The organism is Microcoleus sp. N9_A1 (assembly GCF_036701795.1).
Classification (GTDB): Bacteria; Cyanobacteriota; Cyanobacteriia; order Cyanobacteriales; family Microcoleaceae; genus Microcoleus.
The window spans coordinates 11,510-58,024 of the sequence record NZ_JAUBRI010000051.1 but is presented as its reverse complement, the minus strand read 5'-3'; the positions used below and the strand labels follow the sequence as shown (position 1 = coordinate 58,024).

The window sequence follows — 46,515 nt, the reverse complement described above, 5'->3', positions numbered from 1 at the left end:
TTCGCTTACGCTGTGCTTATCTTAACGGGGAATTTTCCTTAAGTATTTCTGCTTAGTTCTCAACTGGGATGCTCCCGGGTCAAAAATTTTTTTGAGTTCCCCGGCAAAGTAGAGCAGTTTAAGCCTGTCGAGACACTAACGGACAGTCAAAGGGACTATAAATTTGAGCATTTCGAGACACCAACGCGCAGTCAAGACGGCTATATATTTGAGCATGATGAGCTAAAACGCATCATGGAGAGGCTAAAAGGTTTTGAGACAGTTGAGTTGACCGATGTGTATGGCACATCACTTACACCAGATAGCATAGACAAACGTTTCGGTAAAGATGGTGGAATTGACTGTGTGATCCACATTATTGCTCCAACCGAAAGAGGAGCAAAAAATGTAGCCAGTCGGCTCAGAAATATTATTGTTAATGGTGACTACTAATGGCTTCGCAAAAAATAGCCCTAGAGTTTAAGGATCGCCACCTCACTCGTCCAATCTTGGATCAAATCGTCGGTGCTCAACTTCGCGCTGTTCCAGATGCAACTGAAATTATCATTCGATGTCGTTCCGCTGCGAAAACAGCATACGAAGCAGTTGATTCATATGGTATCAGAATCACAATAGTAGCTAGGGAAAATAATCCTCAAGACTCATGAAATATACTCTAAATTTTTCGCTGAAACTAGAGAAGCACGATTCATATATCGTCTACAACCCAGAAGCATTCGCCGAAACGCCAATTTCAATATCTGTTCCTGATGTTGTAAAAATTTTCGAGAATTTTATTAAAACATTTGAAACAGTAAGCATTACTGAACAGCCTGCAAATAACACTAGACCGAGTGAGGAGAAAACTAAAGATACTACTGCTTTGACAGGCTTGTCTGCTACAGCATATATCTGTCAAGTACAACAACTAAATAAGACGGCTCTCACTAAATTTTGCACTGAACTCACAGAATATTTACAGAAGTGTTGCTCAGAGATTTCAAAGAGTTTTCTTTCTGAGGAAGTCAACGTGTCAATTTCAGGATTAAGAGAGGTAATTGAGGTACGCAACTATCTAGCTACGTTTACGAAAAGTGAAAGAAAGGCTTACCAGAACGGATATTTGTATATCATGGTTATTTGAATATGCAGCCAGTAGTAATTAGGGTGCGTCAGCCATTGGGTAATCATGTAAAAAACAAAATTTATTAAGGGCTGACACACCCGACAACTTAATACTTCCTCTCCTGCGGCTCAAACATCGTAATCGCCACCGGCATATAAGCCAAATCAATCCCCGCAGGTGAATAATAGGCGAGGGTATGCTTCAAAAACTTCTCATCATCCCGCTGAGTAAAATCTTCCCGCGAATGAGCTCCCCGACTTTCCTGCCGGTTCAAAGCAGAAGTTAAAATCATTTTCCCGACAACGATTAAACTCCGCAATTCCAAAGCTTCCACAATTTCCGTATTCCACAACTTGCCTTTATCGTCTAAGTAAACCTCCTCATATTGTCGCTCTAAATCCTCCAATTTTTGCAAACCTTCCTGCATCAATTCGGCGCTGCGAAATACTCCGCAATACTCACTCATCGTATCTTGATACTGCTGCCGAATTTGATTGATTCGATATTTTCCGGGACGGTCTAAAAGTGCTTGAATTTGCTCTTGAGCTTCGTTAATATAACGCTGTTCGTCTACTTCAGGCAACTTGCGATTTTGGACAAATTGTGCTATGGTTGCGCCAGTAACTTTGCCGTAAACTACGCATTCTAATAGCGAATTGCTGCCCAAACGGTTAGCGCCGTGAACTGAAACGCAAGCTGCTTCGCCGGCTGCAAAAAAACCGTCTACCAAACTGTCAGCACTGCTGCGAACTTGCCCGTCGATATTAGTTGGAATTCCGCCCATTGAATAGTGAGCAGTCGGGCGGACGGGCATCGGTTGGTTGACAGAATCAATTCCTAATAAGCGGTGGGCTTCTTCCCAAGCAAAAGGTATTTTGCTCATGATTTTTTCGCGTCCCATGTGCCGCAAATCGAGGTAAATAAAGGGGCCGCCTGCACTACCGTCGAGATTAATTCCTCGGCCTGCGCGAATTTCTAGGGAAATCGATCGCGATGTAATGTCCCTGGGCGCTAATTCCATCCGCGACGGGGCATAATTGGCCATAAATCGATCGCCCTCGGAATTAATCAGATAAGCACCTTCGCCCCGCACGGCCTCGGAAATCAACACTCCCACCGGATACAAACCCGTCGGGTGAAACTGCACAAATTCCATATCTTCCAGCGGCAATCCAGCCATCGCCGCCATCGCCAAACCGTCACCAGTGGAGGCGTAATCGTTCGAGGTGGTGTTGTAAACCCGACCGTAACCCCCCGTAGCAAACATCACCGCCTTCGCGCGCACGACGGCAATTTCGCCGTCTATCAGGTTGAACATAACCACGCCCTTGGCTTGGCCTGCTTCCAAAATCAGGCGCGTGACGTACCATTCCTGATAAATGTGAACTCCGTTACGGCGCAGATTGTTGACTAATTCGTGGAGGATGGCGTGACCGGTTTTGTCGGCGGCGTAGCAGGTGCGGCGGTGGGAATGTCCGCCGAAAGCGCGTTGGGCAATTCTGCCGTCTTCTAGGCGGGAAAAGAGGACTCCCATGTGCTCTAAATCGATGACTACACCGGGGGCTTCGCGGGTAAGGATTTCTACTGCGTCTTGGTCGGCTAAATAGTCAGAACCTTTTACTGTGTCGAAGGCGTGGGCTTTCCAACTGTCTTCGGGATCGACATTTTGCAGGCTGGAGGCCATGCCGCCTTGGGCTGCGACGGAGTGCGATCGAATCGGGTGAGTTTTGGCAACAACTGCTACCTTGAGACTGGGGTCAGTCCGCGCAATTTCTACAGCGGCGCGGCAACCTGCTAAACCGCCGCCTACAATGATTACGTCGTGTTCCAGCATTGTTTGAGTAATTTTGAGTGTTCTCCTCAACTTATCGTGACGCAAAAAAAACTTCCAATCAAAAGATCGGGAAGTTTTTTAACTTTTGATTGGAATGGAAGATCAAAAGTTACAATTTCAAATTAAATTAGCCGATGGTTTCGACAGGCTGCTGATTGGATTGATTTCCCGTTGCAGAAGGTTGATCTTCGGTAGCGGGGTCTACGGAAAGCACTTGAATGTTATTTAGCAGAGTTGTAACGAAACCAAACAGCAAAAAGGGCAGAGACAGCACTAAAATCAAGCCGACTGTAGCCAAGGCGTAGATTTGACGGGCGCTGCTCCACAGGGCGAGTGCTGACGCTAGACTCAGGAAGATGACTATCAGCCAAACAATGATTTGACCGTAAATGTCGCCAAAGGTGAGGGTACATTTAAGGCGATAGTTTTGGATGTTACTCATTTGATGCCTCGGGAGATTGCTATTACGACTTGTCCAAAAATACTTTGACAGTGTGTCAATGCCCACTGTAAATTTCTAAGTTTAGCTGCCGCAACTTGGTTTTGGGGTTGTTGTAAACATTCTTTAATAAGTTGCCACAACACTTGATAAATTTTTGCTTCTGAGGGGGGATTTCGGCCGAAACACTTGGCGATCGCACTCCCAGGCCTAGAAACCGGGTTTTTTACTGTTTTGGCGGGCTGACTAGAAGTAAACGTGCGAAAAACCAAGGTGATGACCGCCCGTGCGTCCAGGATTAGGAAACCAAGGCACAAGCGGAAAGTCTACTTTTTGAGGGATCCCTGACTTGGTAAAGTAATGTTAAGCTGCGTGGGAATGGAATCAACCTTTATAGCGTCGCACCTGTCTTTTCGCCCATGTCTTCAGAAAGCAAATTGCTGATTTCGCGCTGTTTCCTGGCTGCTTTGGGAACGCAGATGTTTATGTACCGCGAAGACCGGATTCCCCAAGAGAACCCGGTGCTGGTGGTGAGCAATCACCGCAGTTTCTTAGATCCTGTGCTGCTGACAGCGGCTTTGGGTCGATCGATCCGCTTTGCTTGTCATCATTACATGGGTCAAGTTCCGCTGATGAGGGAAGTTGTCACGACTTTCGGCGCTTTCCCCTTGGAAGCACCGGAGCACCGACAGCAGCATTTTTTCTCTCAAGCGACAGCGCTGCTGCAAAGCGGGGAGATGGTGGGGGTGTTTCCAGAGGGTGCAGAACCGATGGTGAATTTTACTAAGCCTAATACTGTGGGGAAGTTTCAGCGGGGATTTGCTCATTTGGCTTTGCGGGCGCCGGTGCGGGATTTGGCGGTTTTGCCGGTGGCGATTAGTTCTTTTGAGGAACACTCAGTACGATCGGGTGTACCGCTCAAGTTGTTGAGTTTGTTTGATCCTTCGGAACCGTTGTTCGATCGCGGTGGGTGGCATCCTGTGATAATTTATCAGCGAGTTAATGTTTTAATCGGCCGCCCTTACTGGATTACTGTCGAGAGACAGCAGCAATATCAAGGCAAAAAAGCCAAAGCAGTTGTGGCTGAACTCACAGACCACTGTCAGGGAGAAATTGCAGAATTACTCCAACGAGGTTGTTTGTAAGTTTGTAAGTTTGTTGACAGTTGACTGTTGGCTGGTGTCCGATTTCCAATTCTTTAATCGTTGACTGTTGACTGTTGACTGTTGACAGTTGGCTGGTGTCCGATTTCCAATTCTTTAATCTAAAATCTAAAATCTAAAATCTATTGACTTGAATCATGGCAAATGCTAACAACAAGGTTCGTTTTCTAACCCCCAAACCGCCGAAACCAGATCGGCCTTTATTTGTATTTCTGCCCGGTATGGATGGCAGCGGTTTGCTGCTGCGGCCGCAAATTTCTAAATTAGCAAATCATTTCGACATTCGCTGCTTAACTGTACCGGCTGACGACATGGCTAGTTGGGAGGTACTGGTTAGCGAAACAATTGCCTTAATTGAAGCAGAAAAGCAAGCTGGAAAGCAGCAGCGGCCGGTTTATCTGTGCGGCGAGTCATTTGGGGGCTGTTTAGCTATGAAAACTGTTTTAGAAGCTCCTCAATTGTGCGATCGACTAATTTTAGTCAATCCTGCTTCTTCATTCCGACAACAGCCTTGGGTGCAGTGGGGTTCCCATCTCACTCAGTGGCTGCCGGCGAACCTTTATCCGCTGTCGGTAATCGGTTTGTTGCCGATATTAGCATCATTAGGAAAGATTGGGCGCGACGACCGGCGCGCTTTGCTAGAAGCGATGCAAGCGGTACCGCAACACACGTCTGTGTGGAGATTGGCGTTAGTGCGATCGTTTGATGTTGATGAAAATCAGTTGCGCGGCATCAAACAGGAGACATTAGTAATTGCTAGCGGTGCCGATCGGCTGCTACCTTCTCTAGCAGAAGGGAAGCTTTTAGTCAAGGTAATTCCTAATGCGGAGATGGTGCTGCTGGCTAACAGCGGTCATGCTTGTTTGTTAGAAACAGATGTTAACCTTTATGGGATTATGCAAGCTCGCAATTTTTTGACTGAATCTATTAGTCAGCAGTCATTAGTCAGCAGTCATTAGTCATTAGTCAGTAGTCATTAGTCATTAGCATTCTGTAGGGGCGGGTTTAGAAGAGGATATATGATACAAATGACTAAAAAAAGGGCAAAACCCGCCCTCTCTTTTTTCGTATACTATTTTTCCGATCGCTCCCAATACTTCCGCGCTTGATGTGTTGCTACCAGATTGTTGATTTGCTCCCCATATAATCTGCAAGCGACACACCAAACGCGGACTCTAATGACGAAGGACTCCTATTTGTGATCGCACTGCACTAATGACTAATTAAGATTCAGCCATTTTTGAGCGTTAAGCCGCTGGACTATGCCAAACACCATGAGGTCGAGAGTAATCTTGCGCTCGTCTATCAAAAAAGGCTCTAAAGTGCTGGTATGGGTATTATTTTCAGCACAGGAAAACGCTCTTTGACTTTGAATATTTTCTTGAGGAAAATACAGGTTAAATTGGCGCTGACCTTCTTGGAATTTACCAATTACCTGCCAGCAATCTCCAGCGGTACTCATACCGGCAATGGGGAGTTTTTGCTTGGTAAAACGCACTTCTAAGTCCTTAACGCCCTGCTTAGTCAAAGCAGTTTGCAAGGCGGGCAAATAATCTTGTTGAATAAATTCCGCAAAGGGCTTGTCTTCAACAGCAGGTGCTTTTTCTTTTTTAGCTTTAGCTGGGGGCTTGTCGCCGTCAGCGGCTTTAGCTGGGGACTTGTCGCCGTCAGCGGCTTTAGCTGGGGGCTTTTTAGATTTAGCTGCGGGCTTGTCAGTGCTGGGTAAGTCGGTTGTCTCGGGTGCGTCGGAACTTGGGGCGTTCTCGATCGCAGCACTGGGAGTTTCTGATTCGCCAGCGGTAGGGTTTTGCGGTTCTTCTGGCATTAAGGCTTCCTTGTAAAATTGATTGGTAGGAGTTTTGAGTTGAGATCCGGGCGATCGATCTACTCGATCGCACAGATATTTTATCGAAAACCAAGCTTAAAGAATTGTCAGTCAAAAAACTTTGAGATCGAAACACTCGTTTCCGGGTTTGCCTCTTGACAAATTACAACTCCTGTGCTGATTCTAAATTTCAGCGACAGCTCGTTCAATCAAACGGCGGGCGAGAGTTTGAACGCCGGTGTGTTCGTAGTAATTGGTAGTCATGTCGAGGAATGCGCCCACATAGTCCACCTTATCGGCAGAAATTTCCACAAAACTCTGCAAGTGGCCAAGTACGTTTTGGGGAGTCAAACCTCGATCGCTTACAAAAGAGCTCATCCAGCCAGAAACCGAGTTAAAGCTTTCGCCGATAAAGCCGAGTTGGCCTGCGGGAGAGCCCCCTGGAATCATGCCGCCGATCGACTTAAATGCCTGATTCTCTTGCAAATCGCTGGGGGAGAGCTTTTGAATCCAAGACTGAGTTGCCATGATAAAGTCTGGCCCCAAAGGAATCAAACCATCAAAACAAACCAAAGCAGCCATCCGCATCAGGGATTCGCCGCCGTAGTCGCCCAAGGAAGCGGCAAAATCGCCAATGCTGTCGCCGGGAAGGCCGTTAATTTGGCAAAAAGCGAGCAACTCAGTGACTAACTTCAAAGACAGATCGATCGTCTGAGCTTTTTCAGGCTTGGGAGTGATATTGCCGAGGAACGACAAAAACGAGACATTTTCCGCAACCTTATTAGCGAGGGCAGCACTGCCCAAAGCCTTGTCGGCGCTGTCAATAGTTTGGTAAAGCCAGAGAGCGCGTTGATAGCCCTGAGACTTATCGTTGAAGAGGTAGATGGCGCGATCGCCAATTTGCTGAATCAGTTCTTCGTCAGTTTCGCCAGTAACGGTGCGAATGGTATTTTCAAAGCCAACTAAATTGTTCCACTCGCCGGGAACAACAAAGTCAAGCGCTCGCAAGGCTTTGACAGTCATGTTGTCTTTAGGCAGTGTATCGACTAATTCAAAGACTGTTTTGCTCACAAAAAACTCCTTATGCTGGAACGAAAATCAAAGGTATTACTTTTGGCAGATGGCAAAAACTTCACACTCTCTTTTTGGCAAACTTAGTTTTGATAGCGCCAGACTGGAGTCGGGCGCGGAGTGTGACCAGAGACATTACTACTTGACGCGGGCGAGGCCACCGAGGTTGAATTTTGACAGCCAAGCTTCGCGATCGCTAGCGGTAAAAGAGGGACTGCGGGATTGAACTTTCACCTGATAGCGATTTGCCACTAAAACAGCGGTGATATTAGCACCCTGATTAACGGCGGGATAGCCACCGATTTGCTTGGTACTTTGCTTAAATTTTGCACCTGCCGAGGGGTTGCCGGCAATGTCGTTAATCGAGAGCATCGCGACATTTTGACCGCCTTTGTTCAGCTTAGCTTCAGCAAAACCGGATTTTTCTTGAGCGAAGACGCGATCGAATCCACCGCCCGAAGCCGGGAAGTATTTATTTAACTTACCGCCTGCAACTGCCTTCTTGGGCAGGTTTTGATTACTAGCACTTGATTTGTCAGCAGTTGTCTGCTTGGCTTTAGCAGGTTTTTGGGTGCTTTCCTCCTGGGCTTTGTCCCAGCGGGAGGGGGCTTGGGTTTGACCGCAGGCGGTCACTAACAGCAGTACCGAGATCAGGAATGGAGCTAAGATGCGGCGTGCGGGGAAAAATTGCATCGCTGTCTCCTCATTAGTAGGTTTCCATAACAATTGTGGCTTAGAATTTGGCAATTTGTGTGCTCTGAGCCGATGATTTGTCTTCTTTGCAAAAAAATCCTCTACCTGCAGGCAGAGGATTTTTTTGCAATTATGAGTTTTGAAGGAAGAAAACTGAAAGATTGCTCCACAGATAAATTCTGGGGATGGGGGTAAAGAAACTAAGTTTTATGATAGCCAGCAATCTCAAAACAATTTTTGCTGATTTTCCCTAGATTTATCTAGAAATGTCAGAGCAATTGTTCGTCAATCGTCTTACTTCGGCTTTCCAACTTAGGTCTTACTTTGTGGGTAAAGCTTAGGCGTCGCTTTCGATGTGAATAAACAACAAACCCATTACCACAACTGGCATCAGCCATGTAACGAGCGGAATCAAAATCCAAGGCAAGAAAGAGGCAGCGTAGGTACCTGTCATGTCAAATTCTCCAAACTAAAGTTAGCGTGTTCCAACAGGGATATCGACGAGTGGAGTCTAATTGTTGACTAAACCCCGGAAAATGGCATCAACGCCCTTAAAGTTTTCGAGCAAGAAGTAGGCAGCAAAGACGCCGCTCATGCCGCCAATGAAGAAACCAGCGGTTAACTGGCTCCATCCTTCAGCATTTCTGAGGGAATCGGGAGTCATGGGATTAGCACTGGGGTAGCTGATGTTGTCTTGCTGGAAAGACACCAAACCGTAAGCAGACATACCTAGTGTGCCGAGTAGAACTATCACGAGGGCTGTAATTAGTCCGCCGAGATTAGCGGCTTCTGGATAATCCCGCAGGGGTCCGAGGACGATTTCGGGGCCGACGAGGAAATAGCCGTGTGCCAAACCGATTTCTAGACCTCGAACTAGGGGCGAGAGTCCTTTGCGGTAGATTGGCAAGTTCCCGATAAATGCTTTGGTGAAATCAGAAGCACTGATGGGAGTTGCTAGATGACCCGTGAAGGGGTCGCCGTTAAAGGGTTTAATAAGTTCTGCATCTCTGGGATCGGCCATATTCTCTTTTTCCTCGCTGTGCGTAAATTTTGAGGCGTTCAAGTCATATTTTACGCAGGGACGGGCTTCCTATTTGCATAAATGCTACCGAGCTTTAGAAAAGTTCACTATTCTTTAGTTTTCAGAAGAATTTTTCTTTTGTCCTCTATACCAGAAAGCGAGTCGATCGGGCGACACTCCCAAGAAATAAGCGATAATTACTATTTGATTGATGGCAGTGGTTTTGAGTACCCCAAGCTGCTGCCAGCGGCGGTCGGAGGTCAGCACTGGCTGGGGCAATATGGCGATGCGGCCTTGTTTTTTCAATCGGCGCACGAATTCAAAGTCTTCCATCAGGGGTAAGTCGGAAAAACCGCCGATTTTGTCAAAGGTAGCGGAATACAGAAAAATGGCTTGATCGCCGTAGGGCATTTGGAAAAAGTTCGATCGCCAGTTTACCCCTGTTTCTACCAGCCGCAGACAGAGCCTGCGCCCATCAATTTTGAGTGGAAATGCCCCCCCTACTATGAACGGTTTAGCTAATGCCATGCGCGCGTCAGAGTCGTAGCCTGGGGGTAAAAGAGTGTCGGCGTGGAGGAACAGCAGGATATCTCCAGTAGCGGAGGCGGCACCTGCATTCATTTGAGTAGCGCGGCCTGGGGCGGTAGAGATAACTCGCACGCCCAAAGATTGGGCTATATCTGCGGTGCCATCGCTGCTGCCGCCGTCGGCGACAATGATTTCAACGTTTTTAGCATTTCGGGCGGTGGAGATGACTGGGGCGATCGTAGGTGCTTCGTTTAAGGCTGGAATAATAATGGAAATTTTGAGATTCGGATTTTCTGATGGCATACAGAATTAAGCAGCCCGCGAGAGAGATGGCGGGTTTTGTACAAAGCTTATCTGTTATTCCACAGATTCCGACAGTTTGAGGTTTTACGCATGGGGCCCAGAAACCGGGTTTCTACGAGTTTTGGGTTGAGTTGCAATAAATATAGCCACAAACTCGGTTTCTACTCAGGGCGACGAATTGCGATCGATGCTAAACTTTGGCTTTTTGTCGCGCTTGCGACTATTGTCGCAAGCGCTGTCTAACCGCTGCATTCGGTCAGACAAATACACTTACTATATTATGACCTTATGGTTTCACAATCAAGTGTTTTTAATTAATTAAATATGACAATTACTAATGACTTACATCGCCTCAATACAGTTTAGTTATTTCAACATATTCATATCTAAACCGAGCAAATCCTCCGGTAGATCGATATCTGCAAGGGTGGGAAGCTCGGCAATTTTCAGAGCGAGGTTTTTGGCGATCGCCCGCGTAGCAGCAAATACCTCATTAGTTCCCCAGTTAATGCCGCCAAACAATTCCGGTACCGATCGCCGCAGCCCGATTAGATAATAACCTCCGTCTTTTGCCGGCCCCAAAACTAAATCGTGCTGGCTCAGTTCGTCAAAAGCTTTTGCCATGATTTCTGGTTTCATAGCGGGACAATCTGTTCCGATAATTACAGCTTTGTCAACCCCCGAATTAAAGGAGTTTTGAAACGCTGCAGTCATTCTGGCACCTAAATCGCCGTCTGTTTGATTTTGATAAATAACATCGGTTCCCAACCAGTCTTGCATCTGTTGTGGGCTGCCGCCTGTGTAATGAATTTCTACTGATAATCGGCGGGAGTTTTGGAGAGTGAGCGCGTGGGCGATCGCCTTTTGGGCCATCAAGCGGTGAAGATTGGCAGCACCTGTTTTTCCCAGCACCGGAATCAGTCTAGTTTTGGTTTTTCCGGGTTCGGGGTAGCGGGTGAAAATTATCAGTTTTTCTGGAATCATACCATTTTTGATTTTTGATTTTAGATGGGAGTTTTTGCACAACAAATCACACGATCGAGCGGGTAAACCGCAGATTTTAAGCAGATAAACACAGATAAACGCAGATAATTTATAGATTGTCTGCGATTGAGTGCAATCCAAGTCTAATATTGGTGGGTTGGGCGCGGTTTAATATTTGTTTTTTGGTAACTTAAGTTAATTGTCGCACCCAATTTACCCTACAATAGGTTAACCGAAAATTGGTGATTTACGGTTAGCTCATTTCTAGCATTCGCTGGATTGGTTTCAAGGCGGCCCGTTGCAGTTCTTGGGACATGGTAATTTCGGGAGTTTGATTTTTGAGGGATAGGTACAATTTTTCCAAGGTATTTAATCTCATGTGCGGGCATTCGTTGCAAGCACAAGTATTATTGTTGCCAGGAGCGGGGATAAATTGTTTGTGTGGTGTTTGCTTTTGCATTTGGTGAATTATTCCCGGTTCAGTCGCGACAATAAATGCTTGGCTGGAACTCGATTGAGTATATTTGAGCAAAGCGGCGGTGGAACCGATATAATTCGCGTGGCTAAGTACGGGAGGTTCGCATTCTGGGTGGGCGATGATTTCGGCTTCGGGATTTTCGATTTTGAGTTGAACTATCTTTTTTTCTGAGAAGTTTTCGTGGACGATGCAGGCTCCTTGCCAGAGTTCCATGTGTCTACCGCTTTGTTCGATGACGTAGCGGCCGAGATTGCGATCGGGCCCAAAGATTATTGGCTGATTTTCAGGAATTTGGTTGACAATTTTGACGGCGTTGGAGCTGGTGCAAATTATGTCGCTCATTGCCTTTATTTGGGCGGTACAGTTAATGTAGGAAATAACTAAGTGTTTTGGTCGATCGGCTTTGAATGCTGCAAAGGCTTCGGGCGGGCAACTGTCGGCGAGGGAACAACCTGCATTTAAGTCTGGCAATAATACTAATTTGTCTGGATTGAGGATTTTGGCGGTTTCTGCCATGAAATGAACTCCGGCAAAAACTATGACATCGGCGCTGGTGTTGGCGGCTTTGCGGGCAAGTTCTAGGGAGTCGCCAATGAAGTCTGCGATGTCTTGGATGTCGGAGTCTTGGTAGTAGTGGGCGAGAATGACGGCGTTTAACTCTTGTTTGAGGGCGTTGATTGCGGCAAACAAGTCGTCGGGCAGTCGGGTTTGGGTAAAGTTGGGAGCAGGTGCGGTGGTAAACACAGTTAGAATCTTGGGTGAATGGTGGCGGCTGGACTCAAGTGTATTTTGAATTATAGTTGAATTCACCAAAAACGGTTGCAAGCGGCTGGTTGGGCCAAAGCTAGAAAATTGGCCGTAGGTTAACCGACTGACTGGCAGCGGCAGCGAGATTTTTCCATCCACAAGTTGACTTAGCTAAATTTTTACCCGATCGGTAAATTAGACTGAAAGCTCTGTCCCGCAAGACATTCACAGGGCAATAACTACCTTGAGCGACAAGTATTTTGAGTGGCCTCTATTGACAGTACCAAATTACATCGTTTAATGTAACCATAATGCAACGTAAAGAAGCTGGGTCTATACATCTATGTACTTTGAGGACGATCGCCAGTGGCAGGGAACTGCTGAGTTTCTGACAAAAGAACTAAAACGACGGATTGAGCAGCTCGGGCTATCTGTGGAACCCCCAGCGGTGCGAACGGTGCGATCGTGGAGAGCCAAGCAACTGCTTTCGCAGCCGAAAGGGCAAGAATTTCGGTTTCGACAAATTTTAGAAGGACTGGCAACAGCACTTTTGCTCCAGAAAGGTTGGACGCTGGCGGCGATCGCCCAAGTTTTACCCTCATTCCCCGATCTACTCTTGGAGCAACAAATTATTGCCGAGTCCGATCGCCAAGACCCAACATGGTTGCCACTAATGCAAACAGCGACATTGCCATTACCCACAGGACACGCCAGCAACCTGGATCTGGCAGAAGATGCTGTTGTCTTGCTAGCGCAGGGAATTCTGCGGCAATACATCAGAACTCTCAATCGAGAAATTGTCCGCCAAGAGGACAGTATGCCATCAGAACTTTATCGGGCAATGTGCAAATTGGGCCGGCTGTACATCGAAGCCGGAAAAAGCGATCGCGCGGCTTGCGTGCATACCGTTTTGGAACGTGCTAGATATCCTCTCGATCGGTGGGACTTAAATATTTTTAGTCAACCAGATTTTCGCTTTCGTCAAGCAATTCTCATCGATCCAGACTTGCGAGTACCGACCCCAGATTGTGCGGAAATTGCTAACTCCAGAGGTACTTTTGGCGAAGATAATGCGATCGAACACCGCCTGTACGAACGGTTGATCGAGGCAACTGAACGATTGGGAAGTCGCCAAAAGCACAAAGCTTATACGGCTTTGCGATCGCTATTTGGCAGCCGATCGCTCATCGGAGAACACCAACTCTTAGACTACTTGCGTGACAACGATTTAACCCCTTTACAGGGAATGATTGTTGACACCTTTTTTGATAGCGTGCCGGATATCTGGTTAATTAACGGACAGGCTCATCGCTGCGCGTATTGCGGTACGCTGATGCGCCCCTATCCCGATACAATACTTTTTACCGACGGGCGATGTCCGATTCGCCAATGCCTCGGTCACGATTCCTCAACAGCAAAAGTTTCGGAGAACTTAGACCAAGATCGAGACCGATTGCTGATTGCCAAACCGCAGATTTTAACCTATTGGACAGGGCCGGGAATTGACGAATTAGCAATTTTTGATGCAGCCATAAAAAACGGACTCGATGCCGAACTTTACCCAGAATCCGACTTGTGCGATATCGGAATTAACCGTCGCAATATTGGCATTGATGCTAAGTCGTATACCAGTCCGGTCTCCCTTGCCTTGCGCCTCAACCGCAGCATCGGAGGGCTGATTCACTACCGCCGCCGCATCATTGCCGTCAGCGATAGATTAATTGAGGAGCGACCGGATTACCTCTCTACTTTCCGGTCAGCGATCGATAAAAAAGGCGATACTGCTACTCTCGAAATTCTGTCTGTTTCACAAGTCATTGAGTTGTTAAAGGCAATCAAATATGAGAATTAAAGCTGATTTATGGACAGGGATCGATCGCATTTGCTGGTTGTGCGTTTTAATGGCAGAATTTTTAGATACTAATTCCCTAGAATATGCTCCTTTAACAATATCGGGAATGGCGAGTATCGTCAATGCACCCGCGCTGGCAAAAGCCCGCCAAGCCATTTTTAATATGCGCCTGATGTCCCTGGCTTACGTGACAGAACAGTCAGTTAAACACGCAGTTGCTATTTATAACGATCGCCACTACCGCGACAAAACTCAAGGAACCTATAAAATTAACTTAGAAACACTTTGTTTTGAACGCACAGACCCCCTAGAAGACCCTTTAATTACCAAAGCCCGTCAAATTCTCAGTCAGCCTTTAGCACACCAATTTTACAGCACCAGCTTTGCCGATCCTCGCCAGCCAATGGCCGTGGCTTTAGGTAAAGAAACAACAGCCGCGAGAGTGCCAATTGGCCCGATCGCTATCCCGCTTGCACCGCGCCGCAACCATTCCCTCGAACACTTGCCGAAAGCAAAAATCCGCATTCCCCTTGCGGAACTTTACGAATTAGCAGTTGAGATGGATGAACGCGAAGCAAATCACCCTGAAAAAAGACAGGGTAGCTGGGTAAAACGGTTTGAACATTTTGCGCTTAAGGTGCCAGAAATTGGTAAAGGTTTGCGAGAAGAAACATTCATCGAATTAGCAGGCATCAAGCACTTAATTGGACTGCCAGGATCGGGCAAAACAACTTTGCTAGTATTGATAGCTGTGTGGTTGGGAAAACGCGGTTATAAAGCGATGTTTGTGTTTCCCTCCATTGAAGTTGCCAGACAGTACATGGCCGAACTAGCATTTCACGAAATTAAAGTGGGAATGCTAGTCGGTCAAAGCGATGGAACTCGTCGCCGACACGCTAACAATATTGCCGAGGCGATCGCAGCATCAGGAGGAAATGGCGGCTTTGGCTATAGTTTGGAACAGGCAGAAACTTTTGGCTTAAATTGCGTCTTACCTGCGTTTTCAAGTGCCGATACTTCGATGTGGGGATTTGGTTACGCACCGTGCAACGAAATATTACAAAGTGGCGGTAAAAATGGCAAAATGAAAAAGTATCTCTGTCCGGTTTGGACGATGTGCGGCCGCAACAAAGCACCCCGCGATTTGTTAGATGCTAATATTTGGGTCGGTCACGTTCTTTCAATGGATACTGAAGTTCCACCCCAGGCGATTCGCGAACGAATTCGTTATTTTGAATTGATTGCCCGGACATTTGATGTGGTAGTTTTTGACGAAGCAGATATGGTGCAATCAAATTTGGATGCTTACGGTGCAGCAACCTTAAAACTTTCTGGGGCGAAAGAATCTATCCATTTAGCCATTCAACAGCAAATTCACAATCCTTTTGCAGGTGGCGAAAATTATCGATTGTTCGATCGCAATGTTGAACTTTACAGCCGCGATTTATCGGAATTTGGCGACCTCAACACATCGTTAATTACAGCGGTTCAAAATATGCCTTCATCGCCAGTCGGCAAACGCTATGAAAATCAGTTGTTAACTGTTTTGAGAATAGTCAGCGATTTGTTGGATGGCTTTGAGAAATTTTCTAAACGCGATCGCCTTGACGAAGAGGAAGTCAAACAGGGATTTAGCAAAAGTCGAGCCTTGAAAGAATTCTGGGAAACGGCAGCTTACCATGCTTTTTACGATCGCACTGGCATTGAACCGCACGATCGGCTGAACTTAGATATGTGCGCTCAAAGGCTGGGAATCAACCGATCCACCCTCAAACTGCAGTGGGAAACTCAGATTCGTTATTTTCGGCGTTATTTAGCAGAAAATCTGATCGAACGGCGCGACAAGATTGTCAAAGAAATTGCCGAATTGTTTTTGCCTTTGTGTTTTAAGGATGCGACTGCATCAGCCGAAGCTCAGGATACAATTACCTTACTTGTTTGTGTCACTTTTGTAATTTTAGGCTATCAGCGGATTGTCCCGGAAACGAGAACAATGGTAGCAGAAGGACTGATTCGGGAACCGATTGTCGAATCAACGGCAACGCCGGAACTGCGACAACTGATTCCTGAAAATATTTTGGGGTCTTTTTCAGGCGTGAAATACAGTTACCAATCAGCACAAACTACTCGAACTCAAGCCCGAAATGTGGAACTGTCTTATATCATTTTTGTGGGCGCACCTCGGATGTTAATGCACCGCTTTCACAAGTTATTTGAGGCAGATGGCGAACTGACAGGGCCGGCAGTTTTAATGACTTCAGCTACCTCATTTCTCGAAGCAAGTCCTGCTTATCACATTAATTCTGGGCCGGATTATCTGCTGCAACCGCGCCAAACAGAACACGATCCCAAAAAGAGCAAATACCGCTTCAAATGGCTGCCCGATCGCGAATTTCGCGATGAACCTCTCCGATATAGCGGTGCAGGCGAACAACGCCATCGCAATTTAGAAAAAATGGTAGACGCGCTGGTACGGGGAGGAAATCAGAAATCGGAAATTTACAAATCCATCCTCAAATTTGACGTGCAAAATGGTATTTACCGCAAAGCTGCCTTAATTGTTAACAGCTACGAACAAGCTCGCACTATTAAGAACTTTATCAACGATTACCATCCAGAAATCGGCAAAAGAACCAAAGCAGTTGTCAATTTTCTCAAAAATGGAGAGCAACCAACAGATTTCGTCACAACGGCTCAGTGCGAGGCTTTAGGAGATGATGAAACTTGCGATATTATCATTTTTCCGCTGTTGGCGATCGGTAGAGGCGTGAATATTGTTTTCACCAAAGGAGATAGGAAACTCGATGCAGCAATTGGTACAATTTATTTTCTCACCCGTCCCCATCCCACCACTGACGATACGCAACTTTTGTACAGCCTCGCCGGAAAAGCTACCCAAGAATTTGACAGTCGAGTTTTTAGTGAAACAGAAGATTTGTCAGCAATTTCTAATGCTTGGAAACAGTCGAGAAGACAACTGTGGAAAACGGCGAATCACCTGTTGCGCGAACCTCTAATGGCTAGCCGCTTGGGTGAAGATTTATTCAAACCGTTTACGGCAAATCAGATGGTTGGGATTTTGCAAACCATCGGGCGCGGGATGCGAAATGGGTGTCCGGTACAAGTTTACTTTGTCGATGCAGCTTGGGCAATTAAATCTACTAAAAATGAACGTGACTCTGGGCGGGACAGTATGCTAGTTCAGATGCGAATTATTTTAGAAGAATGCGTCAAGCATCCCGATTCAGTGATTCGAGAAATATATCAAGAACTTTACGGGGCATTTCTCGACCCCATGCGACGCATTGAGGGCGTAGTTTACCCGGAAAGTTTACGCGATTCAGGAGGTTTGACAGAGGAAGAAGACGATTTTGATGATTTTTCAGCTTTCTTGGAGATGTAAGGATGAATGACGAAATTTTTGATGAAATTGCATTCGATGATGACGGTGAATTAAAGGAAACTAATATTACTGGAGATGCAACCATGAATGACGAAGTTTTTGACGAATTTGAATCCGATGATGACGAACAAACTGAAGCAACTGTGTTTTCAGACACTCTTTACATTCCTCTTGCAAATAAGAGTCTCAAAAAAATCCCCCTAGCTTTTACTGTGCCGGACAATATCGAGCCAGTAACGGTCAAAGGCTTGACGCTAGCTTGGACAAAATCTGCTTTACATGAGCTTTCGATCATCCAAAAAGCTATTACTAATGCTGATAAGACCCTAAAAAATCTCCCTTACAAGTCGTTGCGAGGCTTGTTAGAAGTAGGACTTGACAATGCAGAACGGATTCAGTCTAATTTAGGCTTGAGTAACTATTCGTTGAATCCTAAAAATGTAAAAGATCCTGAACCGTTTGCTTACTTAAATTGCGAAAGTACGGAAGATATCCTGAAAGCGTTACGCCCAATTATCAACGAGTGGATTACAAATTCTCTCAAACCTTTTGCTGAAAAAGAAGATGGGCTATCGGAAGTTATCGACCGTTTGGAAGATTTGCACTATCGAAAAGAGTTGCTGAAAATTACTGTGTTAGAGTCTCAAGTTTTACCGTGGAAATGGTCAGCATCAACAGGAACAACTCAGGGAAAAAATGATGATTATCGCGCGTTAGTTGATTGTGCAGCTCGCGCGATCGCCGGAAAAGAGATTTTTCAGGGGCTAGGAACAATGAAGCGGGTTATTTCGAGCAGCGGCAGGCTGACAACTGGAAAAGCAGAGTTGATTACCAATCCCATCACTCTACCAAAACACGCGGGAAAATTCAGTCTGGTGATATGCTTAGAAGTCGTAACCTATCCTTCTTTGCACCAGCCTTTGTTGAAGATTGATGTCTCCAAACGCCGCTGGTTCAATAAGTTAAAACCTGCAAATTATAACTCAGGAAATATTAGCGGTTTTGTCTTTTCTGATGACTACAGCGATCGCACTTTTAGCTACACGGTCTTTTCGCAGTCCGAGAAACCGGAGAAAAATCAACAGGACAAAAAGAAAAATTGGGTTTGGGCGATCGATAAAGATTTTGAAGCATTGCGCGGCAAGCTCAAACTCCCGCTGAAAACGCCTAACGGTCAAAATATTGATGGTTCTCAAATTGCTTTGGGTCAAGCTTCAACAGCACGCTGTCAAGTAATGTTAACTTACCGCAACGGACTGCAAGAAGGGAAGCACGGGATTGAGGCTGGCGTACTGGAGATTGATAAATTAGAAGCTTTTGAAAAAATTACTGAAATTCTCAAGCCTATCGGCTTCAAACCTTTCGATAATTACTCGGAAGTAAAAATCAAAGGCACAAGTCACAAAAAAGACGATACACCCTCGCGCATGATTAACTTGCCTACTCTGTTAGGTGCTGCTTTAGAAGTTCTAGAAAAAGACGACTGTTCTGATTTGACTCCCAAATATCTAGAAAGCTTTGATGACAATGAGTTAAACAGCTTGCTAACCAAACACCTTGATACCAATTTAGAAAACATTTCAAAAGGCAGAAAAGCCCTTCAAGTGGTTTGTCAATTAAAAGAACTCAAGGCGATGATTCAGGCAAACCAGGAAGCTATGCGTCGGCTATACCCTGACGAAAAACTGTTGCTCGTTATCTTTTATGAAGAACATTTGCAAACCGAATTGAACCTGCTGCAAGCAATGATTCGCGTTCTATGGGGTGGTGCGATCGAAGTTATTGCTAATCGTTTACCAGCAAACACTCACGGGCCGAGAGAGTCATTGCCCGGTGCAAATTTGAAAGCGAAAGAGCGATCGCGCCACCGCATAGAAGCCTGGGACTCGATCGTCAAACAAGAGGCTTTACGCAAGCAGCGAACTTTTTGCCTGGTAATGGCGCGGGAATGGTATCCAGACAACAAACATGACGATCGCGTGAATAAACCCTCATCCCGTCAAGCACTGGCTACCATCGCCGGTTCTTGCGTGCAGTTTCTGCTACCGATTGAGAAAACTAAGGAGAAAAATATTCTCAATCTCGATAATTTTTCCCATAGAGTACAAGCGGCTCTAAAAGACTTACTTTGGGCTCATTCTGGCCGCATTGATGATGTCAAAGCAAAGGTAGACAAATGGTTAAAAGACATTCCTCAAGAAGCCAGACCAAAAGAAATTATTGGGATTACGATCGTCCGCAAACAGAAAGGTCGCGTTCGCGGTTCTATTGAGAAGACATTTTTACCAGTTGCTATGCGTCTCAACGTGGAGACAGGTGAGTGCGAACTGTGCTGTGCTTATGAAAAAGGCAATAGTTTACAAATCAGTCCTTGGAGCAAGTTTTCTGAGGCGATCGCCTTCATTTCCCAAATCTCCCCCGTAAAACTGGCTAATGATAAAAGTGGGCGTGAAATTCGTTTCATGAAATTTGTCGAACAGATTATTTCCACTTCTGTAGACAAGGGAAATCAACCATTAGTTACTATCGATTCTTCCAACTGCGTGCAACTTTGGCCTTGGCTTGCCGATTCTAAAATGAATGCAAATCAAATTAACCTCGGTCAGCAGTACGAGCGGATGCAAGATGCCTGGAAAGGCGCGCGGATAATTCGGATTCGCCAAGACCTCGCCCCTGGAATTATCGATAAAAAAGTCCGATATTTTGCAGAAACTTTTCTGGAAGATCGGCGAACAAAAGAAGAATTAACTTCAACCTGTGAAATTCCTTCTGCTTCCAGTGCCATGAAGTTATTTCGGCTGAATTCAAGAAATCAAAACAGCGAAATTAATCAAACGGGTTGTGTTGCTTACCTTTCTGTAGGACGTAAAACACTCCATCATGAATCGCGCGGTCAAAGTTGCTACGGCGAAACCCAAATCAGCGCAATTTTAAAAGTCAAAAAAGAGGAGGGTTCGCTAGAAAAAGTTTTAAACGAAGCCGGATTAGAGGTTCACAAAATCGGAACCCGTCCGCCTTATATCGGACACTTGCCAACTCCTAATCCCCTTGAAATTGTTGTGACTTTGCGACAAGAAAATGACGATCCAGATCGCCTTGCTGCGCTTGTAGAATCTCTGCGCTATGGTTTCGGCCATTACAGCGACTGGTCTAGTTTACCTGCTCCCCTGTTCTTCGAGCGTGTCGTGCGGGATTACATCAGCGAATTTGTAATTGAAGATGAGGAAGTGGAGGCGGAACCAGATTTGGAGGAATGATGCAGTCTAGGGGCGCTGTCGCGACTTGTTTGAGTGTGATGGCGTTGCTGTGGATGATTGACGGGCTTGAATTTAGGGCGATCGCTTTTAATGTCAAATTTAATGTCAAATGGCGAGAGAGTTTTGGCGATGGGGAGTAAAATTTGCAGATGTTGAGAAAATCTAGAATCTAGAATTTAAAATCTACAATCCTCTGAGGAGGCTGCACTGTATAATTAGTCAAGGCTGGATTTGCCAAAATTGGTGAGTGTAGTAGAGATTTTTTAGCGGTAAGGGCTCGATCGAACGTAGCAAATCACATGAATGAGGCTAAAGTCATCAAAATTGCGGTGGTGGGGGACGTTCACGATCGCTGGGAAGCAGAAGACGGCGAGGCGCTGAAGCATTTGGGCGTTGACTTGGTGCTGTTTGTGGGGGATTTTGGGAACGAGTCGGTGGATGTGGTGCGGGCGATCGCCCAATTGGACATTCCGAAAGCTGCGGTGTTTGGAAACCACGACGCTTGGTACACAGCAACCGAGTGGGGCCGGAGTCAGTGCCCCTACGATCGCACTCAAGAAAATTGGGTAAAACAGCAGTTAGATTTAATGGGAGAAGCCCACGTCGGTTACAGCAAGCGAGATTTTCCCGAATTGGGCGTAACTGTGGTGGGAAGCCGCCCGTTTACTTGGGGGGGGTCGGAGTGGAAGTACAACGATTTTTACTCGGAATGGTTTGGGGTAGAAAGTTTTGAGGAGTCGGCCAGACGCATTGCAGGAGCTGCTGCGGATGCGGACTGCGAAAATGTGATTTTTTTGGGTCACACGGGCCCGACGGGGTTGGGAGAGGCTCCTGAAGACCCCTGCGGGCGAGATTGGAAGCCGCTGGGAGGGGATTGGGGAGACCCGGATTTTGCTGAGGCGATCGATCGAACTCGCGGTTCTGGGAAGCACGTACCTCTGGTAACTTTTGGTCATATGCACCACAAACTGCGGCACACCAAGCACGAGTTGCGGAAGTCGTGTTTCTTGAGTGGGGAGGGTACAGTTTATTTGAATGCCGCCAGCGTACCGCGAATTGTGGAGAAAGAGCGATCGAAACTGCGGAATTTCTCGATCGTCCTGCTGGAAAATGGCACAGTGTCGGAAGCGTCTCTAGTTTGGGTGGGGGAAGATTTCGCCGTGGCTTTAGAACAAATTCTTTATCGGCGCGCTGAATCTGCGGCTATTTGTAGTTAGAGACAATTGCTGGTATGATAAAATTTATGCGCCTGGAGAGGTGGCAGAGTGGTCGAATGCGCCTGACTTGAAATCAGGTGAACCGCAAGGTTCCGTGGGTTCAAATCCCACCCTCTCCGTTTAAAAATTCTCCTGTCCGTTAAGGGTTTCAGATTCTCTATCCCCTCAAGAGTTCCCTTTTCCGCTCATCTTTGGATCACTCTTGGTATTTCGCAACAAAAAAACACCCCCGCAGGGGTGCTGTTGCTTACCAGGTAATTTTTCTAGCCAACTGACTTAACTAAACCCTTCCTCATCCGCCGGGTCGCCGTAGGGGTCTTCGCTCGCCGGACTCACATTGCCGAACATTCCAGCATCCGCTACGTAGTCAGCCGGGTCGCCGTAGGGGTCTTCGCTGGCCGGACTCACGTTGCCGAACTGTCCGTAGTCGGTACCGGCGTCGTCGGCCGGGTCGCCGTAGGGGTCTTCGCTGGCCGGACTCACGTTGCCGTACTCTCCGTACTCAGCCGGGTCGCCGTAGGGGTCTTCGCTGGCCGGACTCACATTGCCGTACTCTCCGGGATTTGAGGGATCTTCGTAATTGCCATCAGGATCGACTTGCTCGCTGTCTGGCCCGACGATCGCATCTTTTAACTTCCGCAAAAATCCATCTACCATGATAAAGTTCCTCTTTTTTAGGTGGTGAAAAACTGCTGTTTTAGATTGGGAATACCAGATTTAATTGAAAATCTCCAACCGGTAATCTAAAATCTCAAATGGTTAGGCTACTGTGCTGGAACAGGAGCTGTCGCTTCCGGCAAGCTAGTAAGGTCACGACCAGTATTTTGGTTGTTGTACCCCTGGAATTCGCGGTAACGCGCTGCCTCGGACTCCGGAACTTTAATTCCTTCAGGCGGGGGCGTTACCCAGTGAGCGCGATTCTGGGCATCGCGGTAGTAAACGCGACCGTTTTTGGAAAGGTAATGTTTTCCCTGCGGCCCCTTTTCTTGTTTATTTTTGTGCTGATTGTAGATGTAGTAAAGAGCTGCTGCTCCTGCTAAAGTAATCCCTACTTTTTGAACATTGCTCAGTCCTTTTTTCGCTTGTGGCGAAGGACTCGGGCCGCGATTAGTTTGCACTCCTCCAGCGCGAGTGTCGTCAACTGGAGGCGGGGGAGCGGAACTTTCCTGGCTAGAACCGCAAGCACTCAAAAACGGAAAGGTCAGCAGCGTTGTCAGCAGCAGAGCCATGAAGCGCGATCTTTTGGGTTCGGATTTGATTGTGTTCATTGCCGCTCCGAATTGTCGGGATTATAGGTAGAGTGTGTTCTGGCGAGGTTGAGGAATCCTGAGCTGCTGCCAACAGTTTTTAGAGTAAATTAATTTCTCAAAGCAATTTTGACAAAAAAGTATTTGCTGAGAATTTATCAACAGCGCAGGTACTGTATGGCGTTTCTATTTAATCATGCTGTAATCTCTCGATGATTTACTCATTCCAGGGATATAAATAAAGTTTCTTTTATTTCAGTCCGCAGGTATATGCCAATGCGCGCCTTCGGGTAACAATAAATTCCGTTTGTGGACTCCTCAAAGCAAAGTTAAGCAGACGGACGGGACGAGTCCGAAGCTCAAAGCAGCACTGGCGAGGGAAACGAGGCCGGATTTATAAGTCTGGCGGTGTTTAATTGCGCCCGACTGCTTGTCGGAGATGCCTGCAATTTTTTCGTGAGAATTCTGGAGAGGTCGATCGCACTATTGTAGAAATCTATTAACCGCGATAGAAAGCCCCCGAAGCTTTTCGGATATTTATGAAATTAAAGAATTTATTTACTGCTGGATTGTCGATCGCAGTTGTATTTACTGCGACTAAATATCTAACTTTTTCAAATCAACAAAACCAAGTCAAGGAATTGCTGCAAACCAAACAGTGTCCCGAGTGCAATTTCAGCAATGCCAACCTAAAAGGATTAGACTTGCAAGGAGTCAACTTGCAGGGAGCCAACCTAGAAGGTGCTAACTTATCAGGAGCAAAATTGGCCAATGCTAACTTAAAAAATGCGAACTTAAATAGAGCCAACCTGACGGGAGCTGATTTGGGCTGTGCCGGCATCACTTTCAACCTTGATGCGAACGATCGAGGAGCAAACATGGATTTTAATGTCACCGCTGTTCCAGAACAGAATAACCCAGAAAATGCAGTAGTTGGTTTCAATATGAAAGCAACGGATCGAGGAGCGACAATGCGTTTCAACCTCATGGGATGCGCTGACTTCTCGAATGCTAGCTTGCAAGAAGCTAAAATGCCATCTGGCACAATTCATCCTTAATAGCAGCCCATAAAGCAATCTGCTGTGTCATCATTTGTCAACTTCTTTTCATTCTTTCTGCTCTCTCTTTTCTCTTTCTCTGTGTCCTCTGTGGCCTCTGTGGTTCATAAAAAAAACCGCCACCTGTCAGTCAGCCGGCGGTTTTTTAAAGCAACTAAGTGCCGCCTAAAATTAGTGAGCAGAACCGTTGCCGTGATATTTATCAGTATCGTAGAATCCGTTTTTTGTGCCGAAGAAGAGACAGCAAACCGTGAAAACTGCTGTCAAGACTGCTAAAACTAACTTAACGTCCATAATTTACCTGCTGTTGTTGAGTGAGTGCAAATACTCAGATTGTAGAATCTTTTTGGCTGGCGCGGCCATCTACCAGCGTAGCGCCAGATTTGCTGGGCTGTACTCTGGTGCGGCAGTTTCCTGACGGCGAGACAATTCGGGGAATGATTGTCGAAACCGAAGCTTACGGCCCGGGAGATCCCGCTTGTCACGCTTACCGACAGCGCACTTCTCGCAATGAGGTGATGTTCGGGCCTGCGGGTATGAGCTACGTTTACCTAATCTACGGGATGTATCACTGTTTTAACGTGGTGACGGATGCAGAGGGAGTTGCTAGTGCTGTGCTGATTCGAGCTTTGCAGCTAGATGCGGTTCCCAAAGAATTCGCTGGAATTCCCGAGAAGAAGCGATCGCGCCTCGCCGCCGGGCCTGGGAAACTGTGTAAGGTACTGGATATCGATCGAACTTTAAGCGGTTTTCCCTTGGGTGCAGGCCAACCGCTGCGCTTGGAACACCGGAGCGAGCACTTTCAGCAAGCTGTGGAGGAGGGTACAATAAATTTTGTGCAAACTACGCGGATCGGGATTTCTCAAGGAATTGATTTGCCTTGGCGCTGGTATGTAGGGAACTCTACGGCTATGTCACAACTCTAGTAATGTCAAAGGTATCAGTGTAAATTTTGTCGCTTATCTTAGTGAAATTATGGCTTACTCTTCTGAAAATCCGATCGTACAACTCAAGAAATGCCTGACACTCGTTCAGGATGTTGGGAGTCACGCCGAAGCTAACCGAGCTTTCGAGCAATTGTGCGGGATTATAGATGCTGAAAATCCGATGGCGGCGCAACTGTTGGAGATGCTGTGGGAAGAAGCAATCATGGCCAGGCGATCGGCCTTATTTTGGCAGCAAATGAGCGATGTTGAGAAAGATATGGCTAATAGAATGATGGAAAATATGACGCAGATGCGGCAAAATTATTTGCGGTTGATGCAGGAAATGTAGGATTTGGTAATGGGGAATTGGGCATCGGGCATGGGGAAATAGAGACTCAACTCTGACGGAGTGACAATCCCGTTCAGCTTGAGCATCTTTTCCCCTGTTTTTTCTAGGGGAGCGAGGAATCAAGGGGTAAAAATAGGTTGTCTTCGATGTGCGATCGGACTGCAGGTGAGACGTTACAACCACTGTTTAGGCATTCCATCAAAAATTTATTAGCCTGATAATACTGAACAAGCAATTTTTTTTGCGCTTCTGTGAACTGCCAATCCTGACCAATATTACGATAATGAATTATCACATCTCTTAAGTTTTTAGTCCACTCTAAACCATTATTTGGCCACCATTCCCTAAATATATCTCTATTTGAAACAGGTAAGTAATTTTTCAATTGTTCAATTGTTTCATTAAACTCAGAATTAGTATTTTCTTTGAGGAGATCGTCGAGAGTTCTAGTGATAGCATTGAGAATAAGATTAGGATTAATATTATTATTAATCGCTGTATTAGTAGCAATTGTTCTACTAATAGCAAGAGCACTTATATAGTCAATAGCAATATCTATGTCAGTTTTGGTGTTGATATCAATATCTAAGCCAGTGGCAATAGTGTTAGTGGTAGTAACCTCAATAAGGCTACCAATAGCGCTGCCAGCACAGTCTGGGTCACTGGCGATAGCAATAGCGCGAGCGCGGGTAAGGTAAAAAAGACGAACGGCTGCTGGTTTGTAAGAGACATTAACTGAATTCGATTTCTTACTTACCCACTTGAGAAATTCCTAGAGTTTTTTATCAGTAATTATGAGCATATCAACTTGTTGCTTCATTAGTTGCAATAAGCTATCTGCTGCGGACAACATCTCAAGAGCCTGCAAAAATATCTCTCGCCAACGTGATTCAGTTATGTGAAGGACAAGTTGCGGACAACCCTGTTGAGAGCTTAGCAATTCCTCGGCCGCTAAATATTCTTGAAAAGTTTGATGGGAAAAAGCATATATGTCCCTCCTTTATTCACCAATAACCCCGATGAAACTTCAATGTCAGATAACTTAATGGGACAATGATCAATAGACCGCAAAACTTCCCCTTCTTCAAAAAAAGACTTACCATTTTCAAATGTAATAGCCGCTATTCCTCTTAAAGCTTTTCTCAACTCTTCTACATTTACCTGAGTACGGTAATTGAATTGATTCCATTTCTCTAGCAGCAGATTTATTCCTTGTTTGTAAATATCAACTTTTTTCGATGGTAAATCACGATTTTCTTGAAAAATTAAGCAAATCAGATGCAGCAAAAGTGGCGTATCAGCTAACTCTCGGATGCGTTTATTTTGTTGGTCTTTCAACTTTGTATCTAATTTATTTGCTAAAGCTTCTCTCTCTTGTGAAGTACCTACACGACTCTGAGAAAACCAATTATTAATAAATTCAGTTATTTGCTGTTCTTCAAAATTCGCAACTTTACATAAAAAAAACTTAAAAAGTTTGTTAGAGATATACGCCCGAGACTCTTTGCGACAACTAACTATAAATCGCTTGTCTACAAGCCGAGGAATTAAGCTATTAATTTTTTCGATTAATGTACCAACTTTTTCGTCGGAAACTTCGTCTAAACCATCGAGCAATAATAATATCCTGCCGCGATCGAGTAAATACTTAATTTCTTGTTCTGAAATATTACTACCGCAGTATTCTTTTTGAATATAGCGTAATATATCAATTTCATCGGGATGCTTGACATTTTCAGCCAAAGTTTTCAGACTGATAAAAACAGGTACTAACTTGGGGTTAAACTCGATTTCATCACAATGAAGCGCAATGTAATGTAGTAATGTAGTTTTACCTGCTCCCGGTTTACCCAAGACCATTAACTGGGGCTTTTCTAACACTACCTTTTTCCATGATTGCCGTTCCTGACTGAACCCACTCGAATCATAATCGTCGGATTCATTAAGCTCGGTCTGAACGTACATAGTGCTGAGCTTCCCCAGCCGCATAGGTCTATTAAATCGCGGGTTGAATGTGCATAAGTTTGCATACTCGTCTTGGATCGTTTCGTTGAAATGTGACCGTACCTTCTGCACCAGCGCCTCTATATCCTCTGAAGGAGAGGATGCGATCGCACAATCGCTACTCAGAAACTCTGGACTCTCGAAAGCTGCTTTTGCTTCAATATCTGCTTGTGGTAATAGTAAATTTTCTGCTGGCAGCGACGAGTGCGATCGCACAGTAGGCTGAGTAAATATTTTAATTAATTCAGTTAAATCAACTCCTAATACACTCGCTACTTTTTCAAGCGTTGTTGTTTTAGGTTCGGCAGTCTCTCCAGTTGCAATCTTACTAATCAAACCCCCGTCTAAACCAGTTTCTTTCGCCAGCCTACGCTGCGAGAAGCCTTTTTCTTTCAATAAGTTTTTAAATGCGTCTCCCGCTTGTTTGTTTTTTTTAGGTCTTGGCACTTCAGAATCCCCTCGCAATTTTGTTCAACTCTTGTTCAACCGTTGCACGTTCAACCAGTTGAACACTTACAACTTTGCAAACTTCAAACAGCAGATCACACTGGTGACATAAGCCAAATATCGAACTATCAAACAACCATGAACAATTCCTATTCTCAGCTAACTCTTTTTGACCTAGAATCCTACTCAGTCAACCCTCAACCGGAATCTCATAACGCCACCACCAAACGGACTGCATCAATCACAGTTTATCTGACTCCAGTGGAGAAGGCACAACTAGAAAAATACGCCACCAGCGGAGGCAAAACCCTGAGCGACACAATGCGCGAAGCCATTAAGGATTGGATACAAGGGCGTAGCTAACTCTCAATCTCTATCGCGATTGTATTTTGTGGGCGAGTCGTGACGGAGTTGTCACCCGGTCATTACTCGCCCACAAGCGACAGATACGAGAATTTTAGTCTTAAGTTGACACGACGAAAGGCTGTGGGGTGTCCCGATCCGCAGCTAGTTGCCCGATCGCAATTACCAACTTTTCCTATTTCATTAAAGCAGCGCCGCGATTGTAAAGTTCCCGCGCGTAATCAGTCCAAGTTCCCTGTCCCCAATAGCGGAAACAGCTTGTTTGCACCAACAAATTGTAAAGCAAAGCTTGCTGGTATTCAAACTGCTTGGTAACGGTCGCATCTTGCTGCACCAGCCGATCGTACTTTTGGTGAAATGCGGCGCTGAGTTGATTCATCGGTTCCAAGACGTTTTCGTAGCCTTTCACCCAACTCAAATCGTTAGTCCAAGAAGCACCATCCATGTGAAAATTATGGTCGGTTTGCTTGAGTTGCGCGATCGCACTTTCGACTTTTTCCGGTGTCGCACTATCAGGATCGACTAGCTGCCAGATTTTGTGCTGGTTAATCCCCTGACAAACAGGATAATCCTCAGGATTAACACCCGCCGCTTCAATTATCTCCAAATATTCAGTGCCGTTTAAACCGACAACGCCGGATTTTCCCCCGCCTTGTTCGCGGTTTTCGTGCCAAGCTTTGACAAAGGCGCTGGGGAATTCATTCATCATCACGCCGCCATTTTCGCCGTCGGCAATCTGAGTGACTAAAGAAGGAATTGTGATATTCCCAATTTGCTGTTTATTACGTCCTTTTGCTTCGTAATAAGGCTGCATTTGACCGACCAACTTTGTATCGGAACCTTGAGTTTTAATCAAAGTCGTGATGCTGATTGTTTCGCCGTGACAATTGCGGGCAACTAAACGGTTGGGAATATATTTTTGGTCTTGAGACAATCCCGAACCGTCGAGATTTTCTACAGAATGTTCCTGCACCATCAGCCAGCGGTAGCCGCATTCTTTCAAAGCTTTGATGTATTCGTAAAGTGTATCTGGGTGATTGGGGAAGTGCATTTCTGGGGGTGAAAAACCTTTAACCCGCTTCAGGGCGTCCAAGCCAAAAATTGCCGCAAAATGATGTTGCCACGCTTGAATTTGGAGTTTGATGTCGGGAATTGGAGTTGAGGGAATGACGGCGTGACTCCACATTGTCCCCAGCCATTCTACGTGAGGTTGATATTGAGGATCGCAGGTGATGCGCTTGAGATTATCAAAGATATCGTCCCGCCCCATTTGGCGCAATCCCCACAATAAGTTGCCCGAATAGTCGAGCATAATTCGCGGGTTGCAGCCTTCGGCAATCAGTTGGGGAATAAATTCTCCCATGCGGGAATAGCACCACGCAAACACTCCGGCATTGTGGTTGTCTCCTTGATTAGGATTTTCAAACATATTCTGCAAATTGCAGATAAGTTCGCCGTTTGCACCTGCAGGAATTGTGGGTTGGTGCATATGGAGGGCGCAGGCGAATCCGGCTTGAATGTTTTCGAGGCGCAGATTTGTCCTAGGTAAAAAGACTGCTTCATTGCTGTTGACTGCGGCACTGATTTCTGCTTCGGAACCGCAAATGTTGGGCAATCCTGAGTTGATTTCTTGTAAAATGGGTAAATTTGGAGATTGTGCGATCGCAGGCATAAATTTTTCTCAACAATTGTGGAGGGGCGCTGTCTGCTATTGCTAAGATAGCTAGATACTTTAACAGTAGCAGAGGATGTCTGCAAAAGATAAATTTCACCAGATAAGTCCGGGAGCGCGGCCGCCCCAAATCATGTGTCAAATCTTTAACACATTTTAAGTAAATAAGCGAGGTAAATTATGAAATACGAAATCAAGGTTTTGGAACCAACGGATTTGTGGTACATCCAAAATAACATTAATCCTGAAACCAATAAGTTTTACCATCCCACTAAGAATATTCCCCTCGTTCAGCAAGCGGAAATTAACTTGAACAATTCGGGAGTGATAATTCAAAAAGGTGCGCTGCATTGGTGTATGGGGAAATTGACTTCCGGTGTTTATAAAACGGATAACCGTTTAAAAGATATGTGGGTATCTTTGACAACGGAAATGGACTACAACGCTCCCGTATATCAAGGGACTGGTACGGTGAAACTGGAACCGAGACAAAAAGGGCATTTCCTGCATTATACGCCGATCGAGCTTTTGGATGCGGAGCAGTGGGAGTTTGATGATGGTATATTTCAGTTTTGTTCGGACAATGTAGTTATCGGTGCAAAAAAACTAAAATTCCGGCAAGTGGCTGCTTCTAATGACGGTAGGTGGAGAATTGCTGTTACAGCTTTGCGCGAGCAAAAAGCTACTGTTTTAGCAGCTACAAGTTCACCGGCTAAGATTGTCGAACTCAAGCAAGGTGAAACGTTGATAGCTGATTGCGATTTGGTTAAAGGATTTACCAAGGGGATTGAAGAAGATTATCGAAAATTAGGTCATTTTGGTAAAGGCGGTGGGGAGGGTTATGTTTGGTTTTATCAGGGGAAAGGTAAATTGTTAGTATGTGAAAATGATGGGATGGGTTTGGGTTGAGTTGTTTCATATAGCAATCCTTGCAGGAGTCGTAAACTTTTTACCCCACCCCAACCCTCCCCTTATCAAGGGGAGGGAGTAAGAAATTCACAAATGATTTAGGATTGCTATAGCGACAGAAGATTACCTCGATGAAAAAGAATGGATTTGACAAATTAGTTTGATGTTTGTAAAATCTGCACAAACAGGTCATTGATTACACTTTGGCACATCACGGACACGGCAGTGCCGTGTCCGTAACTGTATTTTAAGCAACAGTCCGGCCCGAATCGCTCTCAACTTCTGCTAGCTGCGCCTATTTTCCCTGTATTCCCAATGGCGGACTTGCTTATCTGCGTAGAAATCATATACTTTGTCAAGTTAAGAAAATATTTTTTGATTCATCCAGGAGCGAGAAAAAAAAATGTACATTGTACAAATTGCCTCGGAGTGCGCCCCCGTCATCAAAGCAGGGGGTTTGGGCGACGTAGTTTACGGTTTGAGTCGGGAGTTAGAGAATTCCGGCCACTGCGTCGAGATTATTCTACCGAAGTACGACTGCATGAGGTATGACCACATTTGGGGACTTCACGAAGCCTATCGGGATCTGGCTGTGCCCTGGTACGGCGGCGAAATCTTATGCGATGTCTACTGCGGCTGGGTGCACGGGGTGTTGTGTTTTTTCATTGAACCTCGATCGCAAGATAACTTTTTTAACCGCGGCTGTTATTACGGTTGCAATGATGACAATATGCGGTTTGCATTTTTCAGCAAAGCTGCTTTGGAATTTTTGCTCAGAAGCAACAAGCGTCCCGATGTGATTCACTGTCACGATTGGCAAACTGGTTTGATTCCAGTCATGCTGTTTGAAATTTACAAATACAATTGGATGGAAAATCAGCGAGTCTGCTATACCATTCACAATTTCAAACATCAAGGCATGGGCGGTAGCGATATTTTGCAAGCAACGGGTTTGAATCGAGATGATTATTATTTTGAGTACGATCGCCTGCGAGATAATTTTAACCCTTTTGCCCTCAACTTTATGAAAGGCGGCATTGTGTACTCGAACTTTGTGACGACGGTTTCGCCACACCACGCTTGGGAAGCTCACGTCGGCGAGTTCGGCTACGGTTTGGGCCACACTTTGCATTTATATCAAGAGAAGTTTCGCGGGGTGCTCAACGGCATTGATTACGATGTGTGGAATCCCGAGAGCGATCGCTATATTCCGCACCACTATACTGAGGAGAATTTGGCAGGAAAAGCCAAAACTAAAAAAGCTTTGCGCGATCGGCTTTTCCTGCGCGATGCTGACAAGCCTATTATTACCTTTATCGGTCGTTTGGACGACCAAAAAGGCGTTCATCTCCTCCACCACGCAATTTATTACTCTCTGAGTAAGGGCGCGCAATTCGTGCTTTTGGGTTCGGCGACGGAAGCGGGAATTAACGCTCATTTTCAGCACGAAAAACAGTTTTTAAATGATAATCCAGACTGCCATTTGGAACTAGGTTTTAATGAGGAACTCTCGCACTTAATTTACGCGGGTGCGGATATGATTGTGGTTCCCAGTAATTACGAACCCTGCGGGCTGACTCAGATGATCGGGTTGAGGTACGGTACTGTGCCTGTGGTGCGGGGAGTTGGCGGTTTGGTGAATACTGTGTTCGATCGCGATTACGGCACCAGCCACACCCCCGAAGAGCGCAACGGTTACGTGTTTTACGCAAGCGACTACTACGCTTTAGAGTCGGCGATCGATCGCGCGATCGGATTGTGGTATGACTATCATGATGAATTTGAAAAACTCATGCTTCAAGGCATGAATTGTGACAATTCGTGGAAATATCCAGCTAAAGACTATGTGGAAATTTACGAGCTAATTCGACACAAATAATCAGTAGGGCTCTTGCAAAAATAATTAGGATGGGCTAGAATCCCATCCCACAATTTTTTTTTCTTGTGGGACGTTGCTCGGAGCAACGTCCGAAAATTTGATTAAAAGGACTTATGCAAGAGGTCTAGTAGGGCTAGCAGTGTGCAACTTACTAACTGTAGGGTGTGCACAGCTAGCCTACGTCTTGGTGGCTGTTGAGCCTGGTCGAGAATTCCGGCAGTTGATACATGGCGGTAAAAAAAATGCCGGTTGAGCGAAATCGAGACCGGATTTCTGACCACGAGTGCGTCAGCCCTAAAATAGTTACGATCTTGATCATCAAATAAGAATTACTTGCATTAATATAGTAAAGCAATGACGATAGATGGCTGTGGATGCACCATCGTGTCAATTACCAGATGAAAAAATCTATCATTATAGAACAATGAGCATTTCTCGGCGTATTTTTCTTGCCAGCGGTACAGCAATGGCTGTCGTGGCAGTGGGGGAACTAACCAAAAAAGCCCCTGTCGCAGCCCAAACCGGCACTCTCAACCTTTATTCAGCACGTCACTACGACACTGATAATGAGTTGTACCAAAGCTTCACCAAAAAAACTGGGATCAAGGTTAACCTCGTTGAAGCGGATGCTGACCAACTAATTGAACGGATCAAAAGTGAAGGTGCAAATAGCCCCGCTGATGTTTTCATCACGGTGGATGGTGGGCGTTTGTGGCGGGCAAAACAAGCAGGTATTCTGCAACCTGTTTCTTCAACAGTGCTGACATCGGCAATTCCAGCAAGTTTGCGAGATCCTCAAGGTTTCTGGTTTGGTCTATCGCGCCGGGCACGGGTGATTGTTTATAACAAAAGCAAGGTGAACCCTGCCCAGTTGTCAACCTATGAGGCGCTGACAGAACCTCGGTGGAAAGGCAAAATTTTAGTGCGATCGTCCACTAATATCTATAATCAGTCTCTGGTTGGGGCTATGTTAGCGGTTCATGGAGCTCAAAAAACAGAAGCTTGGGCGCGAGGATTGGTGGCTAATTTTGCACGTCCTCCAGAGGGAAATGATACGGCGCAAATCAAGGCGGTTGCTGCTGGGGTAGGCGATATTGCCCTGGTTAATACCTATTATGTAGCTCGCTTAATGAAATCGAAAGATCCCGCAGAACAGGCGATCGCGGCGAAAGTAGGTGTATTTTTCCCGAACCAGCGCGATCGAGGTACTCACGTCAATATTTGTGGTGCCGGTGTAGTCAAAACCTCGCGTAACAAAGCAGGCGCGATCAAATTCTTGGAACACTTAGCCAGTCGCGAAGCGCAACAAATTTTTGCTAGGGGTAATTACGAATACCCTGTGATTTCAAATGTGGCGATCGATCCAGTGGTTGCCAGTTTTGGTACATTCAAATCTGACCCTCTCAACCCTGATGTGTTTGGGAAAAATAACCCAGAAGCTTTAAAGATTGCCGATCGCGCCGGATGGAAATAGAGGCTTTTTGAACAAGAAGCTACTCTTTGTGATTCGGCGGTTTCAACCGCCGAATCCAACCAACTTTAATTTTTAATTTTACCATCCGGCATTATAGCGCCTTTCAGGTTTGCCCCTGTCAGGTTTGCCCCTGTCAAATCAGCACTATTTAAGTCAGTTTCACTTAAATCGGCATTACTAAGATTGGCATTATTCAGTTTTGCCCCTCGCAAAAAAGCCCCCTTAAGATTTGCATTACTCAAATCAGCATTTGTGAGATCGGCGGCAGATAAACCTGCTTTTTCCAGAGAAGCACCTTTTAAATTTGCACCTTTGAGATTGACGCTATCGAGTAAGGCTTCATTAAGTTTGACATTTTCTAGCGCTGCACCTTCCAACTTAGCACCATTGAGATTAGCGCTTGTTAAATCCAGGTTGCTTAACTTAGCGCCACTCAGATCGCATTCTGGACATTGCTTAGTTTTTTGCAATGTTTCGAGGGGGCTTGTCGCCTGTTTTTGGCATCCAAACGTGACAAAAACACTAAGTAGTAAGAAAGAGATTGTGCCAGTAGTGCGGGTAAACATTGCTAATTTTTTATTAATCATCTTGATTTTCAAAGGAATAATGTTAACTGTTAACTGTTGACTGTTAACTGTTGACTGTTGACTGTTAACTGTTGACTGTTAACTGTTAACTGTTAACTGTTAACTCTGTTGAAGAATTGCGCGATCGTGCAATTTTCCAACTTAATAAAATAACCGGTAACATCCCCACTAAAACAATTGCCAATGCTGGGCCAGAAGCTTCAGCCAAGCGCTCATCTGAGGCAAGTTGATAAGTTCGCACAGCCAAGGTATCAAAGTTAAACGGTCTAATAATTATAGTAGCAGGTAACTCTTTCATTACATCAACGAATACTAACATCATGGCAGTTAGTAGACCTCCCGTCATCATTGGTGTATGAACTGTAACTAAAGTTTGCATCGGGCTATAACCCAAACTTCTCGCCGCATCATCTAAATTAGGCTTAATTTTGCCCAAACTTGACTCCACCGCATTTAAAGAAACAGCAAGGAAGCGAACTATATAAGCAAATACCAAAGCTGCGATCGTACCACTTAACAACAAGCCTGTAGAAATTCCAAAGTTTTCACGCATCCAACTATCAAATAGATTGTCAATTTTTCCAATGGGAACCATAATCCCCACTGCAATCACAGAACCAGGTACAGCATAGCCCATTGCCGCAATGCGAGTTCCTAACTGCACTCCTAAATTAGGATATAACCGTAAACCATAAGCCATAATCAAGGCAATAACTACGGCTAAAATTGCTGTCAGGGTTGCCAAAATTAAACTATGACGGGCAAAAGTCCAAAAGCGTTCATCTAAAGTGAGTTGCCAATTAGCTAAGGTCAACTTTACTAAAAGACCCGCTGGCAATAAAAAACCAAAAAACAGCGGCATAAAACAAGCAATTACCGCTAAGATTTCCCTAATTCCTTTCAGTTGATAAGTTTGTAGTTGGCGATAGCGGCTGCTAGCTTGATAATATTTAGTCCGACTGCGAGACCAGCGTTCTAGCAAGATTAAACCGAGAACAAATAATAATAGCAGGGCAGCTAATTGATTGGCTGCAATTCGTTCTCCCATGCCAAACCAAGTCCGATAAATACCTGTGGTGAAGGTATCAACTCCAAAATACTGAACAGTGCCATAATCGTTGAGAGTTTCCATCAAAGCCAGTGCTAAACCTGCTACAATTGCGGGTCTTGCCATTGGTAAGGCAACTGTAATAAAACTCCGCCAAGGACTACAGCCCAGTATTCTACTAGCTTCTAGGGTACAAGTGGATTGCTCCAAAAATGCAACTCTTGTTAATAGGTAGACGTAGGGATATAAAACTAAGATTAGCATTAATATTGCTCCAGGGAGCGATCGCACGTTAGGAAACCAATAGTCTCCATAACTCCAGCCAAAAATATAACGCAAAGCAGTTTGAACTGGGCCGGAAAATTCTAAAAAGTCTGTATAGGTATAAGCTAGCACATAAGCTGGAGCCGCTAAGGGTAACAGTAATGCCCATTCAAATACGCGACTGGCCCGAAAGCGACACATTGTTACTAGCCACGCACATCCTACGCCAATCACGACAACACCAAAGCCTACACCGATCATTAACAATAAAGAGTTGACGATATAACGAGTTAAAACTGTATCGGTTAAATGTTGCCATGTATCTTTAGCTTCAAAAAAGATACTGGATAAGACACTGATGACTGGTATGGCGATCGGCAATGCTAAAGCGATAATCGCGATCGTCCACCCACTAGCGGATAAACCGCGTAAGGTCGATAGCCATTGGATTGTCCTGATTCCTGTTTGGTGTAGTGATTTTTGGGAATTTTTCATTGCTAGTAAAAAGTCTAGCTTGCTAGTTTATCAGTAGGTGTAAACATTTGTCAAGTCTTTATAAGAATTTATCTCACTAAGCTGGTATATTGTAGAATAGTAAATTGTTGATTATTTATAGCAATAATGGCTCGACCGATAATTCTGCATTTGGATGGTGTAACAAAACAGTATGCCCAAGCAGCATCACCTGCGGTGGCATCTGTCACCCTGACTTTACATCAGGGAGATATACTGGGGTTGTTGGGGCCATCGGGTTGTGGGAAAACAACGTTGCTGCGGTTAATTGCTGGTTTTGAACAGCTACAAGCAGGGACGATCGCTCTAGCAGGAAAAACTGTAGCCAGTGTTAATATGTCAGTCGCGCCGGAACAGCGAGACATTGGTATGGTGTTTCAAGACTATGCACTCTTCCCCCATTTGACAGTCGCGAAAAATGTAGCTTTTGGCTTGACGCATCAAGGAAAAGAGTCAAAGCATAATATTCAGAAAGGTGTCACCGAAGCATTAGCGTTGGTGGGATTAGAAGGATTGGAAAACCGTTATCCCCATGAATTATCCGGGGGTCAGCAACAGCGAGTGGCGCTGGCCCGTGCGTTAGCGCCTAGACCTGCGATTATTTTACTAGATGAACCATTGAGTAATTTAGATGTACAAGTACGGTTAAGATTGCGTCAGGAAGTCCGCGAGATTCTCAAAGCAACGGGAACCTCTGGTGTATTTGTCACCCACGATCGCGAAGAAGCACTTTCGATTTCAGATTGGGTAGCGGTGATGCGTCAAGGTCAATTAGAACAGTTTGGCACTCCAGAGGAAGTTTATCAAGAACCAGCATCTCGATTTGTGGCTGAGTTTGTGACGCAAGCTAATTTTGTTTCTGCATCGCTGAAGCAGGATTTTTGGGAAACAGAAGCAGGTTGTTTTCCTGTTAAAGGAGATTTAGGTTCACAAGTTCCCTGTGATGTTTCTACTCAAGGAGAATTGATGATCCGGCAGGAAGATTTAAGTTTGTTTTTAGATGAAGATTCGCCTGTTGTGATTTGCGATCGCCAATTTTTAGGTAGAGAAAATCGTTATTGTTTAAAAACTCCTTCTGGCGAAAAGTTATATGCACTCACAACCACAGGAAATGTTTTTCCCATTGGTTCTAAAGTTCGGTTATCTTGTGGTGATAATTCTCCCTTAGCTTTCTTTGTCGGTAAGCCTAAGCCATAGCTAATTGCTAATTCCTAATAGACATCTCCCAAAAAGAATCTAAAACCGTTGCCCTATGTAGAAAAGGTTATTTGCAGCCACTCAACAGGAAGGTTAAATTTTTCCCCGACAGGTGAATGCGATCGCCCGCAACTCCTTCTCATTGATCGCCCTCTTTCCCTCTCCTCAAAAAATAGAGCCACCAGCAAGGCTCAAATCAGATCCGCATCGATCGCCAATATGCCACCAACCCCCTCAGCAACAAATTCCCCTCGCTATCCCACCAGTCTAACCATTGCTGAGTCTGATTTTGATAACTGCCTTCCCATAGGCCCAATTGTACTCCCATAAGTTCGATCGGCTAGTGAAGGAAACAATATTACAAAATAAAAGCCTTTCATCCCCGGACTAAAGTCATCGGGATGAAAGGCTTTTGCACATTTTGACCAGCCTTCAATCTTGTTGGTTTGACAGATTTAAGCTAATTTTATTCAAATGAAAGTATGTTAATTTTCGGACTTCTGTCCTTGCGATTCTCGCACAGCAACTTCTGAATCCGGCTGATTCAGAGCCATTTCTAGAGATTTTGCAATCTCGACTGGCTCTGGAGTGCGCTTAGAAAATCCCCACACAAACATCAAGACGATACTGGAAATTAGCAGCCATTGCGGAGGAACTAAATCTGGATCAATTACTTTCACCAACAACCGCATTCCCACGAACCCAACTGTGATGTAACCAGCACTTTCTAGGTGAACGAATTCATCCAGCCAGCGGATGAACAACCCGGCCATGAATCGCAGGGCAATAATTCCAATAGTAGCGCCTGTTACGACGATAAAAGTGTTATCAGAAACAGCGATCGCAGTAGTAACGCTATCCAATGAAAACGCTAAATCCGTAAAAGCAATCATGGGAATTGCTTGCCACACAGTCGCAAATCTGGGCCCGTGATGTTCTCCTTCAGAGTCTGTCTCTGAAGTAAAATGTTGGAAAACAAGCCACAGCAGGTAAAGAGCACCCAGCAGCTCAAACTGCCAGTATTGGATCACCCAAGTAGCCGTTAAAATTAGGGCGATCCGCAGAACAAAAGCAATTATCAAACCCAAGTTGAGAGCTTTTTGCTGATCCTTGGCATCTTCCAAACCTTTAGAAATAGACGCCAGGGCGATCGCGTTGTCAGCCGAAAGTACAGCTTCCAAAGCCACCAAAACCAACAATAATAAAAAGCCGTCAACTCCAAAATTGGGTGAAGCGTCGAGAAATTGATCTAGCATTAACTATTTTGTGCACCTAAAAATGGCAAGGGTCGAGCGCAGCGCAAATTACCCGCTCTGTCTAACATTAGTGTCACCTTCACTTAAATCTTAACCTAACGCGGTAATTCTGTGGGAGGCGATCGTCCGAACAACGTCCGAAGCAAGCAGTCCCAGGAAACAAGGAAAAATTCTCCCCCTCCGACACTCACAAACTGCGCCACTGCGCCACTGCGCCACTAGGCCACTCCTCCCCGGACGCACCATTTGTGTTGCAAGTTGTAACAAATGATTCCCAAAAGTGCCAATTTGTCTCAAATTGGTGAAAGCTCGTGCCCGCGAAAAGGAGTTTTGCGAATATGTCTTTAACAGATACCCAAGTCTACGTAGCGCTCGTAATTGCTTTGATTCCCGGAATCTTGGCTTTCCGGCTGTCAACTGAACTGTACAAATAGTTTCCAGACACCAGTTGCGAACCGCAAAACGCCTGCCTGACCAGTTAAATCTCTCGCTTTACAGATACAGACAATTGCTGCTGCAGTGCAGTAGATTGTTTGTGTTCAGCAAGACGAGACTGCAAGGGCAGGCATTTTTATGGGGAAATTCCGTCTTCACGCGTCACCTTTGTCTCAACAATTTTGGGTGTCAGCACCCTGACAAACAGCGGCGAGTGTGCGTTAAGCTCAGAATTTGCTCTTTTGAACTCTAAAACGTCAGTCTCAGGTATTTGAAAAAAAATTATGCAAGCGATTCAACCCACCGTTACCCCACTGCGTCCTGTAAAAAACTCCCCTCGGGTTACTCCTCGTCGCAGCAGCAGCCGCCAGCGTTCCTACCCTCACCAAACCCTCGCGGCCGAAACAGGCGTCAAGTTGGCAGTCAACATGGTACTTTCAGTCTGTGCCACTTCTGCTTTGCTTCAGCTTTGGCCTCACTACCGGGCGGTGCAAGAAAAATTGCACGAAATCCAAGCTGAAGTCAATCTTACCCAAGGGCGAGTAAATCAGTCGCGATCGGACTTTAACCGCTACTTTGACCCTAGTCTGGCTAAAACTGTGATGCAAGAGCAAAGCAACCAAGCTGACCCGCAGCAGCGTCCGGTGATTTTGCAAGAAGCCGAGGTTCCCGACGCCGAGGAATCAGCCCCGCAACCTTAAGGGAACGGCTGTTTTGGGTTTTGATATCACGTCCGATGTGCATCATTCTTTTATGTCATTGCTTCGCACAGCGAACAATGACAGATGAATCTGTCGGACGTGATATCACTTTTGACTTAAAGAGTTTTTAGGATGATTCTTGTCTGTCCTGGGGAACGAAACGCAGAGACAGACAGACCTGCGTATTGTCACCTGTTGCAATCTCAAAACTTCAAACTCCGCCTTATACTGACTTTGCCAGCACGGTTTTTTCTTTAAGTAGTTGCAGTGCAGCTTGATATTGCAAGTCTGCTGCAGTGCCAATCTGATCGCGCGCGATGGGTTCCAAAGGCACTACGCGATCGGGCGCAATCCCCAGCTTGTTAATATCTTTATGGTTCGGTGTCTCGTACTTAGCAACAGTCACGGCTAACCCGGAACCGTCAGACAAATCAAACAGCGACTGAATCAGTCCTTTGCCAAAAGTCTTTTCTCCTACCAGTTGAGCTCTGCCGTTATCTTGCAGCGCACCCGCCAAAATTTCGCTAGCACTGGCAGTTCCCTTGTTAACCAAAACAATCAGTGCATCGTTAGTTAGGGCTTGTCCAGAGGCTTCAAAACTGCCGAGAATGCCTTGTCTGTTCACCGTGTAGACGATCGTCCCGGAATCGAGCCACAAGCGGGCAATTTCAATTCCTGCTTGCAACAGTCCGCCCGGGTTGTTTCGTAGGTCGAGAATGTAGGCGGCTGCTCCTTGTTTTTCCAAGCGGTCGATCGCGTGAGCGACTTCCTCAGTGGCGTTAGCGCTGAATTGACTCAGGCGAATGTAGCCCACCGGCAAATTTTCCGACCCCGACTGCAATTCGGCGTAAACCGGATTCAGAGCAATGCGATCGCGCAGTAGCTCAATTTCCTCAGCAACGTCCCTTCCTTCGCGCCCCAAGGTCAAGGTAACAGGAGTACCTATGCGGCCGCGCATTCGAGTTGCTGCCTCGTCTAGGCTCAATTCTGAGGTAGGAGTGCCATCAATTTTCAGAATGCGATCCAGGGGTTGGATGCCAGCTTTATCTGCCGGTGAGCCGGACAAAGGAGCCACCACTGTCAGGGTATTTGTCTGGGGGTCGATCGCAATTTGCAGCCCAACTCCCGTCAATTCTCCCGAAGTGTTGACCTGCAGGCTGCGGTACTGTTCGGGTTTCAGCAGTCGAGTGAACGGGTCGTCGAGATTCGCCAGCATCCCCTGAATCGCCGTGTAAGTCTGCTGTCTGTCGTTAAGCGGTTGCTTGACAGCTTTTTCGCGAATCGACCACCAGTTTTTAGAGTTGAAGCTGTCGTCCACATAAGAGCGATTGACAATTCGCCAAGCTTCGCTCAATAGCTGCTGTTCAGGAGTCAGCGCCGCCGCAGGCCCGGCCCAGGGGCATAGAACTAGGGCGACTTGGAGGAAAAGTACAATAGCAATCTGGAAAACTCGTCTGTGCATGATTTTTCTGTAAAAGATAGGCAAGTATTGCATCTCCTGTATTTTAAGTTTGTAAGCTTTTAAGCTGTTGGGCATTCAACTCTCCCCAAGGGATTCGGCATTCGTCAAACGTCCGCCGGGAACAAAAAATTAGTTAAATGTAACATTTAATCGCAAAATGAGTGAAGTTTTATCATAAATATTAAAATTTACGCCCCAGCGACCCGGTGGCAGGCTCGGACTTTGGTACTGAGCTCGGCTCTTGGCTGTATGCCAGCTTGGGGCGGATGTTGAGCTTGCAGAACATGGTATTTGAGACTCGGCAAAAGCTTCGCTCGCGTGAAATTTGCACAGCAATTATGTTACATTTTTTATCACAGTCTGGAATTCGATCGGGCAACGCCAGCGAGTAGGGACAAGCCACCGCTTAGTTTCCCAGGGCTTGCAGGCGATCGCACAATAGAGTTCCTTTCGTCAGCTCCAAATTTAAAAAATAGCCTCAGGCATTTGCTAGTAAAAGCAAGCTGCTCGGCGCGGGGCGACAAAAAACCTTGTGGCTGCTGCCCTGAACCTCAACCACAGCAATATTCTTTTAGGAATTCTGGCTCCATGTTTTCTAAACAAATCACCGACTCAAAAACCTACCAGTGGTTTGAGGAACGCCTGGAAATTCAGGCGCTCGCCGATGACATCACTACAAAGTATGTACCCCCGCACGTCAATATTTTCTACTGCTTGGGCGGAATTACTTTAGTTTGCTTTCTGATCCAGTTTGCCACCGGCTTCGCCATGACTTTCTATTACCGTCCCACGGTAGCAGAAGCTTTTTCTTCAGTGCAATACCTGATGAATGAAGTCAACTTCGGCTGGCTGATCCGCTCCATCCACCGCTGGTCTGCCAGCATGATGGTACTGATGATGATTTTGCACACCTTCCGGGTTTACCTGACCGGCGGCTTCAAAAAGCCCCGCGAGTTAACCTGGGTGACAGGAGTAATCTTGGCAGTCATCACTGTTTCTTTCGGCGTGACCGGCTATTCGCTGCCTTGGGATCAAATCGGTTACTGGGCAGTTAAAATCGTTTCCGGTGTCCCCGAAGCCATCCCGTTTGTCGGCTCTTTGATGGTTGAACTGCTGCGCGGCGGTGTCAGCGTCGGTCAAGGCACTTTGACTCGCTACTACAGCTTGCACACTTTTGTGTTGCCTTGGCTGATTGTAGTGTTCATGCTGGCTCACTTCTTGATGATTCGCAAGCAAGGTATCTCTGGCCCGTTGTAAGTTTTGAGTTGTGGGGGCGGTACTTTTTTTGCCCCCCCCGCTGAATTGTGAGTTGAAAATTCAGAATTCATCACTCATCAAAAAATTGGGCACGAAACCCCGTCCTTCTAGGACGGCTTTGTATTAGCATCTAGATGGTCACTGACCCACTGTCCGTCGATGGATTCAGACAGCTCGGGCGGGCGAAGTCCAGTTTGACTGGCGGCGCAGACAAATCGGTAGACCGGGAAAAGAGGATAGGGCAATGGCAAACATCCCTAGAATCAAAACAATACATAAGAATTCCTTTTGGGGTTTTCGACACATAAGAACCGCAGGGCTTGCGGGGATAGTCTGTGGAGCGAACGTAAGACCAATACTCCTTGAGGGTGGAGGCAGTTGCAAAGAAGCAGAAACCTAAATTGTGAGGTTTAGGAATCACCGCACCTGATAGTCGGTGAGGATGTCAAGATATTTATTTACGGCCCATACTTCCTGCGATCGCACCGCTGATTCAGACTAACGAATACAGCGGAATCCCAGGCCCGGCTAAAACTAAAAGGAGAACACTCTTACTATGTCTATTCTCAAAAAACCAGATTTGAGCGATCCAGACCTCCGCGCTAAGCTCGCTAAGGGCATGGGTCACAACTATTACGGCGAACCAGCTTGGCCCAATGACTTGCTCTACGTTTTCCCTATAGTCATCATGGGAACGATTTCTCTGTGCGTCGGTTTGGCCGTACTAGACCCGGCTTTGGTTGGCGAACCTGCTAATCCTTTTGCTACTCCGCTGGAAATTCTGCCGGAATGGTATTTGTGGCCTGTGTTCCAACTCCTGCGCGTTTTGCCTAACAAATTGTTGGGTATTGCTTGCATGGCCGGTGTTCCCCTTGGTTTGATTTTGATTCCGTTCATCGAGAATGTTAACAAGTTCCAAAATCCGTTCCGTCGCCCTGTTGCTACTACTGTTTTCCTGTTGGGAACTGCGGTAACTCTGTGGTTGGGTATTGGTGCTATTTTCCCGATCGACAAATCTTTCACGCTGGGTCTTTTCTAAGATTTAAGCTTGCTTGATTTTGACGCCCGCGGGTTTCCTGTAAAGTGCTTTTGTACTGGTGGGAAACTTTAGCGGGCGTCATTTGATTTTAGATTTTAAATTTGAAATTTGAGATTTGGACTAAAGTGCGAAATTAGAGCCGATGATTCGGGAAAATATACGATGTTTAGGCTATGGTAGATAATTTATCAATTCCAGAAGATTATAATATTTTCCTGCGGGAACTGAAAGAACGCATCCGCAATGCTCAAGTACGGGCAGCAATTTCTGTTAACCGAGAATTAGTGTTGCTTTATTGGCAAATCGGACAGGACATTTTAAATCGACAACAGCAGCAAGGATGGGGAACTAAAGTTATAGACAATTTGGCTGCTGACTTGCAAAAAGCATTTCCAGAGATGAAGGGTTTCTCATCTCGCAATCTTAAATATATGAGGAGTTTTGCGGAAACTTACGCGGATGAGCAATTTGTGCAACAGGTTGTTGCACAAATTCCTTGGGGCCATAATCTCCGCATTTTGGATAGTGTGAAAGATGGCGTTGAGCGCGAGTGGTACATTCGCCAAACTATCGAGCAAGGATGGAGTCGAAATGTGTTAGTTCATCAGATAGAAAGTGGGCGGTATCGACGGCAAGGTAAAGCTGATACTAATTTCTCTCGCACTCTGCCAAGCCCGCAATCTGAACTGGCTCAACAGTTATTTAAAGACCCTTATAATTTTGAGTTTCTCAGTTTAGGGAAATCAGCCCAAGAGCGAGATTTAGAGAAGGCTTTGATCGAACGTATCCGCGATTTTTTGCTGGAATTGGGGGTAGGGTTTGCTTTTGTGGGGAGTCACTATCATCTAGAGGTTGAAGGGGAAGATTTTCATCTTGATTTATTGTTTTATCATTTACGTTTGCGTTGTTTTGTGATAATTGACTTGAAGGTGGAAGCGTTTAAGCCCGATTTTTCGGGAAAGATGAGTTTTTACGTTTCGGCTGTGGATGATTTACTGAAACACCGGGACGATATGCAGACTATTGGGATGATTTTATGTAAGAATAAAAAGCAGAAAATTGTCGAATATTCTTTGCGAGATATGAATAAGGCGATCGGAGTTTCTACTTATCAATTGCGGGAGGCTTTGCCGGAGAAGTTGCAAGAGAGTCTGCCTAGTATTTAACAGTTGGAAGCTGAGTTAGAAGCGGTGGATCTGGAAATTGAGGAGGAGATAGCCTAGGGTGCATCGTTTGGTATAAATCTTTCTGTGCACATCGAACATCTAGCAGCGACGCACCATACAAGGAGCAGGTTTCACCAACTTCCATTAAATTTTATTGCGAAGGCTAGACAACAGACCGAGAATATATGGCATAAGTCCTGGGTATTTTTTGTATAACTGCGGGAACTTCAGACATATAGAATAATAGCAACTGCCGCAGGTGCCAGCTATGTCCTCAGAGAAAGCATTAATTCTTGATTTTGCCAAGACAGAGGCGATGAAATCGATTCTACCGCATCCGGCCATTCTATCTAGTCACGGCGCAAATTGGGAGGGGATTCATGTCGAATATCACCGTCAGCCGCCAAACGAATCTCCCGAACACTCTCTCCAACAGCACAGCATTGGCATGATACTCTCTTCAGCTATCGGGGGAGTAGCACTGAACGGGAAACGCTACGGTAGCCAACCCTGCCAAAGTGGAGAGATGTTCATCGCTGCTGCTGGTACTGATTTTCAGTCATACGCAGTTGAAGAACAGGAATTTATGGCGATCGCCTTTGAACCTACCGACTTCGACAATACAGTTGCCGAATCAACCAATTCCAACCTCATTGAAATTATACCGCACTGGAAAATCAGCGATCCGTTGATTCTCGGCATTGGCTGGGCCCTCAAAACCGAACTCGAATCAGGTGGATTAAACGGTACTCTCTATGTCGATGCACTGAAAAACGCCCTTTCACTTCATGTGTTGCACCACTATTGTGCACAAAAACCCAAGCTACAAGATTTTGAAGGCGGTCTCGATCCTAGCAAATTGCAGATAGTTATTGACTACATCAATGACTATCTCAACCGAGACTTGCACTTAGGCGAACTTGCTAATCTAGTCCAGATGAGTCCTTATTATTTCACTCGTTTGTTCAAACAATCTACTGGAATTACGCCGCATCAGTACGTGACAAAATGCCGGATTGATCAAGCCAAATTGTTGTTAAAACAGCCAGAGTTTTCTATAGCATATATCTCGCAGCAAGTCGGGTTTCACGACCAAAGTCACTTTAGTAAAACCTTCGGCAAAATCGTCGGTTTGACTCCTAAGAAGTATCGCGATCAATTCTAATAGTCTTGGACGCATCAAGCCCCAAGAAACCGGGTTTTTTACCGAATCGGTGGGATGCAACCAAGAATTATCGTCAAAAACCCGGTTTCTGACCACTCCTGACGCATCAAGCCCCAAGAAACCGGGTTTTTTACCGAATCGGTGGGATGCAACCAAGAATTATCGTCAAAAACCCGG

At 45.7% G+C, this 46,515-nt stretch carries 44 protein-coding genes, 1 tRNA gene and 1 pseudogene; 25 read left to right on the top strand and 21 right to left on the bottom strand.

The window, feature by feature from the left end:
* Window positions 1–234: 234 nt before the first annotated feature.
* The 3 genes from QUA58_RS21700 to QUA58_RS21690 are packed head-to-tail and all read left to right on the top strand — an operon-like array spanning window position 235 to window position 1,123.
* Complete coding sequence (locus tag QUA58_RS21700; RefSeq protein WP_333395872.1) at window positions 235–432, top strand: hypothetical protein; 198 nt, start codon at window positions 235–237, stop codon at window positions 430–432.
* Window positions 432–647 (top strand): hypothetical protein, encoded by a 216-nt coding sequence (locus QUA58_RS21695; protein WP_333395870.1) that lies wholly within the window; start codon window positions 432–434, stop codon window positions 645–647. Before QUA58_RS21700 ends, QUA58_RS21695 begins: the two co-directional genes overlap by 1 nt.
* A complete protein-coding gene (locus tag QUA58_RS21690) occupies window positions 644–1,123 on the top strand; it encodes a hypothetical protein (protein ID WP_333395868.1) in 480 nt (159 codons plus the stop codon). Before QUA58_RS21695 ends, QUA58_RS21690 begins: the two co-directional genes overlap by 4 nt.
* Window positions 1,124–1,211: 88 nt before the next feature.
* On the opposite strand, the gene QUA58_RS21685 is transcribed toward QUA58_RS21690, so the two are convergent.
* Both QUA58_RS21685 and QUA58_RS21680 read right to left on the bottom strand, forming a co-directional pair.
* Window positions 1,212–2,939: a succinate dehydrogenase/fumarate reductase flavoprotein subunit gene (locus tag QUA58_RS21685; RefSeq protein WP_333395875.1), complete on the bottom strand. Its 1,728-nt coding sequence runs from the start codon at window positions 2,937–2,939 to the stop codon at window positions 1,212–1,214.
* Between the two features lie 127 nt (window positions 2,940–3,066).
* Window positions 3,067–3,381, bottom strand: coding sequence for a hypothetical protein (locus tag QUA58_RS21680; RefSeq protein WP_333395866.1), 315 nt, complete (start codon window positions 3,379–3,381; stop codon window positions 3,067–3,069).
* A 416-nt stretch (window positions 3,382–3,797) separates the two neighbouring features.
* Here QUA58_RS21680 and QUA58_RS21675 point away from each other — a divergent pair, with 416 nt between their 5' ends.
* A complete protein-coding gene (locus QUA58_RS21675) occupies window positions 3,798–4,523 on the top strand; it encodes a lysophospholipid acyltransferase family protein (RefSeq protein WP_333251711.1) in 726 nt (241 codons plus the stop codon).
* Between the two features lie 155 nt (window positions 4,524–4,678).
* Window positions 4,679–5,500 carry an alpha/beta hydrolase gene (locus tag QUA58_RS21670; RefSeq protein ID WP_333251712.1) on the top strand — a complete coding sequence of 274 codons (822 nt, stop codon included), beginning with the start codon at window positions 4,679–4,681 and terminating at the stop codon, window positions 5,498–5,500.
* Between the two features lie 260 nt (window positions 5,501–5,760).
* Here QUA58_RS21670 and QUA58_RS21665 read toward each other — a convergent pair whose 3' ends face one another.
* From QUA58_RS21665 to nadA, 8 genes are all read right to left on the bottom strand, one after another.
* Window positions 5,761–6,366, bottom strand: coding sequence for a DUF2996 domain-containing protein (locus QUA58_RS21665; RefSeq protein ID WP_333395864.1), 606 nt, complete (start codon window positions 6,364–6,366; stop codon window positions 5,761–5,763).
* 183 nt (window positions 6,367–6,549) lie between these two features.
* Window positions 6,550–7,437 (bottom strand): hypothetical protein, encoded by an 888-nt coding sequence (locus QUA58_RS21660; protein ID WP_333251714.1) that lies wholly within the window; start codon window positions 7,435–7,437, stop codon window positions 6,550–6,552.
* 138 nt (window positions 7,438–7,575) lie between these two features.
* Window positions 7,576–8,130: a hypothetical protein gene (locus QUA58_RS21655; protein WP_333251715.1), complete on the bottom strand. Its 555-nt coding sequence runs from the start codon at window positions 8,128–8,130 to the stop codon at window positions 7,576–7,578.
* A gap of 337 nt (window positions 8,131–8,467) precedes the next feature.
* A complete protein-coding gene (locus tag QUA58_RS21650; protein WP_333251716.1) occupies window positions 8,468–8,584 on the bottom strand; it encodes a photosystem I reaction center subunit VIII in 117 nt (38 codons plus the stop codon).
* 57 nt (window positions 8,585–8,641) lie between these two features.
* Window positions 8,642–9,151: a photosystem I reaction center protein subunit XI gene (locus QUA58_RS21645; RefSeq protein ID WP_333395863.1), complete on the bottom strand. Its 510-nt coding sequence runs from the start codon at window positions 9,149–9,151 to the stop codon at window positions 8,642–8,644.
* Window positions 9,152–9,265: 114 nt separating this feature from the next.
* Window positions 9,266–9,982 carry a TIGR04283 family arsenosugar biosynthesis glycosyltransferase gene (locus QUA58_RS21640; RefSeq protein WP_333395862.1) on the bottom strand — a complete coding sequence of 239 codons (717 nt, stop codon included), beginning with the start codon at window positions 9,980–9,982 and terminating at the stop codon, window positions 9,266–9,268.
* A 366-nt stretch (window positions 9,983–10,348) separates the two neighbouring features.
* Window positions 10,349–10,966 carry a TIGR04282 family arsenosugar biosynthesis glycosyltransferase gene (locus QUA58_RS21635; RefSeq protein ID WP_333251719.1) on the bottom strand — a complete coding sequence of 206 codons (618 nt, stop codon included), beginning with the start codon at window positions 10,964–10,966 and terminating at the stop codon, window positions 10,349–10,351.
* Between the two features lie 253 nt (window positions 10,967–11,219).
* Window positions 11,220–12,188, bottom strand: coding sequence for a quinolinate synthase NadA (nadA, locus tag QUA58_RS21630; protein ID WP_333395873.1), 969 nt, complete (start codon window positions 12,186–12,188; stop codon window positions 11,220–11,222).
* Window positions 12,189–12,534: 346 nt separating this feature from the next.
* Between nadA and QUA58_RS21625 the strand changes: the two genes are divergently transcribed.
* From QUA58_RS21625 to QUA58_RS21600, 6 genes are all read left to right on the top strand, one after another.
* On the top strand, window positions 12,535–14,043 hold the full coding sequence (locus QUA58_RS21625) for a restriction endonuclease-related protein (RefSeq protein ID WP_333395860.1): 1,509 nt from the start codon (window positions 12,535–12,537) through the stop codon (window positions 14,041–14,043).
* Window positions 14,033–17,446, top strand: a complete 3,414-nt coding sequence (locus QUA58_RS21620; RefSeq protein ID WP_333395858.1) for a pPIWI_RE_Z domain-containing protein — start codon at window positions 14,033–14,035, stop codon at window positions 17,444–17,446. The genes QUA58_RS21625 and QUA58_RS21620 overlap by 11 nt, the downstream gene beginning before the upstream one ends.
* Window positions 17,447–17,448: 2 nt before the next feature.
* Window positions 17,449–20,703, top strand: a complete 3,255-nt coding sequence (locus QUA58_RS21615) for an RNaseH domain-containing protein (RefSeq protein ID WP_333395857.1) — start codon at window positions 17,449–17,451, stop codon at window positions 20,701–20,703.
* Window positions 20,700–20,843: a hypothetical protein gene (locus tag QUA58_RS21610; RefSeq protein ID WP_333395856.1), complete on the top strand. Its 144-nt coding sequence runs from the start codon at window positions 20,700–20,702 to the stop codon at window positions 20,841–20,843. Before QUA58_RS21615 ends, QUA58_RS21610 begins: the two co-directional genes overlap by 4 nt.
* 159 nt (window positions 20,844–21,002) lie before the next feature.
* Window positions 21,003–21,920 carry a TIGR04168 family protein gene (locus QUA58_RS21605; RefSeq protein WP_333395853.1) on the top strand — a complete coding sequence of 306 codons (918 nt, stop codon included), beginning with the start codon at window positions 21,003–21,005 and terminating at the stop codon, window positions 21,918–21,920.
* A 34-nt stretch (window positions 21,921–21,954) separates the two neighbouring features.
* A tRNA-Ser gene (locus QUA58_RS21600) sits at window positions 21,955–22,039 on the top strand.
* 157 nt (window positions 22,040–22,196) lie between these two features.
* Here the strand turns inward: QUA58_RS21600 and QUA58_RS21595 are convergent.
* Window positions 22,197–22,577 (bottom strand): translation initiation factor, encoded by a 381-nt coding sequence (locus tag QUA58_RS21595; RefSeq protein ID WP_333395851.1) that lies wholly within the window; start codon window positions 22,575–22,577, stop codon window positions 22,197–22,199.
* Window positions 22,578–22,684: 107 nt separating this feature from the next.
* Window positions 22,685–23,188 (bottom strand): hypothetical protein, encoded by a 504-nt coding sequence (locus QUA58_RS21590; protein WP_333251726.1) that lies wholly within the window; start codon window positions 23,186–23,188, stop codon window positions 22,685–22,687.
* A gap of 518 nt (window positions 23,189–23,706) precedes the next feature.
* Between QUA58_RS21590 and QUA58_RS21585 the strand changes: the two genes are divergently transcribed.
* Window positions 23,707–24,225 carry a pentapeptide repeat-containing protein gene (locus QUA58_RS21585; protein WP_333251727.1) on the top strand — a complete coding sequence of 173 codons (519 nt, stop codon included), beginning with the start codon at window positions 23,707–23,709 and terminating at the stop codon, window positions 24,223–24,225.
* 171 nt (window positions 24,226–24,396) lie between these two features.
* Here QUA58_RS21585 and QUA58_RS21580 read toward each other — a convergent pair whose 3' ends face one another.
* Entirely contained in the window at window positions 24,397–24,519 is a 123-nt protein-coding gene (locus QUA58_RS21580) for a hypothetical protein (RefSeq protein ID WP_006633228.1), read from the bottom strand.
* Window positions 24,520–24,539: 20 nt separating this feature from the next.
* On the opposite strand from QUA58_RS21580, the gene QUA58_RS21575 reads away from it, so the two are divergent.
* Window positions 24,540–25,151: a DNA-3-methyladenine glycosylase gene (locus QUA58_RS21575; RefSeq protein ID WP_333395849.1), complete on the top strand. Its 612-nt coding sequence runs from the start codon at window positions 24,540–24,542 to the stop codon at window positions 25,149–25,151.
* A 49-nt stretch (window positions 25,152–25,200) separates the two neighbouring features.
* Entirely contained in the window at window positions 25,201–25,500 is a 300-nt protein-coding gene (locus tag QUA58_RS21570; protein ID WP_333251729.1) for a hypothetical protein, read from the top strand.
* Between the two features lie 103 nt (window positions 25,501–25,603).
* Here QUA58_RS21570 and QUA58_RS31615 read toward each other — a convergent pair whose 3' ends face one another.
* Window positions 25,604–25,894: an NACHT C-terminal helical domain 2-containing protein gene (locus QUA58_RS31615; RefSeq protein ID WP_445301892.1), complete on the bottom strand. Its 291-nt coding sequence runs from the start codon at window positions 25,892–25,894 to the stop codon at window positions 25,604–25,606.
* 557 nt (window positions 25,895–26,451) lie between these two features.
* Window positions 26,452–27,951 carry an NACHT domain-containing protein gene (locus QUA58_RS21565; RefSeq protein WP_333395846.1) on the bottom strand — a complete coding sequence of 500 codons (1,500 nt, stop codon included), beginning with the start codon at window positions 27,949–27,951 and terminating at the stop codon, window positions 26,452–26,454.
* A 138-nt stretch (window positions 27,952–28,089) separates the two neighbouring features.
* Between QUA58_RS21565 and QUA58_RS21560 the strand changes: the two genes are divergently transcribed.
* Window positions 28,090–28,314, top strand: coding sequence for a hypothetical protein (locus QUA58_RS21560; RefSeq protein ID WP_333395844.1), 225 nt, complete (start codon window positions 28,090–28,092; stop codon window positions 28,312–28,314).
* A 175-nt stretch (window positions 28,315–28,489) separates the two neighbouring features.
* Here the strand turns inward: QUA58_RS21560 and QUA58_RS21555 are convergent, their stop codons facing one another.
* Window positions 28,490–29,986 (bottom strand): glycosyl hydrolase family 57, encoded by a 1,497-nt coding sequence (locus QUA58_RS21555; RefSeq protein WP_333395842.1) that lies wholly within the window; start codon window positions 29,984–29,986, stop codon window positions 28,490–28,492.
* Window positions 29,987–30,166: 180 nt separating this feature from the next.
* Between QUA58_RS21555 and QUA58_RS21550 the strand changes: the two genes are divergently transcribed.
* From QUA58_RS21550 to QUA58_RS21540, 3 genes are all read left to right on the top strand, one after another.
* Window positions 30,167–30,895, top strand: coding sequence for an AIM24 family protein (locus QUA58_RS21550; protein WP_333395839.1), 729 nt, complete (start codon window positions 30,167–30,169; stop codon window positions 30,893–30,895).
* A 403-nt stretch (window positions 30,896–31,298) separates the two neighbouring features.
* Window positions 31,299–32,774 carry a glycogen synthase GlgA gene (glgA, locus tag QUA58_RS21545; protein WP_333395837.1) on the top strand — a complete coding sequence of 492 codons (1,476 nt, stop codon included), beginning with the start codon at window positions 31,299–31,301 and terminating at the stop codon, window positions 32,772–32,774.
* A gap of 424 nt (window positions 32,775–33,198) precedes the next feature.
* A complete protein-coding gene (locus QUA58_RS21540; RefSeq protein WP_333251733.1) occupies window positions 33,199–34,248 on the top strand; it encodes a Fe(3+) ABC transporter substrate-binding protein in 1,050 nt (349 codons plus the stop codon).
* Window positions 34,249–34,313: 65 nt separating this feature from the next.
* Here QUA58_RS21540 and QUA58_RS21535 read toward each other — a convergent pair whose 3' ends face one another.
* Together QUA58_RS21535 and QUA58_RS21530 are read right to left on the bottom strand one after the other, a co-directional pair.
* Window positions 34,314–34,835, bottom strand: a complete 522-nt coding sequence (locus tag QUA58_RS21535; RefSeq protein ID WP_333251734.1) for a pentapeptide repeat-containing protein — start codon at window positions 34,833–34,835, stop codon at window positions 34,314–34,316.
* An 85-nt stretch (window positions 34,836–34,920) separates the two neighbouring features.
* A complete protein-coding gene (locus QUA58_RS21530) occupies window positions 34,921–36,642 on the bottom strand; it encodes an iron ABC transporter permease (RefSeq protein WP_333251735.1) in 1,722 nt (573 codons plus the stop codon).
* 126 nt (window positions 36,643–36,768) lie between these two features.
* On the opposite strand from QUA58_RS21530, the gene QUA58_RS21525 reads away from it, so the two are divergent.
* Complete coding sequence (locus QUA58_RS21525; RefSeq protein WP_333395836.1) at window positions 36,769–37,857, top strand: ABC transporter ATP-binding protein; 1,089 nt, start codon at window positions 36,769–36,771, stop codon at window positions 37,855–37,857.
* Window positions 37,858–38,086: 229 nt separating this feature from the next.
* On the opposite strand, the pseudogene QUA58_RS21520 reads toward QUA58_RS21525, so the two are convergent.
* Both QUA58_RS21520 and QUA58_RS21515 read right to left on the bottom strand, forming a co-directional pair.
* Window positions 38,087–38,197, bottom strand: a pseudogene (locus tag QUA58_RS21520) (Uma2 family endonuclease); the annotation flags it as partial.
* 145 nt (window positions 38,198–38,342) lie between these two features.
* Entirely contained in the window at window positions 38,343–39,113 is a 771-nt protein-coding gene (locus QUA58_RS21515) for a TerC family protein (RefSeq protein ID WP_333251737.1), read from the bottom strand.
* 338 nt (window positions 39,114–39,451) lie between these two features.
* Here QUA58_RS21515 and psaM point away from each other — a divergent pair, with 338 nt between their 5' ends.
* Together psaM and QUA58_RS21505 are read left to right on the top strand one after the other, a co-directional pair.
* Window positions 39,452–39,547, top strand: coding sequence for a photosystem I reaction center subunit XII (psaM, locus tag QUA58_RS21510; RefSeq protein ID WP_015174804.1), 96 nt, complete (start codon window positions 39,452–39,454; stop codon window positions 39,545–39,547).
* A gap of 285 nt (window positions 39,548–39,832) precedes the next feature.
* Entirely contained in the window at window positions 39,833–40,249 is a 417-nt protein-coding gene (locus QUA58_RS21505) for a slr1601 family putative cell division protein (protein ID WP_333251738.1), read from the top strand.
* Window positions 40,250–40,472: 223 nt separating this feature from the next.
* On the opposite strand, the gene ctpA is transcribed toward QUA58_RS21505, so the two are convergent.
* Window positions 40,473–41,711 carry a carboxyl-terminal processing protease CtpA gene (gene ctpA, locus QUA58_RS21500; RefSeq protein ID WP_333251739.1) on the bottom strand — a complete coding sequence of 413 codons (1,239 nt, stop codon included), beginning with the start codon at window positions 41,709–41,711 and terminating at the stop codon, window positions 40,473–40,475.
* 588 nt (window positions 41,712–42,299) lie between these two features.
* Between ctpA and petB the strand changes: the two genes are divergently transcribed.
* The 4 genes from petB (at window position 42,300) to QUA58_RS21480 (ending at window position 46,338) form a co-directional block, all read left to right on the top strand.
* Window positions 42,300–42,968, top strand: a complete 669-nt coding sequence (gene petB / locus QUA58_RS21495; protein WP_172190423.1) for a cytochrome b6 — start codon at window positions 42,300–42,302, stop codon at window positions 42,966–42,968.
* A gap of 556 nt (window positions 42,969–43,524) precedes the next feature.
* Window positions 43,525–44,007 (top strand): cytochrome b6-f complex subunit IV, encoded by a 483-nt coding sequence (gene petD, locus QUA58_RS21490; RefSeq protein WP_333251740.1) that lies wholly within the window; start codon window positions 43,525–43,527, stop codon window positions 44,005–44,007.
* Window positions 44,008–44,180: 173 nt separating this feature from the next.
* Window positions 44,181–45,173: a PDDEXK nuclease domain-containing protein gene (locus QUA58_RS21485; RefSeq protein WP_333251741.1), complete on the top strand. Its 993-nt coding sequence runs from the start codon at window positions 44,181–44,183 to the stop codon at window positions 45,171–45,173.
* Between the two features lie 268 nt (window positions 45,174–45,441).
* The gene (locus QUA58_RS21480; protein WP_333395834.1) at window positions 45,442–46,338 is read left to right on the top strand and encodes an AraC family transcriptional regulator; all 897 of its coding nucleotides are present in this window, start codon (window positions 45,442–45,444) and stop codon (window positions 46,336–46,338) included.
* The last annotated feature ends 177 nt before the right edge of the window (window positions 46,339–46,515 follow it).

Excerpts from the sequence above, each read along its gene's own strand:
- QUA58_RS21700 (WP_333395872.1), top strand. The coding sequence starts at position 235 with ATGGAGAGGCTAAAAGGTTTTGAGACAGTTGAGTTGACCGATGTGTAT.
- QUA58_RS21695 (WP_333395870.1), top strand. The coding sequence starts at position 432 with ATGGCTTCGCAAAAAATAGCCCTAGAGTTTAAGGATCGCCACCTCACT.
- QUA58_RS21690 (WP_333395868.1), top strand. The coding sequence starts at position 644 with ATGAAATATACTCTAAATTTTTCGCTGAAACTAGAGAAGCACGATTCA.
- QUA58_RS21685 (WP_333395875.1), bottom strand. The coding sequence starts at position 2,939 with ATGCTGGAACACGACGTAATCATTGTAGGCGGCGGTTTAGCAGGTTGC.
- QUA58_RS21680 (WP_333395866.1), bottom strand. The coding sequence starts at position 3,381 with ATGAGTAACATCCAAAACTATCGCCTTAAATGTACCCTCACCTTTGGC.
- QUA58_RS21675 (WP_333251711.1), top strand. The coding sequence starts at position 3,798 with ATGTCTTCAGAAAGCAAATTGCTGATTTCGCGCTGTTTCCTGGCTGCT.
- QUA58_RS21670 (WP_333251712.1), top strand. The coding sequence starts at position 4,679 with ATGGCAAATGCTAACAACAAGGTTCGTTTTCTAACCCCCAAACCGCCG.
- QUA58_RS21665 (WP_333395864.1), bottom strand. The coding sequence starts at position 6,366 with ATGCCAGAAGAACCGCAAAACCCTACCGCTGGCGAATCAGAAACTCCC.
- QUA58_RS21655 (WP_333251715.1), bottom strand. The coding sequence starts at position 8,130 with ATGCAATTTTTCCCCGCACGCCGCATCTTAGCTCCATTCCTGATCTCG.
- QUA58_RS21650 (WP_333251716.1), bottom strand. The coding sequence starts at position 8,584 with ATGACAGGTACCTACGCTGCCTCTTTCTTGCCTTGGATTTTGATTCCG.
- QUA58_RS21645 (WP_333395863.1), bottom strand. The coding sequence starts at position 9,151 with ATGGCCGATCCCAGAGATGCAGAACTTATTAAACCCTTTAACGGCGAC.
- QUA58_RS21640 (WP_333395862.1), bottom strand. The coding sequence starts at position 9,982 with ATGCCATCAGAAAATCCGAATCTCAAAATTTCCATTATTATTCCAGCC.
- QUA58_RS21635 (WP_333251719.1), bottom strand. The coding sequence starts at position 10,966 with ATGATTCCAGAAAAACTGATAATTTTCACCCGCTACCCCGAACCCGGA.
- QUA58_RS21625 (WP_333395860.1), top strand. The coding sequence starts at position 12,535 with ATGTACTTTGAGGACGATCGCCAGTGGCAGGGAACTGCTGAGTTTCTG.
- QUA58_RS21620 (WP_333395858.1), top strand. The coding sequence starts at position 14,033 with ATGAGAATTAAAGCTGATTTATGGACAGGGATCGATCGCATTTGCTGG.
- QUA58_RS21615 (WP_333395857.1), top strand. The coding sequence starts at position 17,449 with ATGAATGACGAAATTTTTGATGAAATTGCATTCGATGATGACGGTGAA.
- QUA58_RS21610 (WP_333395856.1), top strand. The coding sequence starts at position 20,700 with ATGATGCAGTCTAGGGGCGCTGTCGCGACTTGTTTGAGTGTGATGGCG.
- QUA58_RS21605 (WP_333395853.1), top strand. The coding sequence starts at position 21,003 with ATGAATGAGGCTAAAGTCATCAAAATTGCGGTGGTGGGGGACGTTCAC.
- QUA58_RS21595 (WP_333395851.1), bottom strand. The coding sequence starts at position 22,577 with ATGGTAGATGGATTTTTGCGGAAGTTAAAAGATGCGATCGTCGGGCCA.
- QUA58_RS21590 (WP_333251726.1), bottom strand. The coding sequence starts at position 23,188 with ATGAACACAATCAAATCCGAACCCAAAAGATCGCGCTTCATGGCTCTG.
- QUA58_RS21585 (WP_333251727.1), top strand. The coding sequence starts at position 23,707 with ATGAAATTAAAGAATTTATTTACTGCTGGATTGTCGATCGCAGTTGTA.
- QUA58_RS21580 (WP_006633228.1), bottom strand. The coding sequence starts at position 24,519 with ATGGACGTTAAGTTAGTTTTAGCAGTCTTGACAGCAGTTTTCACGGTT.
- QUA58_RS21570 (WP_333251729.1), top strand. The coding sequence starts at position 25,201 with ATGGCTTACTCTTCTGAAAATCCGATCGTACAACTCAAGAAATGCCTG.
- QUA58_RS21560 (WP_333395844.1), top strand. The coding sequence starts at position 28,090 with ATGAACAATTCCTATTCTCAGCTAACTCTTTTTGACCTAGAATCCTAC.
- QUA58_RS21555 (WP_333395842.1), bottom strand. The coding sequence starts at position 29,986 with ATGCCTGCGATCGCACAATCTCCAAATTTACCCATTTTACAAGAAATC.
- QUA58_RS21550 (WP_333395839.1), top strand. The coding sequence starts at position 30,167 with ATGAAATACGAAATCAAGGTTTTGGAACCAACGGATTTGTGGTACATC.
- glgA (WP_333395837.1), top strand. The coding sequence starts at position 31,299 with ATGTACATTGTACAAATTGCCTCGGAGTGCGCCCCCGTCATCAAAGCA.
- QUA58_RS21540 (WP_333251733.1), top strand. The coding sequence starts at position 33,199 with ATGAGCATTTCTCGGCGTATTTTTCTTGCCAGCGGTACAGCAATGGCT.
- QUA58_RS21535 (WP_333251734.1), bottom strand. The coding sequence starts at position 34,835 with ATGATTAATAAAAAATTAGCAATGTTTACCCGCACTACTGGCACAATC.
- QUA58_RS21530 (WP_333251735.1), bottom strand. The coding sequence starts at position 36,642 with ATGAAAAATTCCCAAAAATCACTACACCAAACAGGAATCAGGACAATC.
- QUA58_RS21525 (WP_333395836.1), top strand. The coding sequence starts at position 36,769 with ATGGCTCGACCGATAATTCTGCATTTGGATGGTGTAACAAAACAGTAT.
- QUA58_RS21515 (WP_333251737.1), bottom strand. The coding sequence starts at position 39,113 with ATGCTAGATCAATTTCTCGACGCTTCACCCAATTTTGGAGTTGACGGC.
- psaM (WP_015174804.1), top strand. The coding sequence starts at position 39,452 with ATGTCTTTAACAGATACCCAAGTCTACGTAGCGCTCGTAATTGCTTTG.
- QUA58_RS21505 (WP_333251738.1), top strand. The coding sequence starts at position 39,833 with ATGCAAGCGATTCAACCCACCGTTACCCCACTGCGTCCTGTAAAAAAC.
- ctpA (WP_333251739.1), bottom strand. The coding sequence starts at position 41,711 with ATGCACAGACGAGTTTTCCAGATTGCTATTGTACTTTTCCTCCAAGTC.
- petB (WP_172190423.1), top strand. The coding sequence starts at position 42,300 with ATGTTTTCTAAACAAATCACCGACTCAAAAACCTACCAGTGGTTTGAG.
- petD (WP_333251740.1), top strand. The coding sequence starts at position 43,525 with ATGTCTATTCTCAAAAAACCAGATTTGAGCGATCCAGACCTCCGCGCT.
- QUA58_RS21485 (WP_333251741.1), top strand. The coding sequence starts at position 44,181 with ATGGTAGATAATTTATCAATTCCAGAAGATTATAATATTTTCCTGCGG.
- QUA58_RS21480 (WP_333395834.1), top strand. The coding sequence starts at position 45,442 with ATGTCCTCAGAGAAAGCATTAATTCTTGATTTTGCCAAGACAGAGGCG.